The sequence below is a fragment of the Nesterenkonia natronophila genome, assembly GCF_003595215.1.
GTDB lineage: Bacteria > Actinomycetota > Actinomycetes > Actinomycetales > Micrococcaceae > Nesterenkonia > Nesterenkonia natronophila.
On the sequence record NZ_QYZP01000001.1, the window covers coordinates 228,928 to 285,574 of the forward strand.

Sequence of the window (56,647 nt, forward strand, 5' to 3'; positions counted from 1 at the left end):
CCGGTGCCGTGTTGAGTCTCACTGACGTGCGGGTCGCCACCGCGATCTGGACCCGTGACTGATTGGTCTCGGTCTCCAGCAGGACGGTCTCACCGTCCATTTCCCGGGAGTTCACCGGACGCAGATGGTTGCCCGCCAGCTCGCGGTCAGCGGCCACATTGCGGTTGGCCACTCGTCCTTCGATCATGGACCGCACGTTAACGTTGCCTGACCAGTTCTCGGCCTCGATCTTGATTTCCATCGCTGCCAGGTGAACCCCGGCGAGGGTCTGAAACTGGCGGAAGGTGACCTTTGTCCGCCGTCCGTGCAAGTCTTCATAACGTGCCACACGAGTGAGCAGACCGCGGCGCATGTCAAGGTCTTGGCAGTAGTCGAGCAGTTCCGGGGAGCCGGGCAGCAGAGGATTACCGGCTTCTGGGGTGATCTGCACAAAGGTCCAGTCGGGGATGTTGACCATATGCTCGGTCTCCACCGTCTTGCCCATGATGTCGGTCTTCAGGCGGTTGAAAACCCCGGCAATATAGTTCCCGGGGTAATGGGTGGCATCGGCGCTAGTACCGGGGTACGACGCCCGAGTTCCCCAGTAACCATTGGCCATGTGGCACAGAACCTCCCGAGTGGGTTCCTCCCGGGGCTCGAAGCTGTCATAGGTGAGCACCCAATTGGGGTCAAAGGGCTTGGTGGTGCGGGTGTGCAATCTGGCCACAGAGAGGTCCGTGACCACAATGTCCGCCCCGCCATCCTTCAGGCGCCGGGGGTCACCTCCCCGGTTGAGTCCCACTACCATGCCGAAGTTTCCTGCGCGACCAGCCTGGACGCCGGAGACAGCATCCTCAACCACTATTGCGTCCTCAGGCTCTACCTTCAGCTGCGCAGAGGCATACAGGAACATGTGCGGGTTAGGCTTCCCAGGGAGTTTCAGCTCCAAGGCGTCGGTGCCGTCTACTATGGTGTCGAAAATGTCCTGCAGACCGGCACGCCGCAGCACTTCCCGGCCGTTGCGTGAGGATGTGACAAGTGCGGTGGGGATGCCGTCTGCTCTGAGTCGGCGAATCAGATCCACTGTGGTCCCGAAGACTTCCACGCCATCCCGGTCCAGAACTGCTTGGAAATAGACTTGTTTGCGAGCGGCAAGTCCGTGGACGCTCAGCACATCGGTGGGATCCCCCGGGGATCCTTCGGGGGCATGGACACCGCGCGCGCTCAGCAGAGTCCGCACCCCTTCCTCTCGAGGGCGCCCGTCCACGTAGTTCAGATAGTCCTCCTGGGTGAATTCCGGCTGCTTTGTGCCGGCGAGTTCAGCCAGGGAGGCGTCAAACAGCTCTTTCCAGGCGGTGAAGTGCACGCCTGCGGTGTCGGTGACCACGCCGTCCATGTCGAAGAGCACGGCGCGGAAGTGTCGCAGCGCGTGACGCTTCGCCTCGGCACTGTGCCGGAAGGGGTTTTCGAACGGGTGCATTGTTACCTCAAGGTCATCGCGGGGTCGAAGACTGCCTCATCGTATTGCACGCGAAACCATACTATGGCGACTCCGCCCTACCACCATAGAGGGTCGAGGATTTCGGGTATGTGTCATGGGGCCGGCAGCGGCCGCTCGGCTCGTGCTGCGTGTCAGCCAGTCTGCTTGCCGGCGGCTGGGGTAAGCAGTTCTGTTTGATCGACATACGGCAACCCGTGGGCGTCGCTAATTGACCGGTGGGTGACGTGTCCTTTCAACGTGTTAAGGCCCCGGGCGAGGTCGGCATTCGCTGCCAGTGCGCCCGAGACTCCGCGTTCGGCCAGCAACGTCACATAGGGCAGAGTGACGTTGGTCAAAGCGTAGGTCGATGTGCTTGGAACTGCTCCGGGCATGTTGCTTACGCAGTAGAACAGCGCCTCGTGGACCGGGAAGGTGGGGTTGTCGTGAGTTGTGGGGCGGGAGTTCTCGAAGCAGCCACCCTGATCCACCGCAATGTCGACCAATACACTGCCGGGCCGCATGTCCTGGACCATGGCGTCGGTGACCAGTTTCGGTGCCTTGGCTCCCGGGATCAGTACAGAACCGATCACTAAGTCGGAGTCCACCACGGCACGCTCCACCTCCAGGGCGTTGGAAGTGATGGTCTTCAGGCGGCCCGCGTACTGTGCATCAAGCTGGCGCAGCCGGTCGACGTTGATGTCCAATATCGAGACTTCGGCGCCCAGACCTACGGCCATGGCCGCAGCGTTCGTACCCGCTATTCCGGCGCCCAGCACGGTGACCTTGGCCGGCGGGACACCGGGGACTCCACCCAGCAGAACACCCCGCCCTCCGGCCGGTGCTGTCAGAGCATGGGCACCTGCCTGAACTGATAGACGGCCTGCAACCTCACTCATCGGCGCCAGCAGTGGTAGCCGGCGATCAGGAGTCTGAACCGTCTCATAAGCGATTCCCGTAGTCCCCGCGTCAATCAGCGCGCGAGTGAGACTCTCTTCGGCAGCCAGATGGAGGTAGGTGAAGAGGATCAGCCCTTCCCGCAGCCGGTGGTACTCGGACTGCACAGGCTCTTTGACCTTCAGGACCATGTCGGCGCGTGCCCAGAGGTCATCGGCGTCAGAGATGATCGTCGCCCCGGCGGAGCGGTACTCGTCATTGGTGATCGCAGACCCCACCCCGGCCCCGTCCTCCACGAGTACCTCATGGCCTCGCCTACTCAGCTCATGGACGCCGGAGACGGTGAGGGCAACGCGATGCTCGTAACTCTTTACTTCCCGGGGTACGGAAATGATCATGCTCTGCCTTCCGAAGAAACAACGAATAATTATCTCAATTATCGTCGATATACCAGAAAAATGCGATAGAATCGAAGAAAATTCGACTGATCACCGATAAATGACAAGAGTATGGAATCTATGCCACCGAAACGCACCCGCGCGCCGAAGAAACTGCAGCAAGAACATGAGCTGGATCACATCGACCGGCGGCTGCTCGAGCTGCTGCGGAACGATGCCCGTATGACGAACCAGGCACTCAGTGAGAACCTGGGCGTGGCCCCCTCCACATGCCTGGCCCGCGTCAAGGCGCTTCAGCAGGCGGGCGTGATCAGACGATTCACCGTTGAAGTGGACCCCAGAGCGCTGGGGAGGGGTATTGAGGCTCTGATCAGCGTGCGGCTGCGCCCGGGGGCACGCCAGCAGATGGCCGCTTTCGGGGAGACGTTGAAGAATGTACCTGAGGTCACTCAGTATTTCTTTGTCGGCGGAATGGACGACTTCCTCATCCATGTCACCGCCCGAGACACAGATCACATCAGGCAGTTTGTGCTGGAGCACCTGTCAGCTGATCCAGTAGTGGCCACGACCCACACCAGCCTGGTGTTCGAGCATGTATCAGGCTTGGCCTCTCTCTGAGGTACCAGTGCTACCGTCGACTCATGCCGCGCCGGTCAAGCATCGAACTCACCTTTCGCGAAGTTACTGGCACCTCGCGGGACTCCACCGTGCCTGCCGGTGTGGTGGTGGACTGGATTGATAAGACCGCCTATGCCTGCGCCGCAAGTTGGTCCCGCTCTCAGTGCGTGACCTCCTACGTGGGAAACATGCACTTCATGGTGCCCGTGCCGCGTGACACCCCGGTTACGGTGCAGGCACGTGTGGTTCACACCGGTCGTGCCAGTGTCCACATCCAGACTCGTGTGCTGATCAAGACAGCATCCGGTGGGTGGCAGACATGCACTGAGTGCTTCATGATCTACGTCACGATCGGCCCGGACGGTGAGGTCGAACCGGTCACCCCTTTTGAGCCGACCAGTGAGCTGGAATCCCGGCGAGATGTCGACGCAGCCCGCCGGATGGTGTACCGCCGGCGAGTCGAGGAGACGATCCAGTCGTTGCCTAAGACCTTCAGCTCATCCGAGGCACTCACACTCCGGTTTCTGGTCAGCACCGAAGAACGCTATCCGGACGGTAAAGTCCGCGGCGGTGTCGTGATGAAGTGGATAGATCAGGCGGCTGAAATTTGCGCTGAAAGATACTGCAACTATGACGTAGTCACGGTGCTGTCCGGCGGGGTGCGGTTCTACCGCCCCATCACCATTGGAGATCTCGTGGAGGTGGATGCGCGCCTGGTGCTCACCGGCTCTAAATCAATGCATGTGTTGGTGCGCGTTCGCGCCGGCGACCGATGGGACCGGAACCCGGAAGATGTGGCCTACGGGCTGCCTGTGATGGTGGCCCCCGATGGCACCGGCTCCGCCCGGCGCATCGTGCGGTGGGAGCCGATCAGGGAGGAGGACCATGAGGTGGCGGAGAAGGCTCGTCGGATCCGCGATCTCCGCAATGCCACTCTTCTGACTCCCTCCCCCTATTCTGGTCCCAACGAGGGAGCGGTGGATCCGGCTGCCCTCACCGAGCCTCCTCCTCGGTGACGACACGGGATTCGGGGGCCGTTGCCTCATCCCTGAGGCGGATATCTAACTGCGCGGGAATTCATTAGGCTTAAACCAATGAGTCAGCAGCCGCCACCAGTGCCGAATCCATACGGACCAGCTCCTGTCGCCCAGGGTGCCCGGCCTGGCCCCCCACCAGGGTGGAAGCCAGGGATGTCCCCTTATGCAGCTGGTCCTCCACCGGGCTGGCGGTCGCCACCACGCACACCGCAGAAGGACGCTGACCCCGGATCGTTCACCTGGTGGGATCTGGGAGCCACGCTTTTCTACGTGGTGGGTTTTCTCACCGGTCTGGTGGGACTGGTGGCACTGCTGCCCCCCATCAACGAGTTGATCACCGGTGATGAGGTACAAGCTCAGCAAGGGACTTTCCTGATCAACGCCGTGGGCTATGGAGTGCTGGCGGTGATCGCCCTGGTGCTCTCCGGTGCAGCTTTGTGGCGTTCGATCAAGGCTTTCAGCTATCTGTGGTGGCTGAAGCTGCTCCTGGTCCCAGTAGCTTGGTTCGCCTCCATCTTTTTCAACCTGGTGATCATCGTGTTGCTCCTCGGGTCAGAGGGCGAGACCTCAGAGAATCAGGCGGCCATTGAAGCCATGCTTCAGGCGGTTCCTCTGTTGGCCGCCGTAGCGGTCATCGGCATCCTGGGTCCCTTTGTGGAGGAGTATTTCTTCCGGCACCTGCTGATCGGCAAACTCTCCAAGTACATCAATGTGTGGGTCTGCGGAGCGATCTCAGTGGTCGCCTTCCCGCTAATCCACTTCATCCCGGCGCTCATAGGGCTGACCGATGACCTCACGTTCGTCTCGATCGTCCCGTACCTGACGATGGGCATCATCATCACAGTGGGCTACATCGTCACCGGTCGGAATCTGTTCTACGCGTGGCTATTGCACGCCTTCAACAACATAATGTCACTGCTGCTCAGCTACTTTCTGGTGCCGTGGCTCGGGGACCATGCGGGTGACCTTCAGGGCGCCCTCTGGCTAACTAGCTTCATAGGGTGACACAGGGAGCGGGCGTCAACTCTGCGCGGGCTGGGGACTCGCGCACGCTGCCTCGTCAGATTCTGACCCTGGCGGTGCCGGCACTCGGGGCGCTGGTCGCTGAGCCGCTTTTTCTGATGGCCGATACGGCGATCATCGGATGGCTGGGAACCGTCGAGTTGGCCGGCGCTGCTCTGGGTGTGACGGTGATGCACACCGTGGTTGGCCTGATGATCTTCTTGGCGTACTCCACCACACCCGCGGTGGCGCGGTTCGTCGGCGCGGGTAAGACCACCAGGGCGCTCGCGGCGGGCCGCGATGGGCTATGGCTGGCCCTCACGTTGGGAGTCGTGCTGGCTCTTGCCGGTCTGGCCGCGGGAGAAGCGGTCCTGGAAATGATGGGCAGCGCTGGGGAGATCCACCCTCATGCGTTGGAGTATCTGCTCTGGTCGTTGCCGGGGCTGCCGGCTATGCTGCTGGTCTTTGCCGGCGTCGGTGCCCTTCGAGGTTTCCAGGACACCAAGACTCCCTTGGTAGTCGCCGGGTTCGGATTCGGTGCCAACGCTTTGCTGAACCTCATCTTGGTTCATCCTGTGGGACTCGGTGTGGCAGGCGCCGCGATTGGCACATCGATCTCCCAATGGGGCATGGCCGCGGCATACCTCCTCATTCTCTTGCCACGCATGCGAAGGGCGGGGGTGCCGCTGGGCCTCGATCCGCTGGCCCTGCGGTCTGCCGCTCAGGTGGGCGGTTGGATGTTCCTGCGCACCCTTACCTTACGAGCAGCCTTGGTAGCCACCGTAGTGGTCGCCACCGACATGGGACCGGAAACTCTGGCTGCCCACCAGGTGGCCTTCACGTTCTTCTCCACACTGGCATTCGTCCTTGACGCGCTCGCCATTGCCGCCCAAGCGCTCATCGGGCGTGAGCTGGGGGCCAGTCGGCGCGACTCCGCCCGTCGGATGACTCGACTTATGGTCTTTTGGGGTATTGGATTCGGCGCCGTGGTGGGGGCACTTACGGCACTGGCAGCTCCGTGGATCCCCAAGCTCTTCACTCCTGATGATCAGGTGGCCCACATGATCACCGTGGCATTGTTCGTGCTTGCAGCGGCTCAACCAATAGCGGGTTACGTATTCGTTCTGGACGGTGTCCTCATGGGTGCCGGTGATGTGCGTTACTTGGCGCTGGCCGGGGTGGTTAACCTTGGCGTGTACCTTCCTGTCCTGTGGTGGGTCTCGGATTCGGTGCGAGCAGGTGAGTCCAATGTCGACGGGGAGCCGATCCTCTGGCTCTGGCTCGCTTTCGGTGTGCTGTTCCTGGGTGCGCGGGCGCTGACTCTCGGGCTCCGAGCTGCTACTGACCGGTGGATAGTCCTCGGTGAGACCCGGTGAAGTAAACTTGCGGCCGTGCCATTGACCCGCATCGATCCCCGAACCGCCGCTGTCCTCGTCCGTCCCGCGTGGATGCGGGCGGTGGTGACCGCCGTCTTCGCCGCATTCACCATTTTCTGGACTGCGGATACCATGACCGTAGCCCGGATAGCCCTCGCTGCATTTTTCATTCTGTGCGCCACCGCGGTCTGGGACTACGTCAAGACCGACGAGGTGCCCCCAGCTCTTACCGGTGCGGCAGCGCTCGGTGCGTCGTCCTGGGTCTTCGCAGGCATCGCCGCACTGTTCGCGCCCTCGGCCGCGGCCTTGGCGATTATTGCCGGCATTGGATTCCTTCTCATGGGGATCTGCGAACTCTACGGCGGGCTGAAGGTGCGCGCAGCGTTCGTGCCCTCGCGTGATCACGTCATACTGGGCGTCGTCGGGGCCCTGACCGGTGTGGGACTCTTCTTCGGGGCAGGGTTGGACCCGCACGGCATCCTAGGAATATCAGGCACGGGAGTGATTATTATGGCTGTCCTGCTGCTCATCGCAGCTGCGGGTCTGACCCATGAAGCTCGCAAAGCAGAGTAAAGATGCGTGGTGACTTCTACTCAGCGTAGAATTGCCATGACGCCAGACCCAATCCGCGCAAAGGAAACCCACCCACGTGTCAGAAGACGCCAAGGAGCGCCGCTCCCTTATGGAGACTGTGAAAGCTCCGCTGATCTTCTCGTTTGCGCTGGCAGCGGTGGCAGGGTTTGTGTCGCTTATCGTCTCCTCGGGAGGCTCTGACAATCCTCGCGTGGAGCACGACTCGGCGGGTCTGGACAACCCGATCAATCTCTCGCTGCTGGCTTTCGGCATTGTTTTCATTGTGAGCCTGCTGCTGGTCTCTATGCTGCAACTGGCCTCCCGCGAGAACCCTGAGGAGCTCTCCCAGGGTGGGGGAGTGAATCGCAACTCCGAGGAGCTCTACCGTCAGCAGGTAGCCGAGCGGCGGGAGAAGGCGCGCCGACGCGAGGCTGAGGAAGCCGCCCAGAAGCGCAGTGGCGCCGCAGGAGATGACCCGCCCTACGGACGGCGATCCGAGCACTGATCTCCGCAGATCAGGTGGTCTTCGCACCAGCGGTCGCCCGGCAGATGTCTACGTAGATCTCGGCCAGTTCCTCGGGCGTGTTCTCGCCGCCCAGCCGGAACCATCGCGAAACCCCCAAGCAGGCTGCTGTGATGGCGCGTGCCGTATGCCGGGGGTGAGCCGTGGTGAAAACGCCCTGTTTGCAGCCCTCCTCCACTAAGCGGTTCAGTAGACCCTGCTGTTCGTTACGCGCGGTGACGTGACGGCGTCGAGCGTCTCCCTGGAGACTGCGAATTTCGCTGAGCGTCACGAAAGCGATCGCCGAGAATCTGGCATGAAAGAGCACCAGCACGCGGATCAGGGAGTCGAACCGCTCGAGAACCGGCGTCCCCGGCCTGGTCACTGCTGTCTTTGAGGCCCCAAGCAGTGTGTCCATGGCCACCTCGCACAGCGAATCCAGAATCTGGTGCTTCGAAGTGTAGTAATGGTACAACCCTGGCACAGAAAGGCCCGCCGTGCTGGCGATCTGTCGGATGGAGGTCCCGTGAAAGCCGTTGGCCGCAAAGCAGTCCAGGGCGGCTTGTCGTACCTTCCCTAAAGGCATCGACTCCGGCAGCTGGGTCACTTTTTGTCACCTTTCCGTGTCATGTTCTCTGGCCAGATCTTATCGCTAGGCGCTCTTGACCAGGGCTCGAATCTCTCCCCATTTGCTTTGCGCATGTGATGTGGATTACGTTCGTACGACAGAGCGATTGATCGGTCGGTCGGAAGAGCGCAGGCTTCCCACTGCCTACAACCGCCCATACAGCCAGTTCTGATCTTCAACCAAGGATCGTGGAGGTAAAAGTGGTCCAGACCACCAAGACCCACGGGTGGCACCGTCTCTATCCCAGCCATGTACCCGCCGAATTGGGGCGACTCCCCCACACCCTTGGCAGTGCCTGGAGGAACCGTGTAAGCGCCGAACCCCACAGCCCAGCCCTTACCTATTTCGACCAGACATTGAGTGCCCACGATGTCGATACTCTCAGCGACGCGCTGGCGGCAGAACTGCAGAGCCGCAGTGTGCGCACCGGCGACAGCGTCGGCATCCGCCTGCAGAACACCCCCCAGTTCGCACTGAGCCTGCTGGCACTGTGGAAAATCGGTGGCGTTGCACTTGTACTCAACCCTATGTACCAAGACAGAGAGTTGGAACATATCCTCGATGATGCGCAACCCGTGGGACTGATCGTCGCTGAGCAAGACCCAGCCGTGGGTGAATTCGCCGGGGGCTGGGTTATCACAGTGGATGAGCGCGACTTTCAATCCCGCAACGACACCCGAGTATTCGGAGACGCCGCCGCGGGAAAGCCCCCGGCGACTGCAGACCGACACAGCAGCGATTTCCTTCGTTTGGTCACGGATCGGCACACCGAGCGCCCTGTTGAGGTCACAACGCGCGCCTATTCGCCAGCACTGCTGACCTACACCTCTGGAACGACTGGGCCCGCCAAAGGGGCGGTCGGCACTCATCACAACCTCCTCGCCGTGGCTGCAGGGAACGCGTACTGGTGCAATCTTCAACCAGGAGAGAAGGTCTTGGCTGTCGCACCCATGTTCCATATCACCGGCGCCGTAGCCACCACAGTGACCGCACTCACCAATCCCGTCGAATATGTCCTCATTAACCGGCTGCAGGCTGACGTGATGCGTGATGCGATCATCGAGCACAGAATTCAGCACATCTTGGGCTCAATCACCGTCTACAACGCTCTGCTGGATCTTCCCGCCAACGGAGGTGACGAGTTGCCTAGCCTTAAGAGCGTTTACTCCGGCGGCGCACCTGTGCCGCCGGCCACGGTAGACAGGTTTCGCCGCAGATACGGACATTACATACACAACATCTACGGAATGACGGAAACCGCCTCCGCGGTGATCGCTGTCCCGCTGGGGGTTGAGGCCCCGATTCACGGGCCCTCCGGCACGTTGTCCATCGGCGTTCCCCTTCCTGGAGTCGATGCGCGTGTCACAGACATGGACGGGCGTGTTGTCCCGGTCGGTCAGCAGGGGGAGTTGGAACTGGCCGGTCCCCAAGTCAGCCAGGGCTACCTCAACAATCGGGAAGCCACGGATCACGCGATCGTTGAAGGGTGGCTGCGCACCGGTGACGTGGCAATCATGGACGAAGAAGGCTGGATCTATCTGGTCGACAGGAAGAAGGACCAGATCAACGTCTCCGGTTACAAAGTCTGGCCTCGCGAAGTCGAAGACATCCTATACGAGCACCCAGCGGTCCGTGAGGCCGCCGTCATCGGGGAACCGGACCCCTACAGCGGTGAGCGAGTCGCCGCTTTCGTCTCTCTTCAACACCAAGCGTTAGCTGAACCTGAGGAACTGAGACAGCACATGCACGGCAAGCTTGCAACTTATAAGTGTCCCAAGAACATCACCGTGATCGACGAGCTCCCCAAGACTGCGACCGGTAAGATCCAGCGCCGCAAACTTCGACACAAGGACGCGTGAACCTATGACAGAGCAGACTATTCAGACACACCTCGTTGGCCAGACGGCCTTGGTAACCGGAGCAAGTCGCGGAATCGGCCTAAGCATCGCTCGAATCCTTGCCGCAGCGGGTGCCACGGTGGCGATCACGGCTCGCCGTCAGGAGGGGATCGACGACGCGCTCGCCCAGTTGCCGGAGACAGCTTTCGGGATCGTCGGAAAGGCTGACTCTGCAGAGCACCAGGCGGAAGCGCTGACCAAAGTAGCTGAGCGCACTGGACGCCTTGACATCCTCATCAACAACGCCGGCATCAACCCTGTCTACGGAGCCCTCACAGAACTCGATCTCGACGCTGCCCGAAAGGTTCTGGAGGTCAATGTTCTAGCCGGACTCGGTTGGGTCCAACAGGCTCTGGCACGTCCGGATCTCGGATTCGCGCGTCACGGTGGCCGGGTCGTCTTCCTCTCTTCCGTCACCGCCGACATTCCGTCCGAGGGCATCGGCATCTACGGGATAAGCAAAGCCGCTCTATCTCACATGACCCGCACTCTTGCCGTGGAGCTGGGTCCAGGCATTCGCGTCAACGCTGTGGCTCCGGCAGTGGTCAAAACGGACTTCGCCCGCGCCCTCTACGAAGGCAGAGAGGATCAGGTGGCCGCGGACTATCCGCTCAAGCGGCTGGGGGTGCCCGAAGATGTCGGGGCAGCCGTTGAGTTTCTCGTTACCGAAAAGTCCAGCTGGATCACCGGTCAGGTACTCACTCTGGACGGTGGCCTGACCATTGCAGGAGGCACCGCATGACCACCCCGACCGAACACTGGACCCGAGAGCAGCTGGCAGATATCCGGACGCGAGTTGAGAGGTTCATCGACGACATCGTAATCCCGCAGGAACCAGCTCCAGGGCAGACACTAGACCTCGCTACCCGTGACCAGCTGCGCGTTGCGGCGCAGGAGGCCGGGATATTCGCCCCCCATGTGCCCCAACGTTGGGGCGGTTTGGGCCTTCCAATCTCACACTGGCCCGAGATCTTTGAAGCCGTTGGACGTTCCCCTATCGGTCCCGTTGTGCTCAACTGCATGGCCCCTGATGAGGGCAATATGCACATGCTCAGTGAGATCGCCACTGAGGAGCAGAAGCGCAAGTACTTGAGTCCACTGGCCAGCGGCGAGACCAGCTCCTGCTTCGGGATGACGGAGCCGCACCCCGGTGCTGGCTCCGACCCATCCCAGCTGCAGACCTTAGCCCGGCGCGAGGCAGGCCAGTGGGTCATCCATGGGGAGAAGCGCTACAGCTCCGGAGCCAATCATGCAGGATTCATGATCGTCATGGCCAAGACTGAGCCCCACGACGACCCCGCCTCGGCCGGAGCCACCATGTTCATAGTTTCCATGGACGCACCGGGAGTCTCAGTTCCACGTCAGATTGACACCATTGACCGCACCATCGGTGGGGGCCACCCCCACGTGGTTCTGGATGAGGTCCGGGTGGAGGAGGACGATGTCCTCGGTGAGCCGCACCAGGGCTTCCGTTACGCGCAGGTGCGTCTGGGGCCGGCCCGACTGACTCACTGCATGCGCTGGCTGGGCCTGGCCACCCGCGCACAGGAGATCGCCCTCCAACGTGCCAATGAGCGTGAGATCTTCGATGCGAAGCTCTCCGAGCAGGGCATTGCCCAGGTGATGATCGCCGACAGTGAGATCGACATTGAGACATCACGATCAATCATTGCGCGAACCGCACGGCTGCTTGAGGACGACCCAAGAGCGGGTTCCCGGCTCTCCTCCATCGCCAAGGTGCACTGCTCTGAGGCGGTGCACAGAATCATCGACCGCGCGGTCCAGCTGTGCGGAGGCGACGGAGTTTCCATGGACCTGCCGCTGGCTCAGTATCTCAACGAGGTCAGACCCTTCCGGATCTACGACGGTTCCTCCGAAACCCACCGATGGGCCATAGCCCGTAGGGCTGCGCACCGGCAGCGGCAGAACGCAATGCATGCGGTGGGGACTGACCAATGAGCGCAGAGATAGCCCGCAACCGGGTGGAGGCACAGCAGCTACCAATGCCGCCGTTGCTGGTGCTCGACACGGTGCAGGAATTCCTCGATGCCCACGGGCTAGGTACCGGCCCACTGGAAATCTCCCGGATCGGGGAAGGCCAGTCGAACGTCACTTTCCGCATCCGCCGAGACAAGGCTGATCTCGTGCTACGGCGTGGCCCGAGACCGCCGCTACCCCGGTCGACTCACGACATGCTACGCGAAGCACGTGTCCAACAGGCGCTCGCCGGGCACCCGGTTCCGGTTCCAAAGATCCGTGCCGTTTGTGAGGACGAGAATCTGTTGGGGGTGCCCTTCTACGTCATGGACTACATGGATGGAGACGTGCTCACGGGTCGCCTCCCCGACGAATATGACAACAAGACCACCCGACGAAAACTCTCCGCCGCAATGGTGGAGACCCTTCAGCAGCTCCACGATGTAGACGTCGCTGAGCCTCACATCGCATCACTAGGCAGACCTGAGGGCTACCTAAGAAGACAAGTGGAGAGGTTTGCTCAGCTCTGGCCGATGAACACTCGGCGTGACATCCCCCTCGTCGACGAGCTCTCCGCATGGTTGAGGGGCAACCTCCCCGAGACGCAACGGCACGCGGTCATCCATGGAGACTTCCGCATGGGCAACCTGATGTATACCGCCTCAACCCGAGGGACCGCTCAGACTCCGCGCGTCGAAGCCGTTCTAGATTGGGAGATGGCCACCCTGGGCGACCCGCTGGCCGACCTCGGCTACTTGACCGCCACCTACGCCACGGCCGGTGAGGCGGGGACAGTGCTGGAGCTCACCTCAGTGACCCGAAAAGAAGGTTTTCACACGCGCGAGGAACTGGTCGAAGCGTACTCACGCGGCTCATCGCTTAACCTCGAGATGCTCCCGTGGTACCAGACGATGGCCCTTTGGAAGGCCGCTATCTTCTGTGAAGCCATGTACACCCGGTATCTCAACGGAGAAAGGCCCGGGGATACCTTCGCCGAAGGTCTCAAGCATGGCGTGCCGGAGCTGTTGGACCAGGCGCTCCAGTACTCGAAGCAACTCCGGTCAACGAACCCCGCTAGCCGTTAAGAACCACTTCACAAGACTCATGAGCATTCAAAGGAGAGACTCTGATGGCCCAGACACAGACGGCCGCGCCTGTTCGACGAGAACAGCGAGCCCAACGAAAGTCGCTCGGAGCCAGCACGGCTGGACAGGTGCTGGAATGGTACGAGTGGAGCGCATACGCTGTCTTCGCTCCCTTCATCGCGCAGGTGATGTTCAACCCGGCGAACCCAGTCTCCGCACTACTTTCAACGCTGGCCGTCTTTGCGGTCGGTTTCCTCGTCCGGCCCCTGGGTGGAGTGGTTTTCGGCCACATCGCAGATCGCAAGGGGCGCAAATTCGTCCTGATCACCACAATGATGACGATGGCGGTAGCTTCCGTTGCGATCGGGCTGCTGCCTACATACAGCTCTGTGGGCATCTGGGCCTCCGTCCTGCTGCTGCTTCTGCGCATCGTCCAAGGTTTCGCTCACGGCGGTGAGTCCGCGGCCGCCAACAGCTACGTTGCTGAGATCGCACCCCGGCACCGCCGCGGACAATGGGGATCCGTCGTCTTCATCGCGATCTTCGGCGGGTCCGTTCTCGCCTACACAGTGGGCGGAACTATCACCTTCAACGCCGAAGAGTCCTTTGTCCTGGAGTGGGGTTGGCGCATCCCTTTCTGGCTCGGTGCGATCCTCGCCGTCGTCGCTCTCTACATGAGAATGGGCATGGCAGAGTCTGCAACTTTTGAAGAGCTCACCGAAGAAAAGATCAGCCCAGACGACATCATCGACGAGTCCGTCGAGACAGGCGACCCTCGGGTTGTTGAAGCAGTCCGGCCAAAGAGCCCGCTGATCGCCATTCTTGTGATTATCGCCATGGTCTCCGGCGTAACCTCCGCGCATTACACCTGGACGTCCTATGTCTCGACATATGCGATCGTTGAACAGGGTATGGATGCCAACAGCGCCTATTGGGTGACCGTCGCCGCGCAGGTCGTGGCTCTCGCAGCTTTGCCGCTGTGGGGAATGCTCTCCGACAGGATCGGTCGCAAACCTGTGCTCTACACATTCGGTGTCGGCATGGCGCTGATGCAGTTTCCGCTTATGGGGCTGATCTCGGATCGGCCGTGGACACTGCTGGTTGCGTCTATGATCGCGCTTCTGATCGTAGGTGCCGCAGGTGCGCTGCTGGCCTGCGTGATGTCGGAAGTCTTCCCCACCGCCCAGCGCACCAGGAACATCGGGCTCGCCTACTCACTGTCGGTCGCGGTCTTCGGTGGCTTCGCGCCGTACCTAAACCAACTGTTCAATAGCTGGGACATGAACTGGATGTCGAATGGGTACGTGGTGCTGCTGTGTCTTGTCACACTTGTCGCGGTGAAGATTCTCCCGGAGACAAAGGGCATCGACCTCAACGCTGTCCGCTGACACGAAGCAAACCCCGGTGACGTCCTGCTTGTTTCGCGGGAAGTCCCCGGGGTTACCTACGATGATGAGAACCTCAGACTTTCTTGGTCTCCTTGGAGCTGGCTTGACGTTTCTGCATGAGCTCCTCGCGCATGCGATCCCGGAACTCCTTAGCGGCAATCGCGGTGGCCGAGGTCGGGCGATTCAGCTGCTCGGCCTTCTCCCGGGCTGACGGTTTCGCCAGTCGCGGACGAACCTGACCGGAAACCTGTTCGTCGTCCTTCCTCGCCGCCTGCCGCGCACGATAGGCACGTACATGGGCACGGTTGGCGCAGTTTCCGAAGTCACAAAACAACTTGGATCGGTTGCGGGTCAGGTCGACGATCGCCGCCTCACAGTCATCCCCCCGGCAAATGCGAAGTCGTCCGGTCTCGTCACGCGTGACGAGAAAGGCCAGAGCAGCTGCCACAGGAGCCGTCATGACGTCGCTGGTCTGACTTGAGACGGGGATGGGGCGCTCACGGAAGGCGGAACCCTCATGCGGCTCAGCGGCCACCACCTGGATTCCCACGCCCTCGAGCAAGTCGTTGACAATGTCTAACTCCTTAGGCTCTATCGTCGGCGCAGAGGCCCACAAAGCATGCAGCTGGCGACGCAGCGCCCGAACCTTCTCCAATTGCCTGCGGTTGACCGAGGTGGCTGGCCATTCCAGTTCTGGTTCACGTTCACGGAGGTAAGACTCGAGCCCTTCCACCGAGTCAAGAGTTTCGGGTGAGGGTTTCGCGCTATGCAAGCCCTCTGCCGTATTGATCAGATCCGATGCGGCGATCAGGGCGCGATTGATTTCTGGGTTGAACATGCAGTACTCCTGCCAAGTGTGGAAGCGCCCGGTAGCTGGAACGGTAGCTCAGGGCGCGATTGGTGCAACGACTAGCGGCAAGTCAACACTTCCGTCATCCCAGACGGGAGTGTCGAATCCCGCGGAACCATATTCTAGCCTGAACTCTTCTGACCTGGGGAAAGGTACTGGTCAGTGGCCTGGGGGCCTGCAGATTTTCGCCATGTGTCGCAGCGACCTCTGGATGCTTTCGGCATTCACCCGGGGCACTTGGGCCAACCTCAGCGTAGCCCGAATCACACGCCATTGGCTGGTCGCGTCGTAACTCTCGGTGACGCGGGTAGAAGCAGCGTCGAGCGGCTCGAACTCCCAGCTCCAGCGGTGACCGGTGGGCTGACGCCACTCAACGATTCCTGGAGTGGCCGAAGTGGGGCGCCGGGCTTGTGTCACCCTGAGCGGGAGCCGGTAAGGCAGTCCGTATTTCCGCATGTGGACACTGAAGCGTGCGCCATTAGTGAGTTCCCGGGGCCCTCTCGCTCGGGCCTGCACTGTCTGAGATCCGTGAAACTCGTGGTGGCGGTGCGGGTCGGCCACCAGGGTATAGAGCTCGTCAGCTGGGGCTTCCACAGTGATGGAGTATGACGTCACATGGGGTCCCGTATCATTGCGCGCTGGTTCCATGGTCCGACCCTACCCCCGGCTCCAGGAGAGGAATGAGGTTCGACTTACCACCATTGGGTCTATCTGGTAAATCTGGGGGTGTGACTTCCATCCGCAAACCTGGCCGGGCGCGAACGCTGGCCGTCAGCGCGGCGCAGGAGGAGACCGCTCACCCCGCCCTGGCCACAGTTCAGCAGGCGGAAACCCAGGCTCAGCTTCAGGTGCTGGTCGAGGCCCGGGCGATCTGGTCAGCGCTCAGCGGCGGTCTGATGGGTCTGCTCTTGGGCCTGGTGGTCTTCTACGACCACCGCCCCCCTCTGGCAGGTGATGAGTCCATCCAGTTCTACGGCGCTGTGATCGGAGGAGTCACAGCGGGGTTGGCATTCCTGCTGGGCTATTCGCTCAACGCCCGCATGGCGAACATCTGGCTCGGGCAGCGTCCCAGGCTCCGGCAGCTGGTCGACACACTCGCTCTGCTGGTGGTTCACTCCTCGATCGCGGTGATGGGATCGCTTGGCATATTTCGAGTCTTTCAGGAAGCGTTCATCGGCCTAACCGTTGATCACATCGCGGGGGCAGTGCTGTTGTCGGTGGTCGGCGGAGTCGCTGCCTATTTCGGCTTCAACTCCGGGGCACGGATTTCTGCCTTCAGCCTTTCCACACTCTTGGCCGTCTTCATGGCGTCCGGGGTCCTCGTGTCAATGATCTTCGCGGAGAACCCCTTCTGGTGGCATGTGATGTTCTCCGAACTCGGCACCGGGCAAGCGGGGTTGACGAGCTTCTGGACCTTCAACACCACACTTGTGGTCTCTGGGATCATCATTACCACCCTGACGGCATTCATCACCCGTGATCTGGAGATCTGGGCTGGTCACGAACGGCTCGCTGTGGCACGCCGGCTGGCTGTCCGCGCCGATGAGGCCCGCACGAGGGAAGGCAAGGTGCGGCTGCGCACGCGGGTCTCGAGCGCATTGTCGGGTCACTTCCGCACACCTCGTACTGCGGCGCTGCGCGTGGTGATGATCGTCATGGGGCTCTCCCTGGCGGGCATCGGGCTCGTACCCATAAATGTGCATCACGATCTGCACACTGTCATCACGGCCGTGTTCGGGCTCAGCTTCCTCTTCATCCTGCTCACCGTGCCCTACCTTCTGCCCGGCTTCCCGCGCTCGTTCTACCTGCTGAGCCTTGTGGCCGCAGTGGGGCTGATCTTCTCCTTCCTTCTGTGGAAGCCCGTCAGCTACTGGAACCTCACATCGCTGGAACTGGTCGGCGCTGCGATCCTCTTCGCATGGTTGATCGTGTTCATCCGAAACATTGCGGCTCTGGTGGAGCGGGTGCGCCGAAGCGAGGTCTGAGCATCCTTGACGTGCCTACCAGCGCTATCCGTTCAGATAACGTGTGGCAGCGCGCCGCACGGCGTCGCTGAGCCGCTCCAGCGCAGGGGTGGTGGTAGTCCAGTGTTGCCAGTGCAGTGGGACGTCCTCCGCGCCGATCTCAGAGATCACCACCAGGTCCGGGTGCTCGCCGTCCAGCACTCCCGTTGGAAGCATGGACTCTGGGATCATGCCCCAACCGAGCCCGTATCCCACTGCCGCGTTGTAGGCCTGAACTGAGGGCAGCAGGTGAGTCACCGCCGGTGAGGCGCCCAGCCTGGACAACACATTACGCTGGGTGGCATCGCGGATGCTGAAATCAATCTGCGGCACACGCTCCCAGTCCACCAACCCGCGGTCTCCCCGGTGCCGGTCCAACAGTTCAGAGCTGGCCACCGGCCAGTATCGAATAGTGCCCAGCGGTTGTACTCGACATCCTGACACTGGAGCCGGGTTCTCCGTTACAGCTGCGGCAACCGTACCGTTGCGCAGCAGCTCATCAGTATGCTGCTGGTCCTCGGCATGCACGTGAATCTCCACATCGTCCCAGGTGGCCGCCTCTTGGAGCACACGAATAAACCAGCTGGACAACGAGTCGGCGTTGACGGCCACCGCCAGTGTGATTGTCGGACGGTAATTGGGTGATGAACCGCGGAAGCCCAGACTGCGGCGAGCTTCATCCTCCAGCAGAATCGTCTGCCGAGCGATGCGCAGCAGCTGCTCGCCGGATTCGGTAGGCCTCACGGGGATGGTGCGGGTAAGCAGCACCTGGCCCACCTCCTTCTCCAACGCTTTGATGCGTTGGGAGAACGCAGACCCTGAGATGAGTAACAGAGCCGCCGCTGAATCAAAGGTTCCCTCATCGACTGCCAGTACGAAAGCCCGCAGGTGATCTGTGTTCATCTCCGCCCCACTCTCTGCTGCGGTCCAGGATGACTTCGGACCGATATCTGAAGCATAGCTTCATTCAATGAAGAATATTGCGCTGGTGCGGACACGACTGGCTGAGCAGACTGGAGTCCATGCTTACTGTCTTGCTTACCGGACTGCTGACCACCCTGGCGCTCATCGTCGCCATCGGCCCGCAGAGCGCCTGGCTTCTGCGCCAGGGGCTGCGCCGGGACCGTGTGGCCCTGGCGGCATTATGCTGCTTGGTCGGTGACATAGCCCTGATTGTGGCCGGAACGGCCGGTGTCGGCGTCGTGCTGGATCATGCGCCTTGGATGCTGGATGTCATTCGCTGGGTGGGTGTGGCCTACCTGGTGTGGTTCGCATTCAGGTCGTTCCGTGCGGCATACAAGGCCTCGGGCGCCCCGGATGCGGGGGCCGCACCCCAGGAGTCTGGGATCCACTTCCCCGGTGGCGGCGGCGAGGTGCTGCCTGAGCGGAGCTCCAGCGAGGCGGTCCACGTCGCCATGACCTCTGAGCTGCCGGTGGTCCCGGATGGCACTGAACCGGGGGCGACGACGACGCGGACCCGCCAACAGGTCAAGGTCACCAACGTTTCCAAAGTCACTACCGTGGCCGCGACCGGTTTGATGCTGAGCGTTCTGAATCCGCATGCTTGGGTCGACTCACTGGTGGTATTGGGCACCATGGCCAATGCATTCGGGCCCGACAAGTGGTGGTTTGCCTCCGGTGCTGTGCTCGCCTCCGTCATCTGGCTGAATGTGTTGGCCGGGGGGTCGGCAATGTTGGCCAAGCTGCTGAGCCGTCCGCGAACCTGGCAGATCATTGATGCTGCGGTCGGTGTGATTATGTTGGCGGTGGCCGGGGTGCTCGCCTTCACCGGCTTCTGAGCTGAAGAATGAACGCCTCAGCTGGTGTGCGTGTCTCGCAGCACAGCGTTTGCGGCGTTGTAGCCGGACATCCCATGAGCGCCACCGCCCGGCGGGGTGGCAGCGGAGCACGTGTAGATTCCCGCCATTCCCGCGGAGTAGGGACTGCGTATACTCGCCGGCCCGGCGAAAGTCTGGCCGATAGTCGTCAGGCCGGCGCTGACACTGCCTCCCACGAGGTTCGCGTTCCAGGCCTCCAGCTCTGCTGGACCCCAGATCCTGCGCTCCAGGACTGCCTCCCGGAACTGCGGTGCATAGCGGAGGATCTCCTGCTCTATCAGCTGGGCAGCGCGGGCGGTCCCTGCGGCATCCAGTCCCAAGGGCACATGGGCGTAGGCCCAGCTGATGGTTCGGTGGTCCGGAGTCCTGGAGTCGTCGGCGGCGCTGGGCTGAGCCACCAGGACGTAGGGACGTCCCGGGAGCACACCGCTGTTCGCCGCCGCCTCACTGGCGGTGATCTGTTCGGCGCTGCCGCCCAGGTGGACCGTGCCTGCTTGTCCCAGCTCCTCCCGCTGCCACGGAATGGGGCCATCCACCAGGTAGTCGATCTTGACCACACCGGGACCGTACTGCCACCGCTTCATGCGGCGGGTGACCCGGTCGGTCAGGTGCAACCCGTCCAACTGGAGCATCTGCTGCGGTGTCAGATCCAGCACGACGACGTCAGCGACCTCTTCCCCGGCATGTCGGCGGTTTATGCGGCCCTCGGCTCGCATGCCCTCGATCCGGTATCCGTGACGTTTGAGGCTCTTGCGAACCCCCTGGCTGGGTCCGGTGAGGGGAGCCTCCCGGATGGCGTTGACGCGGAAGTCGGTGACAATCTCGCCCCCGTGTGCGCTCAGGTCGGCGATGAGGGCATCCACCAGCTTCTGGGAGCCGCCGCGAATCACCGGCCAGCCCACGGTGTGCGCGGCTGCTGCGAGGATCACCCCCACGGCAGAGGTCAGCGGGCGGGTCAACGGTCCTGTGGAGTGCGCGGCCAGGCCGGCGAACAGTGCTCTACCCCGCGGAGTCTTGAAACTTCGCATCATATTTCGGGCCGGCATGGCGCCTACTGAGCCGAACGTCGCGAAAGCCACCCCTCGCTCTGTCCCGGCCACCAGGCTCTTCCTCAAGGCATCCGCGATACGCCTTGGGGTCAGCCCGCCACCAGGTTCATAGTGGTCGGTGATCCCCGTGAAGGGTCGGCTGGGGGGAGTGAAGATAGCGTCTCTGACTGCGTCCCAGTTGTTCACCAGCGGGCCGATGACCCAGCGCCACAGCTCGGCATCCTCACCCAAGCCTTCGGCGGTCTGCTCCAGCGAGCGGTGAAGCAGTGCGGGGGAGGCGCCGTCGTCGTCCGAGGGGTGAGCAGCCGCGACCGCAGGGTGAACAAAGTCGATCCCACGGCTGAGGGCGTCCCGCCTTCCAAGAATCGATGCGTAGGCGCTGGAGGCGGCAGTGAGCGGGTGCACGCTGGAGCCGAGGTCGCTGATGAGTCCGGTGCCGAAGAGTTCCGCTGAGCGCGCTGCACCCCCGGGAAGCTCCGCCGCCTCATAGACGGTGACGCGCCAACCGGCACGAGCCAGCGTGCAAGCGGCGGTGAGCCCATTGGGGCCGGATCCCACGATGGCGGCGTGCAGCGTCATGGCCTCACCTTACGATGCGCTGCTGAGCGCTTGCAGCATCTGGCTGCGCACCCACCGGGTCAATACCCTGCCTTATCGGTTCTGCCCCTCGCTAGAGGCCGAGGCAAAGCCGAATTGGTGGGGTAGTTTGCTCCACGGTGACCTCCAGGAGGGCCACCGAAAGCTGTCAATCGGTCACAGCCGAGAGGTCTTTCAAATTTGAAGGAATGCCCTGGGTAAGATAGCGGTTGAGGTGATCATGACTATCAGCACTGAGCGCTACAGCGATACTTTCGAGTTGGGCATCCACACCTTCGGCGATGTCACCAAGACCCCCGACGGCTCCCGCGAGCTGTCGCAGCCTGAGGTCCTGCGCAATGTCTTGGATGAGGTGATTCTGGCTGACAAGGTGGGCGTGGACGTCGTCGGGATCGGTGAGCACCACCGGCCGGACTACGCTGTTTCAGCTCCCGATATTGTCTTGGCTGCGGCCGGAGCGGCGACGCAGCGCATCAAACTGATTTCGGCGGTTACGGTGCTCTCTTCGGACGATCCGGTGCGGGTCTACCAGCGTTTCGCCACAATCGACGGTCTCACCGGCGGACGTGCGGAAGTCTCGCTGGGTCGCGGAAGCTTCATCGAGTCCTACCCCCTGTTCGGTTACGACTTGTCCGACTACGAGAAGCTGTTTGAGGAGAAGGTTGACCTCTTCGCCAAGCTCCGCGCGGAGGGGCCGGTCACCTGGCGGGGAGAGACCCGGGGCGGGCTTCAGGAAGCAGAGATTTTCCCTAAGACAGAGCATGAGCGGGGGCTTCCGACCTGGATTGCTGTAGGCGGAACACCCAACTCGGTGGTGCGCGCCGCACGCCACGGAGTGGGCCTGGAGTTAGCGATCATCGGTGGGGCCCCGCAGCGCTTTGCACCGCTGGTGGACCTGTACTACCGGGCGCTGGAGCAGTTCGGCCACGAACGCGACTTCAGAGTGGCCTCACACTCTCACGGGTTCATCGCGGACACAGACCAGAAGGCGCAAGAGATTTTCTACCCGGCGTGGGCTGATTCGATGTACAAGATTGGCCAGGAACGCGGCTGGGGCAATGGTTACCCCTCATGGGAACAGTATGAGCAGGAGATTATGCACGGTGCTCTCTTTGTCGGTGCGCCGGATACGGTGGCGGAGAAGATCGTTCGGACGCAGAGGCAGCTCGGCATCTCGCGCTTCGGCCTGAAATACGGCAATGGGTCATTGGCTCACGAGCACATGATGGAGGCCATCGAGCTTTATGGGACCAAGGTCAAGCCGCGGGTGCTCAAGCAGCTGGGCGTCCAGGCATAGCGCTGCTTGAGTTCCTGTTCAGATGAGACCCAGGGAGCTCAGGCATATATACATATAATGCCGAGCATGCCGGAGACTAACACGATGCGGGAACCAGCTTCCAGACAACGCGAGGAACCGCAGAACGAAAGCCCCTCGGGGCCCGCCATTGCCATCTATTCCGACCGAGGGCGAACCTCCATGTGGGTCAGTCGGATGCTCACCGAACTGGAAGATCCTGACGGATCGGAAGGCGACTGGGCCTCCGACCTCAGCATCGTCCATAAACGTGCGGTGATTCCCCTGCGCCAGGACGCGACGCTGGACCTTGACGAAGTCAAGAAGTGGGCCCAGGAGGACGAGGCTGACCTTACGGTGGTGGTCACAGAAATACCCCGGATGGCGGGCCGGCGCCCCAAACGGTCTGAGTTGCACTTCGCGGACTCGTTGGGTGTCATCTCGCTGCCCGCTCTTGGGCCGTTCCGGCTGCGCAAATGCCTGCGCAGAGAGTTGCGCATCTGCTTTGATGCGCTGCGCAATGGCAGCACAGAAGACGTTCAGCGGCACACTGGCCTCACCGCGCGGGTGGAGAACCAGAAGGGCGGTGACACCGTGTTCACCACCGCCCCCCGGTTCGTTCCGGCCCGAACCTGGACCACCCTGGGCATGGTCGCCAACAACGAGCCGCTCTGGTCCCTCCCGAAGCTCTCCGCAGTGTTCTCCGCCGCTGCGGCCACCGGTGCGTTCGGCGTCTTCTTCTCCACCATCTGGGAGATGGCCACGTTTCTGCCTGAATGGCGACTAGCAGCCGTCTCCGCCATCGCGGTCGTGGTCATGGTCTCCTGGCTAATTCTTGCCAACCGGCTGTGGGATCGCCCTGGGCCAGGTGGCAAGCGAGAGGCTTTCATGTACAACGCCTCCACTGTCATCAGTCTCTTGGTCAGCGTAGGAATCCTCTACCTCATGCTCTTCGTGGCCATCCTGCTAGTGGGACTGCTCCTGATTGATCCGGAGTTTCTCGGCGACACCATCGGGGAGGAAGCTGCCCTGGGCAGCTATGTGGACATCGCATGGCTTTCGGCCTCCATGGGAACAGTTGCTGGGGCCATCGGCTCCAACTTTGATGACGACGCCGACCTGAGGAACCTCACACAGGGCTCCCGAGAAATGCAGCGGTACCCTCGGGACGCTGAACAGCGGTGACTGGACAGCTGCCTAGGCGGAAATTAGGTCGAGGACACCCACCCCAAGGAGTGCGAACCCGGCTCCCCATGCGGTGACGGAGACGAACATCCAGATCATCACCAGATGGCGATTTGCGCCGAAAGACACCATCAGGGGCGCGGTGAATTGGCTGGGGAGGGCTAGGGGGCCCAGGAGTGAGACCCCGGGAATTCCGAACTTGTCGAACAGGCGCTGTGTCTTGGCGCGGCGCTTTCGCTGTGAATTACTGAGGTCCTTGGGCCGCCTCCGCTTCATCACGGTGGACCGGATCCAGTGTGCGCCGTAGATGACCACAGCTAAGGAGAGCATGTTCCCGATAATCGCCGCGACCAGAGCCATCCAGAGTGGCATGCCGATGATCACTCCAATGAACGCTCCGAAGAAGGACTCGACCATCGGGATCACCGAGATCGCGATGATGCCCAACCACTGCAGCGCCTCCGGGAGCCCGTCGGTCCAATTCCGCAGTCTTCCTGCCAACGAGTCCTCGGGCAGCAACACCTCGGTGGGGTCCACCCCAGCATCCTGAGCGACGGTCAGTGCGGAGAGTGTTTCCGGGAGTGCATGAAGGGTCTCGAACATAGAGCTCAGTCTTTCTGACTCAAGGGCACGGGACGTCACCCTTGAGGGCTATATTCCACAGCACGGTCCGGAAGTTCCTACGTCTCAGGCATGAGCTGTGCCGTGTCTTCGCGGTCTTCCTGGCCGTGTCACTGGTCCGTGGCGCTGCAGACACTGCGGATCAGGCCGGTGAGGAACTTAGCGGCACCGGCGCGCTCTTCCTCCGTGAGCGATTCGGTCTCGCAGATCATCCGGGTGTGCATCTCGGTGAGCGTTGCCTTGACCTCACGGTCCGTTTCGTCCAGAATCTCCAGGCCGACTGAGCGTCGATCCTCCGGGTGAGGAGCTCGGCGGATATATCCGTCACGGCTCAGTCGATCCACAAGATTGCTGGTGGAGGCTGGGGTCATGTTGAGCGCGCGCGCAAGATCTCGCTGTCTGCAAACTCGGCCGGCGGATCGTTCGCGAAGCAAGAACCGCAGAGCGACTAGGTCAGTCTCTCCCATTCCCATCTCTTCGCACGTCCGAGCGCGCATGGCTGTCTCGGCTTCCCTATACTCCCGCAAGAGGTTCAGCAGCTTAACCGAACTGCAGGAGGACGGGTTCTCTGGATACCAGTATCCGCCGCCGTGTGTGACCTCCGGCTGTGGGGGAGCAGCATCGAGTGCCGGAGGCAGACGAGTGGTATCGGCGATCGCCTCACCGTCTGATAGTGCAGGTCGCTGGGGGCTCATCGTCACCTCCTCCACGCATCGTGAGCACTCTAACACCTTGCTTAACATCGCATAACTGTTATAGCGTCTAACTATCCAATAGTTGTACTTTTCTGGTGCTCCTCTTTCCAAGGCGCGTAGTTGAGACGCATCTCAGGTGATACGCAAGGAATACGTCAGGAGCGCAGGGTGAGCATAGATAGTACGTCGAGTGAACTGTTGGATGATTCGGGGCCTCCCCGCCAGGTGAATAGTGAGGTCTCGTCCCCTGAGGAGGTGCACGATGCGGGCGGAGAAAGCACCGCTGCGCCAGATCCGGCACACTACGACCTGATCGCCAAGGCTGCGTCAGCAGGCATAATGTCTCACCGCCAAGTCGAGAGCGCTGTCGTAGAAATTTCGGGAGCCCCCGGGAGCCTTGCGGTTCACCTCCGGTGCACTCTAATACCCAATGAGGATCCGACCCACGCGATCGACCACATCTCACAGGAACTACTCGCGGATGTCGAGAAGATCCTGGGTGAGGCGTTTGTCTCGCATGATCTCAATTTCACAGTCGCTCACTGCGGCTAGACCGATACGTACGTAAGAGGTCACTATGGATATGGCACTTATTCACACCATCAATGCTTTCGCCTGGCCGCTGCTGACGCTAGCGGTCCTTCTGGGTATGTGGAAGCTCCTCATGACGGTGCACACGCGCCGTACAGCACGCAGAAGCAACGCTCACGGGGACCACGCCGCTACTGCCGGTGTGGTACCCCTCGCCCCCATCCCACGCGGACCGGGAGAGATCTCCAACGTCTGACAGGGCCGACGGGCCCGGCCTCCCTGCTGCCGGGCCCCGTGACCCCTGAGGTCAGCTGTCGAGCTTCTGCTCGTTCAGTCGGACCAGGCGCTCATTGGTGAACTCACGCAGGGCCCACTGGGCATTTTCCCTGCCATAGCCTGAATTGTTGATCCCGCCGAACGGGAACTCCGGGCTGGAGTCCATATGGGTGTTGACGAACGTCATCCCTGCGTTGATGCTTTCGGCCAGCTTCTGCCCGCGCTCCACGTCTGTGGTCCAGACCGAAGCCATCAGGCCGTACTGCGTGCTGTTGGCGATCCGGAGAGCGTCCTGTTCGTCCTGAGCTCTGAACACCATGACAGCGGGGCCGAACAGTTCGTTGCAGCCAAGGTCGCTGTTGAGGTCGATGTCGCTCAGCAGTGCCGGTGACATGAACCAACCGTCGCGGTTCAGCTTCTCTCCACCGGTGTGCAGGGTAGCGCCGGCGCTGACCGCTTCTTGGATGCGCTCCACGACTTCGTCGCGGGCGCCTTCCGAGGAGAGCGGTCCCATGTCGGTATCAGGGTGGTCATAGGGGCCGACAGTCACGGCGTTCACCGCGTCTTTAGTGGCATCGAGGAACTCGTCGTAGAGGTGATCCAAGACGATGAACCGTTTGGGCGAGGTGCAGACCTGGCCCGCATTGGCAGTCCGGAGGGTCACCAGTTTCTTGGCCAGGGCGGCGACGTCGTCGGTGTCAAGGACGATGGCCGGGTCATTGCCTCCGAGCTCCAGCACCGATTTCTTGAGGTACTTGGCGGCCAGGCTGGCCACCGAGGCGCCTGCGCTCTCGGAGCCGGTCAGTGAGACGCCTTTGACGCGGAAGTCCTGAAGGATCTGTTCCGCATCGCTGCTGTTGAGGTAGATGTTCGTGTAGACGCCCTGTGGCAGGCCGGCTTCTTCGAGGATCTCCTGGAATTTCTGCGAAGACTCCGGACAGATAGCTGCCTGCTTCATCATGATGGCGTTGCCGACCATCAGGTTAGGCAGGGTGAAGCGGGCGATCTGGTTGAAGGGAAAGTTCCACGGCATGATGCCCAGCAGGACTCCGAGGGGATCATGCTTGACGTAGGTACGGTCAGCTCCCTGGGCTTCGGGCAGCTCAGTGGGTTCCAGGAACTCGCCGGCATTCTTGGAGAACCAGCGGGCTCCAAAGGCGACCTTCTTCACCTCTGCAATACCTTGTTTGAGAGGCTTGCCCATCTCTCGGCCGATGATGTGGGCCAGCTCCTCAGCGCGGGATTCGAAGATGTCAGCGGCGCGGCTGAGCACGGCGGCGCGTTCCTCCACAGTGGTGCGGCTCCACTTATGAAAGGCTTCGTCGGCTGCTTGGATGACTCCGGGAATCTCTTCGACTGCCAGTGACTCGAAGGTTTTTTCGACTTCTCCGGTATTTGGGTTCGTGACTGCGAATGTACTCATACCCTTATTCAAGACCTGATCGGGCGCCGAGTCGAGGGATTTCGGTGAGAGCTAAGAACTAGTCCCCGGATTCGTTCGCGCAGAGGCTGGTGCGCGTCGCCTGCTGCCGCTTGGGCAGTAGTCTGATAAGCAGCGCTCGATTCTCACCTGCCCCTGCTGCGACTGGAACCCCCATGCGTCGAATTTCGCTCGGTCCTGCCGGCACCCCTGTTCCTAATGTTGTCGCCGGTATGATGCGCATTCGCGATAAGTCCGACCAAGAGATCCGCGAGCTCTACCGCACTGCGCGGGAAGAGGGGGTCGACTTTTTCGATCATGCTGACATCTATGGAGGGGACCGCCATCTCTGTGAGCTCCGGTTCAGCGCCGCGCTGCAGCTGAGTCCCGGGGAGCGCGACGAGGTTGTTCTGCAGACTAAGACCGGCATCCTCACCGACGGCCCGTACTATGACTCCTCCTACGAGCACATCGTCTCCTCGGTCGAGGAGTCGCTGCGCGCTCTGTCAACGGACTACGTTGACGTGCTGCTCATTCACCGACCTGATGCGCTGGTGGAACCGAATGAAGTTGCTCGTGCGTTCGACCATCTGGAGAGCAGCGGCAAGGTGCGCTCCTTTGGAGTGTCCAATCACACCCCTCGGCAGATTGACCTGCTGAAGACCACGGTGAGGCAGCCTATTGTGGCTAACCAGGTCCAACTTTCGCTGGCACACTCGACCATCATCGCCCAAGGTATTGCGGCTAATCTGCAGGGCCGTCCTGACTCGGTGACGCTCGATGGTGGCGGCATGGTCGATTACTGCCGGATACATGACATTACGCTTCAAGCCTGGTCGCCGTTTCAGAAAGGAGTCGGACAAGGCGTCTTCCTGGGTGCTGATGACTTTCCGGAGCTCAACGCTGAGCTGGACCGTCTCGCGTCTGCTTACGGGGTGAGCCCGCTGGCCGTCGCCACGGCATGGATCACCCGTCACCCTGCAGGTATGCAGGTGGTTCTGGGTACCACGACGCCGCAGCGGGTCGTTGACGCCGCAGCTGGCTCAGACCTGCCCCTGACCCGTCAGGAATGGTACGGCTTGCTCCGCGCGGCTGGTTATCACGTTCCCTGATCGCCCTTCGCGATCTTCCACGATGCGCGGATGAGGGGGATCTGCAGCGGCAGCCGCGCCAGGGTGACTGCCCTACCGGAGGGACTGTGCCAGAACTTCCTCACACTGTAGATGTTAGCCGGGTAGACCGCGACCATCAGCGCCGCGGTACAGAGACCACCTACCCTGCGGGTGGACGGAACAATGAGCATGGCTGCACAACCAAGCTCAGCCGCTCCGCTGGTGTAGGTCCAAAACCGCCGGTTCCCCAGCTGAGGCGGCACGATCGAGTCGAAGATCTCAGGGCGCGCAAAGTGCCCGATACCGGCCACAGCCAGCAGTCCGATCAGTGCACGCGTGCGACGATCCATCCAGGTTCCTGCTTTCGCGTTCGGTGGGGCCGGACTTCCTCCATTGTGCCAGGGGGTCACGTGCTTGGAAGTCATGTGCGACCTCCAGCAGCGCGCAGCTAACCACGCTGCAGCATATTTGTCTTGACAACCGGACATCCAAGGGTGGAGAGTGGTGCACGACACATCACTGATCCTGTACCGCTTCGATGACTCGTCATTTGTCGCGAACCCAGTCAAGGAGGTTTACCGTGACGGCGGAATCCACGCATACTCCCTCCGCCGCTCAGGACGGGACCAAGGCACCTCTTCTAGTCGGGACGGCACCGGACTCCTGGGGTGTTTGGTTCCCTGATGATCCCCGGCAGACACCTTGGCAACGCTTCCTCGACGAAGTGGTTGACGCTGGTTACCACTACGTGGAACTGGGCCCGTACGGATACCTGCCCACGGACCCGGCGCGTCTGCGGGATGAGCTGGCTTCACGGAACCTTGAAGTAAGCGCCGGAACGATCTTCACTGGGTTCCACCGCACCGACGCAGGGGAGCGGGAAGCCGTCTGGCGACAGGTCCACGAGGTCGCCAAGCTCACCGCTGAAGTTGGAGGAGAGCACATTGTGGTGATACCCGCCATGTGGCGCGACGACGTCACCGGTGACGCGGTGGAAAACGAACAGCTCACATCGGAGCAGTGGGGAAACCTCTTCACGGGCCACAACGAGCTCGGCCAGGTGCTCCAGGAGCAGTACGGCCTCCGGCAGCAGTTCCACTCTCACGCTGATTCTCACGTATGCAGCCAGCAGGAGATTACCCGTTTCCTGGAGGGTACTGACCCGCAGTTCGTCACCTTGTGCCTGGATACCGGCCACGCGGAGTACGGCGGTGCATCGTCGGCGGACATCATCCGTCAGTACCCGGAGCGGGTGGAGTACCTGCACCTCAAGCAAATTGACCCCAAGGTCATGGACATCGTCCGGCGGGACAACCTCACGTGGGCGGCCGCCAACAAAGCTGGCGTCATGGTGGAACCCCCTGCGGGGCTGCCTGATCTCGCTGAAGTTATCGATGAGCTGGAGAAGCTGGCCCGCAGCTTCTACTGCATTGTTGAGCAGGACATGTATCCGGTGCCCTCCTTTGACACGCCGCTGCCAATAGCTACCCGAACGCGCCGCTATCTCTGCGCATGCGGCTCCCGCACCCGAATCCGCTGAGGAGACACCGTTGAGCTACGACGTCATCACCACTGGTCGCATCAGCGTGGACATCTATCCCAACGATATCGGCGTCGGCCTCGCCGAGGTGCGGACTTTCGGCAAGTACCTGGGCGGCTCACCGTCGAACGTAGCAGTAGCTGCCGCGCGTCACGGGCGGCGCACTGCAGTGATCACGCGTACCGGTGACGATCCGTTCGGAGACTTCCTCCGGAGTGAGCTGGACCGCTATGGGGTGGACCCTCGGTGGGCCACACCCGTGCCACGTCTGCAGACCCCAGTGACGTTCTGCGCAATCCAACCCCCGGAAAACTTTCCCCTCTATTTCTACGGTCGCAGCCCCAGCGCCCCTGACTGGGAGATCGACGCTGAAGAGGTCGATTACGATGCCGTGCGAAACGCTTCTGTGTTCTGGTCCACCGTCACAGGCATGGTGCGGCAGGCGTCTCGCGAGGCGCAGGTAGCCATGCACCAGGCCCGTCCTCGTGACGACCTGCGTGAGGGACAGTACACAATGCTGGATCTTGACTACCGCCCCATGTTCTGGGATTCAAAGGAGCAGGCTCGAGAACAGGTGCAGCGAATTCTTCCCTATGTGACCGTGGCTGTGGGCAATTCAGACGAGTGTGCTGTCGCAGTGGGAGAGGGCACCGCGGATGAACAAGCGGACCGACTGTTGGAGGCCGGGGTGCACCTTGCAGTGGTCAAGCTCGGTTCTGCTGGAGTGATGGCAGCAACCTCTTCCGAGAGGATCATCTCCGAACCGATCCCGGTGGAGACTGTCAATGGTCTTGGCGCAGGCGACTCCTTCGGCGGTGCGCTCTGCCATGGTCTTCTGGCCGGATGGCCACTGAAGAATGTGCTCGATTTTGCCAATGCTGCCGGCGCTCACGTGGCTGCGCAGATCGCGTGCTCAGAAGCCATGCCCACCTCTGCTGAGCTGATCGCCATGCTGCAGGACCGTGGCCGAGAGTCTGTCCCCACTGAAGGCACATTCGCTGAGCCTGCCCCGGGAGCAGGGGAGGCACGATGACCATCGACAGTCTCAGCGTCGGCGAACCGGGTGATGCGCATCCGGAGCGTTACCAGGCCCTGACCCGTATCCGGCTTGAGGACCCCGACGCTGTGATCCGCGCTGCCCAGAACAGGCGCCCCCACCCTGGTCCGGTGTACGGTCGGCAGAATTTCATCATTGCGGCGGACCATCCAGCACGCGGCGCGCTGGCGGTGAAAGGCGCCCCCCATGCCATGGCTGACCGCCGATCCCTGCTTGACCGGCTCCGAGTCGCCCTAGCCAACCCGAAAGTCGACGGAGTCCTCGCCACACCCGATGTGCTCGACGATCTCCTCCTACTCGGCGCTCTCGACGGCAAGCTCGTCTTCGGCTCCATGAACCGGGGCGGTCTTCCCGGTTTGGTCAATGAGATTGACGACCGATTCACCGGTCACACGGCCGCCGCCCTGTCTGAGATCGGTGCTGACGGCGGGAAGATGCTGACCCGCATCGCATTCGACTCGGAACACACCACGTCCGCTCTGGAAGCCGCGGCCAGAGCGATAGATTCCTTGCATGAGCGGAACCTGATCGCCATGGTGGAGCCATTCATCTCCACGACTCAGGGTGAACGGGTCAGCAACCTGCTCACTACAGATGCAGTGGTTCAGTCAGTTGCCATCTCCCAGGGTCTCGGAGCGCGCTCAGCTCGAACGTGGATGAAGCTCCCAGTCGTCGCAGACATGGAGCGGGTCATGGCAGGAACTACTCTTCCTACAGTACTGCTGGGGGGAGAGCCGAGCGGGAAGACAGACGATGTCCTGGAGTCCTGGCGCAATGCACTCGCGCTGCCGGGGGTCCAGGGACTCACGGTGGGCCGCACCCTGCTCTACCCGGATGACGACGACGTCGCCGCTGCGGTGGAGACCGCCGCCTCACTACTCGCCGACAATTCTCAGGAGAGCTCATGAGCACCCGTACCCTCAGCGTCGCTCAGGCGACTATCGAATTTCTGGCCAATCAGTGGACCGTCGATGTGATCGACGGGGAGCGCACCGAGCTTCGCACTATTCCAGGTATGCACGGCATTTTCGGACACGGCAACCTCGCCGGGGTCGGCCAGGCTCTGAAACAGGCTCAGGTCAAAGCGCCAGGGCTGATGCCGTACCATCAGGGCCGCAACGAGCAGGGGTTGGTTCATCAGGCAGTAGGTTATGCGCGGCATACCCGACGCCGTCAGACTTACGGAGTCACCGCCTCTATCGGCCCGGGCTCAACGAACATGGCGACCGGAGCAGCGTTGGCGACGACCAACAGGTTGCCCGCCCTGCTTTTCGCCTCAGACGAATTCGCGACCCGAGCTCCGGACCCCGTACTGCAGCAGCTCGAGCTGCCACATGCCCATGACATCACCTGCGCGGACATCTTCCGACCCATCAGCCGCTACTTTGACCGTGTTCAGCGCCCCGAGCAGCTGTTCTCCGCTCTGCTCAACGGCATGCGAGTTCTCATGGACCCCGCCGAGACGGGCGCGGTGACGATATCTCTGCCTCAGGACGTGCAAGCTGAACGCCTCGAAGTGCCGGAGGCGTTCCTTGCTCGGCGTGAGTGGCGCATTCGCCGCCCAGACCCTGAAGACACAGACATTTCCGCTGCCCTGGAAGTCATTCGTGGTGCGAAGCAGCCCCTCATCGTTGCCGGCGGGGGAGTCCACTACGCTTTCGCGACCGAGAAGCTTCGGGCGCTCGCAGAAGCTACCGGTATTCCGGTCGCCTACACGCAGGCCGGTGTGGGCACATTGGACTGGGACCACGAGTTGTGCCTCGGCGCAATCGGGTCCACCGGCTCCACTGCTTCCAACAACTACGCGAAGGACGCCGACGTCGTCATCGGTCTCGGCACTCGCTACGAGGACTTCACAACTGCCTCTATGACGGTCTTTCGGAACTCCCGGGTGCGATTCGTCAACGTCAATATCACCGGTATGGACGCCTATAAGCTCGGGGCCTCGGTGCAGATCGTGGCCGATGCCGGTAAGACAATACCGAAGCTGGAAGAGGCCCTCACGCTGGTGGGCTTCCAGGTGTCCCCGGAGGCAGCTGAGCTGGTGCGCACTGAGCGTGCTCGCTGGACCGCCACGGTCGACGAGTCCTTCAGCATACGAAACCAACCGCTGCCTGCCCAGACCGAAATCATCGGTGCCGTCAATAAGTCCATGGATGCTCGGGATGTCGTAATCTGTGCGGCCGGCTCGCTCCCTGGGGACCTCCATAAGCTGTGGCGAGTCAAAGACTCCCATGGATATCACGTGGAGTATGCGTTTTCCTGCATGGGTTATGAGATTGCCGGAGGGCTCGGGGTTAAGCGTGCGACTCTCCACGAGGCTGTTGCAGCAGGTCTTGAGCCGAACAAGGGGCGCGATGTCGTAGTCATGGTCGGCGACGGCTCCTATCTCATGATGCACACCGAACTGGTGACAGCAGTGGCCGAACGGATCAAGCTCATCGTGGTTCTGCTGCAGAACCACGGTTTTGCATCCATCGGATCGCTTTCGGAGTCACTAGGCTCACAGCGCTTCGGCACGAAGTATCGATACCTGGAGGAAAGCGCACACAACTTTGAAGATGGTGAGCACCTTCCGGTGGACATCGCCGCCAACGCCGAGTCTTTAGGGGTGAAGGTGCTCCGGGTGGATCCCGGGCCGGACGCCATCGACAGACTAGGAGCAGCTGTTGCTGACGCGAAGGCACTCCCCGAAGGGTCCGGCCCGGTCATGATTCACATAAATTCGGATATGTACTTGAGTTCTCCAGACTCCGAATCTTGGTGGGATGTTCCGGTCGCCGAAGTCTCGGAACTGGAATCTACTAAAACTGCCTTCACCACCTACGCAGCTCATAAAGCCCGGCAGCGATTCCTGCTGGGGCAGGAGGGACGCCAGTGATGACCACCACCATGCTTTTGTGCCGACTGAGATGAGGATTGCTGTGACCAAGGACGAACTCAGAGTAGGTGTGGTGGGTGCCGGAAGAATGGGCGCCGATCATGTTGAGCGACTCGCGCATCACATCCTGCGTGCACGAGTCAGCGCTGTGGTGGATATCGACCTATCACGGGCCGCCGGCGTGGCGCGGAAAGTCCCCGGAGCCGAGAGCTTTGCGAGTCTCGAGGAGATGCTGGCCGCAGACACGGTGGACGCGGTGGTCCTGGCCACCCCGGGGTTCCTGCATGAGGAAGCGTTGCTCACTCTTGTTGAAGCGGGGGTGCCCGTTCTTTGTGAGAAACCGCTGACGCCTGATCCTGACTCATCACTGCGCGTGATGAAGGCTGAGGCAGCTTCCGGAAGCCAGCTTATCCAAGTGGGCTTCATGCGGCGGTTCGACGCCGGATATCGCCAGCTGAAGAGGATCATCGACTCTGGCGAGTATGGGAAGCTGCTGATGCTTCACCTTCAGCATCGAAATCCCTCGACACCACCAGGGTTCACCAATGAGATGATCATCAATGATTCCGTGGTCCACGAGTTCGACGCGGTCCGCTTCTTCACGGACTCTGAGATTACCTCCGTTCACGTGCGCATCGGCCGCGTGTCATCGCTCGCAGCGGCCGGTATTCAGGACCCTCAACATGTCACTGTCCAGACTTCTTCCGGGCTGTTGGCCGATGTCGAGATCTTCTGCTCCGCACAGTTCGGCTATCAGGTGTACGCGCAAGCGACGTTCGAACGTGGCCTCGTCAAGATCGGAGACGGGGCAGAACTGGAAATCACATCGGAGGGGCGCAAGGGCACAGCGGTGGATCCCGGATTCGTCACTCGGTTTCGTCATGCCTATGACATCGAAGTTCAGGATTGGATCGACGCGGTGCATCAGGGCGGAATCGCCGGCCCATCCGCTTGGGACGGTTATGCCACTGCGGCCTGCTGCGCCGCAGGCGTCGCGAGCCAGCGGGGCGAGGGCATCGTGGACGTGAAACTCGTCCCTCGACCCAGTTTCTATTCGTGAGTGCCAGGAGGTGTCTCTGCATACGTCAGGTGTGACCGTGGGAGTGCTTGGTGTCGGGCGCATCGTTCAGCTGCTGAAAGGCAGTCGAGGGTCGATGTCCTGATCGTCCCATGTCTGCCGAATCCACCCGTGATGCGGATCATCGCTGATCAACCATTGCCGCACTGGGCCTGGACCGGCCATCACGTTGAGGTAGTACATGTCATGCCCGGGCGGGGTCATGGCAGGGCCATGCCAGCCATAGGGGACGAGGACCACGTCGCCGCTGCGGACTTCGGCGGTGACATCGATCGGGCGGTCATCGGAGGCGTAGACCCGCTGGTACCCCATTACGTCGGGTCCGCCGTCCTGCGCCGAGGGTACCGGCGCCCCGGCCTCAGCCTGCATCTCGAAGTAATAGATCTCCTCCAGGGCGGTTTCCCCGTCCTTCTCCTCGTCGTGCTTATGCGGGGGGTAGGAAGACCAGTTTCCCGCCGGGGTAAGCACCTCGCAGACGATAAAGCGGTCGGCCTCCAGGGCGGCTGGGGTGCCGAAATTGTGCACTTGGCGGGAAGCCACCCCGGCTCCACGAAGTTCTACCGGAACATCGTCTTTGCTGACGTGACGCACCGGGTAACTCGCCTCAGCGGGGGCGGAGGCAACGGCGACCCGGCCACCTTCAATGGAGGAGATGCGCACGGCGGTGCGGACACCCGTGTACAGAACGTCACTGGGTCCGTGGAAGACTGACCTGCGACCAGCCAGGGTGAAGGTGTCTTCCTCCACCACGGCGTCGAAGGAGCCCGACAGCGGAATGATGATCCGCTCTTCCTGCTGCGGATCAAGCTGAATCGTAGCCCCGGCAGTGAGATCTGCGACCCGCAGGCCCGTGTGCGTCCAGCCTGGCGCACGCACAGTGGAGTCCGGGGTGCCGACGTTGACCGCCCACCCCGCGGAGCCTGTGCTGCCGTAGCGGTGCACCCATGGATCTTCGGTCGGGTCATTTCTCATTGCTGGAGCGTCAGCGGACATGGGAGAACCTGCCTTTCGCGGGAGTCGGATCAGTTCATGAGTGTGATGTCGAAGGCGTAGCGGTCGGCCCGGTAGACATGGCGACCGCACTCGATGGGTGCGCCGCTGCTGTCGAGAGCGGTCCGCTCCATCACCACCAGGGCTGAGCCTGTTTCCGCCTTTAGCTGGGAGGCCTGTTCCTCGTCAGCGACGTCGGCCCCCACGCGCTGGTGCGCCATGCGGAAGTCCACTCCGGCGCGTCGCAGTAGGTTGTACAGCCCGTCAGCTTCGAGGTCTTTTCGAGTCAGCTGGGCTAGTGTCACCGGCAGCCAGTTCTCCATCAGTGCCAGGGGGCGGCCATCTACCAGACGCAGCCGTCTGAGGTGGTAGACCTCCGAGCCTTCGCTCAGTCCAAGCTTTTCGCGGATTGGTTCTGGGGCGGTGACGGTCTCGATGGTGAGTACACGCGTCTGTGGTGCCGAGCCCTCGTCCTGAAGGTCGTTATAGAGGCTCGACAGCCGGAGGTTGCGCCGCACAGGGGGGCCGATGACCTGTGTCCCCACGCCGCGCCGGCGGACCACGAGCCCATCACGGACAAGTCGGTCCATAGCCTGGCGCATAGTGGGCCGAGATAGGTTGTACCGCTTGGCCAAGGAGATCTCGTTTTCCAGCTTGGTTTCTGGAGGCAGCACGCCCTCACGGATGGCCTTGTCGAACGCTGAGGCCACTTGGTGGTACAGGGGGATGGGGGACGATCGATCAATAGAGATGTCGAGGTCAGTCACGGTGCTCTCCTTCGCCATATATGACAGTTTGTCATGACATTTAGAAGAAGCAAAGGCACGGTGGCCAGTGGCCCCTCGGGCTTGCTCAGCCCGAGGTTGTCGAGGCTCGGCGCCGGCTGGGCTGCGGCACGGAGCCCACCAAGCCGACCAGTGTGAGACCTGCAGCGACCAGGAACGTGGTCGGAAGTCCGATCGAACCTGCCAGTACTCCTAGTGCCGCGGGGCCGGCGATGGACCCGGCCGCCAGCAGCAGCAGCGCGGCGCTGAACCCGGCCGTAGGCCGTTCGGGGAAGGTCCGCGAGCTCCACACCGCCAACAATGCGGACATCATCATGAAGCTCGGACCGTACAGTGCGGCAGACAAGCACACTAGGAACCAATTGCCAGGGGCTGCGCCGAGTACAGCGATGGCGGCGGCGAGTAAGATCAGCGCAATGATCAGTACGGCACCAAGTCCGAAGCGCTTCACTAGGTCACCAGTAGCCACACCTACAAGTCCCAAGACCCCGACGATGGTCCACAAGATCGGACCGACATAATCTGGCAACCCACTCTCCTGGGCCAGATCCGCGGCGTATGTCCAGTAGAAAGCGCTGGCAACACCAAAGACAAACGCCACAAAATACAGGGGGTAGGCGCCTTCAGTGAGCGTCCAGCGCCACCTGCTGAGGCTGAGGAGGGTGGTGTGGCTCGCCGGTGCACTTTGCGGATCACTTGTGGGGGAGGCAGGGTTCTGCGACCGGCCCGGCAGCAGTCGGGCATTCCATAGGGTGCTGGCCAGAGCGAAGATGGCGAAGGCTATCCACGCTGCCCTCCAGAATGGACCAGCTATGAGCGCAATCGGACCGGCCAGAATCAGTCCGACAGCGGTACCGGTACTCACGATCGACAGTGTCCGCCCCCGCGCATCAGCTGAGATGAGTTGGTCTACGGCGTCGGAGAACGGTGCCCAGGCCCAACCCGGGCTCGTGCTGGCCAGGATTGCCCCGGCTGCCATCACAGCCCCGTTGGGAGCCGCAGCGATCATGATCATTCCCCCGGCGGCGCATAGTCCGCCTAGCAAGATTGGTACGCGGGGGCGCAGTCTTGTTGACAGGTACGCTGCCAGCAGCAGACCCGCCAGGTATGACGCGTATGTGGCACCAGATATGAGCCCCAGTGTCTCGGTGGAGAGGTCAAACTCGTCGCGGAATTCGGGGACGAACAAGCCGTACCCGTAGCGTGCGAAACCGAAGGCCACAGCGATCATGGACATGCCCGCCAGGCCAATCGTTAATTCTCGTGTCTTCATGAACCTCTCTCATCTGAGCAGTGGACTTCTTCAGTCACTGCAACCCAATACTTCGCCGTGGAAGTTACCAGCCTATATATTATGCTAGTAACGATTACTAGTAAAATGGTGATGATGGTAACTTCAGTGGAAACGCCTAGTTGTAAGTAAGGTCGAGCCAATGAACCCTGACGATCTCAAGCCTGCACCTCCGCCGCTGAGACTTGTGCAGCAGTTCCTGAACACGCGAAGCTTGATGCGGAACTTCGACCTTCTTGATACACAGGGGAATTTCTGTAGGTGGTACGAAGGCGTCACGGGCTCATTGCCAAGCTGGGCCCCGGACCAGGAGTCTTTGGAGCACCTCATATCACTGCGTGAGGCATTGCGAGCTGGACTACTCATACGCTCCTCAGCATCTCTCCAAGAAGCATCCTCGGTGGGTGAGCAGATCACACAGCTCGTGGCCCCTGATGCCTTGAAGATCAGCTTCTCGGCCTCCGCCGAGCCTCGGCTCGCACCCCGATGGGAGGGCGCCAGGGGCTTCGAGGGGATGCTCTTGCAAGCAGCAGTTGATGCCCACTACAGAGGAACGTGGCATCGATTGAAGGTATGCGCCAGCGAGGGGTGTCGGTGGGCCTTCTACGACGCCTCGAAGAACCGCTCTGCGGCTTGGTGTGACATGGCCATCTGTGGCGCGCGCGCAAAAATGCGAACATACCGGAAGCGCCGACACGCCACTGTGGATGAGTGAGCGGTGGTCGCTCGGCTTGGGACGAGTTGTCTCTGTGGTTGGATGACCCTATGTCTCAGATCACACAGCTGGAACACCTCAGGATGAGCTACACCGATACGGGCGGCAGTGGGCCGCTGTTACTGCTGCTTCACGGGTGGCCCCAGACCTCGCAATGCTGGGATGCAGTGATTCCCGCCCTGGCCCAGGAGTATCGAGTTGTGGCGCCGGATCTGCGCGGCTACGGGCTCACGGACAAGCCGCGGGGCGGGTATGACAAGAAGACGATGGCCCGGGACATTCGGCAACTCGTCCAGCATTTGGGATACAGCAAATTCCGGCTTGTCGGTCACGATCGAGGAGCCAGGGTGGGTCATCGATTCGCGCTGGATCATCCTGAGATGCTGACACATCTGACGTTGCTGGACATCGCTCCGACCCTCTACATGTTCCGTGAGGGAACGACTGCCATGGCGCAAGGTTACTGGCATTGGTTCTTTCACATGCAGGATGATCTGCCAGAATTGCTTGTCGCCCCTCGCATTGACGAGTACTTGCGATTCTTCTTCGAGCGGTGGACTTATCAGCGCACGGCTCTCGAGGCTGCGATACCGGACTATGTGAGGGCCTTCTCTCGCCCTGGTGCGCTGCGCGCCGGCTTCGACGACTACCGGGCTTTCGATATCGACGTCGTGCATGACGGCGAAGATTTTGATGCACGGAACACTCTGCCGCTGCCGGTGCAGGTGTTGTGGGGTGATCACGGGCTGGTTGCTGGGCGTGATCTCGTGGAAATCTGGACACCCTTCGCGCCCGAGGCTTTCGGCGAGCCCATCGCTGAGTGCGGCCACTTCATTCCAGAGGAGCAGCCGGAAGCGCTTGTCGACAAGCTGCTGACTTATCTCCGGAGCTGAAACCACCCGACGGATGGCCTTGGACGTCAGCGCAGGGAACTAACCACCCGTGCTGGGTGGTTGCTGCTCTGCGGGGGGTCGAGCCGGCGCCTGAGCGGCCAGATACGGATCGTACTGCGGCTTCTGGTAGGCCAGCTCGCCCCCCTGGCGGCCTCCGTAAGGACGCCCATGATCAGCGTACTCCTCCCGGAAGTACACTAAACGCCAGCCCCCAATCTCAATGCGAGACCCGGATCTCAGGACGACTTGCTCACCACGAGCGGGATTTCGGCTGCCGCCACCTGGACCCACGCGTTTCAGAACATACTCGTCCATAGCATCGTGGCTGATGATCGCGTGGATGGGGTCCAAACCGGCCAGCGTGAGATCGGCACTGTCATCGCTGCCGATAGTGGTCTGGTCGGGGAGGAGATTGAACTCCGTCCGCTGCGACGATCCTCCCGAGGCGTCCGCTTTGGTCACGATCAGCCGGGGACGTCCGGCCCCAGGTGTTGAGTGAGTGGTGGTGGCCCGGCGTCGTCGTATTCTTCGGTTGAATGTCGGTACAGGGGGCCAAGGTGTCAGGGGAATATTGCCCAGCGCGGGGAGCGGGGGCTCTTCACCCCTTCTGGGGCGTGCGTTGAAGGTATTTCTCAGTGAGCCCAGGCGTATGTGCTGCGATCGGGTGAACCAACGGTGCAGCCTTGGTCCTTTCACAGCCCCCAGAGTGACAATAGGGCCGTCGGGCCCGATGATTGACAGGGACAGGCCTCGGGCCGCCAATCCGTCTGCGAGCTGAACCGCATTTCGTCGATCACCCGGGGTCATTCGAGAGATTAAAGACGAATCGTCGGTGCGGACCTCAATGTCCTTTCCAGCGGCTTTGACCGACCCATTGATGGTGTGACCCTTAACGTTCTTCGCATCGATGGGCGTGTACGAAAAGTTGAGGTCAATATCCAGCCGCATGAGGAGTCAGCTCCTGCTCACCGTGGCTCAGCGCGACACTTCGTCGTCGCTGGTTGTCACGCGGAGGGTCCCGTCGAACTTCCACACAGCGCGCGGGGCGTCGGGGCCGATGTCGCGTGGAACCTCAACCGTCATGTCCTGCAGCGTGTAGTTGACTGCGGCACCCCGGCCTGTGAGATAAGACCACATTTCCTGACCAAGATCGGCCCAATCGCCTATCTGGTGTGTTTCGGAACCCTGCTGGTCAGAAGTCTGCGGTGACTTGCTCTCCGTCATGATCCTATCTCCGTTTCACATCGCGAATCAGCGTGATATTGGACTTCCAGTCTACAGAGAAGCTCCCATTTGTGGGATACCCCTCATGCGACTATTTGATCCTGCGGCCATGTGAGAAGCCAGGCGGTCGCGGCAGCGTTCAGCCGCGGACGGTGAAGTAACAAAAAGCTGTTACCCCTGCGCGCGGCGCCCACCATTGCGACCAGTCCTGTGTTGTGCTGTCAGACATATGCAGGAAGTTCTTCCCGGATATCGAAAGGCTGCTCCGTGGAGTTATCTCAAACGCGCAGGTACCTGAGCGATCTTGACATCAGAGCAGGCTCTACGGCCACCCTGATTGCGAACCGGGCTATTCGCCGGGGCATCGCTGTCTACTCCGATGATCGCCAGAGGCTGACTCTGCAGCGTGGAAAGCGACGTGTGTGGTTTGACGGTGCCCAGTCAAACATAAACAAGGTGTTGGCCCAGCGCTGCACTCGCTTCAAGGATGTGACCGCGAGGCTTCTTCGCGACCATGGTGTCAATGTTCCTGAGAACGTGGTGTTTGGGGCGGATCAGATACGTCCGGCCTGGGAGTGGGCCGCGCGTGCTTTGCCTGTGGTGGTGAAGCCGCCCAACGGAGGTAAGGGTGCCTTGGTTCACGTTGGGGTCTCCGAATTTTCTGCCTTCGAGAATGCCTTCAGCGCAGTCGCCGAGTCTGCTGGTGAAGTGCTCGTCGAACGTTTCGTTGAGGGAGAGGAGCATCGTGTTCTTCTCATTTACGGCAAAGTCGCAGCGGCTCAGCGTCGCGTGCCGGCCCACGTGGTGGGGAACGGCAGGTCGACGATTCAGAAGCTGATAGAGAAAAAGAATCGTTTGCGCAGGAAATCGAAGAACCGCATATATATCGAGGCGCAAATACCTGTGGATGCTGTGGTCGTCAGCCAGTTGGATGCGCAAGGCATGCGTCTGGATTCGGTCCCCTCGCGCGGTCAGCGGGTCTGGTTGCGCTCGAACTCGAACGTGAGCAGCGGCGGGGAAGCCCACGATGCCACGGACGAGCTGCGTGCGGACGAGATAGCAATGGCAGAAGAGGTCGCCCGGGCTATCCCGGGTCTGCGCGTAGCTGGTCTTGACATGCTCCTGCCCCGGGACGGCAACGGAGACGAACCCTATGTGCTGGAAGTCAACAGCAGCCCGTTGATCATCGGTCATCACTATCCCTGGGCGGGGCCCAGCAGAGATGTTGCCGCACTGCTGGTGGAAGCCATGTTCCCCGCGGCGAAGAACGCGGCTTCCACCCGCAGTGACTAAATTCCCTGCTCGACTGGCGAATCAGTAGATTCACTCGTATTCATGAGTCCCCTCAGGCGTCCGCCAAGGCCTCGAGAATCACCGTCAGGCCCTCAGTGAGCAGCTCGTCACTGATGGTCAGGGGAGGAAGCAGTCGAATGACATTCCCGTAGGATCCGCAAGTCAGGGTGATGACGCCGGCACTTCGAGCGGCCGTCGCCACAGCAGAGGTCAGAGCAGCATCGGCAGACTTGGTCTCGGGGTCTACCAGTTCGAACGCCAACATCGCACCTCGACCGCGAATGTCACCGATGCGGGGGTCCGACTCCTGCGCTGCTTCGAGTCGGGTGCGAACCAGTTTCTCTATCCCGAGTGCCGCCTGATTCAGACTGCGCTCTTCTATGGTCTCCATAGATCCCAATGCTGCCGCGCAGGCGACAGGGTTGCCACCGTATGTACCGCCGAGGCCTCCGGGGTGGGCGGCGTCCATGATTTCTGCGCGTCCGGTCACCGCTGACAGAGGCATGCCTCCTGCGATTCCCTTCGCAGTAGTGATGATGTCTGGTTCCACCTCCTCATACTCAGAGGCAAACCAACGGCCGGTACGGGCGAATCCGGTCTGGACTTCATCGGCGATGAAAACGACGCCGTTCTCTCGGCACCACTGCACGATCTCCTTCAAGAACCCGGGCGCCGGGACAATGAACCCGCCCTCCCCCTGAATCGGCTCCATGATCACCGCGGCCAAATTGTCAGCCCCAATGTGGAGCTCTAACTGTTCGATAGCGCGCGCAGCTGCTTGGTGACCATCGAGCTGATCACGGAACGGGTAGGATCCCGGCACGCGGTATACCTCCGGCGCGAATGGCCCGAAGGAATGCTTGTAGGGCATTGATTTCGCAGTCAGCGACATGGTGAGCGAGGTGCGGCCGTGGTAGGCGTGATCGAAGGCAGCAACTGCCTGTTTCCCGGTGAAGGACCGGGCGATCTTGACAGCGTTCTCGACAGCCTCGGCGCCCGAGTTGAAAAGCGCTGAGCGCACCGGGCCTGCCACGGGGGTGATCTCCGCGAGTTTCTCTGCCACTGCCACATAGCCTTCATAGGGGGTCACCATGAAGCAGGTGTGGGTGAACTCAGATACTTGCTGCTGAACAGCCTCCACCACCTTGGGAGCACTCGCCCCCACACTGGTGACCGCGATGCCTGCCGCGAGATCGATCAGTCGGTTGCCGTCCACATCCTCTACGATTCCGTCCTGGGCTCTGACGGCGAAGGTCGGCATCAGGGTCGAGACGCCATGAGCTACTGCGGCCTGCTGCCGCTCCATCAATTGGCGGGCCTTCGGTCCGGGAAGTTCGGTCACGAGGTGGCGGATCTGTTCCATGCGGTGGCACTCCTAAGTGCAGAGGTGAGCAGTGAGTATAGAGGGGGAAGCCGATGACCTTCAGTCCTGATAATGGCGCACAGCAGTCATACTGTCGAATGCCCATAATTCACTAGAACTATGCCTTGTGGGCATTCCCCGCGCGGTGCCTGCTTATTTGAACGCGGGGGTGCCGGTGATCTTATTGCCGAGAATCAAGGTATGCACCTCATCTGTCCCTTCATAAGTGCGCACGGATTCTAAATTGTTGGCGTGGCGCAGCGGTGAGTACTCCAGGGTGACGCCGTTGCCGCCCAGAATGGCGCGACACTCACGGGCGATTTCGATGGCCTCGCGACAGTTGTTGAGCTTGCCCACTGAGATCTGGTGGTGCTCCAGGTGTCCTGCATCTTTGCGTCGGCCCAGGTGAAGAGCCAGCAGAAAGCCCTTGTTGATCTCCAACGCCATGTTCACCAGTTTGCCTTGGGTGAATTGGTAACCCGCGAGTGGCTTGTCGAACTGTAGGCGCTGCTTGGAGTAGTCGAGTGCCACCTGCCAAGCGTCCCGCGCCGCACCCATCGAGCCCCAGATGATCCCGTAACGAGCCTCGTTGAGGCACTCGAAGGGTCCGCGGAGCCCTTTGGCGTTGGGCAGGATCGCATCCGCAGGCAGGCGCACCTCATCGAGCTCGATGTCACATTGGATGGAGGCGCGCATGGAGAGTTTGGGCTCTATCGGCTCAGCTGTGAATCCGGCACTGTCGGTAGGCACAATGAAGCCGCGGACTCCTTCGTCGGTCTGCGCCCAAATCACCGCGACCTGCGCCACGGAGGCGAGGCCGATCCACCGCTTGGAACCGTTGAGGACCCAATCATCACCATCTCGCCTGGCGAATGTCTCCATCCCCGCGGGGTCTGATCCCGCGCTTGGCTCGGTGAGGCCGAAGCAGCCGATCACCTCGCCAGCAGCCATGCGGGGCAGCCAGTCCTGTTTCTGCTCCTCCGAGCCGTGCTTGTAGATCGCACTCATCGCCAGCGAGCCCTGGACGGAGACGAACGTGCGCAGTCCAGAGTCCCCAGCTTCCAGCTCCGCGGCGGCAAGGCCATACTCCACAGCGCTGCGGCCAGCGCACCCATACCCTTTCAGATGCATACCCAGAAGCCCGAGCTTGGCCATCTCGGGCACAATCTCCAGGGGGAAGACAGCATCCTCGTACCAGCCAGCAATGCGCGGCTTGATGGAGGAATCTACGAACGAGCGCACGTCTGTCTGCAGCTGGCGTTCTTCCTCCGTGAGGAGGGAATCGAAACCGATCAGATCACTGTCGTACATTTACGAGCCTTTCGCTGGGGTAGGAGACGGCCGAGGCGTGAACGGAGCGCCCTGATGCTCGCCAAGGGCCGGAGGAGGGTGGTGATATCCGGGTGCCGCCCGTGAGAGCCGGATGGGATTAGTCAACTGGTGTGACTGCCGACCAGTGACCGCGTCTGTGACTATGGTGTGAGGTTCCAGCCCCAAAGCCGCTGCCAGTTCCAGTGCCTCGCCGACACTGTTGACTTTGCCAGCTGGCACCCCCGCAGCAAGCAGTTTCTCTTGCCACTGCTTGGCGGTGTCCTCGAGCAAGGCAGCCTCGAGGAAGGTTCGAAGCTCCTCCCGGTGGGTCACCCGGAGCTCATTGCTGGTGAATCGCGTATCGCCGACTAGGGTATTGAGGCCCAGGACCCTCAGGAGGTCAGCGAACTGCCGATCTGTGCCCACAGCGAGCGCCAACGTGCCGTCAGCGGTGCGGAACGTCTCGTATGGAGAAATGCTGGGGTGGGCGTTCCCCAGGCGCCGCGGCGAGGTCCCGGTTGCCAGCGTGGCCGTGCCCTGGTTCACCAGCGCCGCCAGCGCTGAGGAGAGCAGGTTGACCTGGACCTCCTGACCGATCCCTGTTGCATCCCGCACGCGCAACGCCATGAGGATACCGGCCAAGGCATTCTGCCCGGTAAGGACATCTACCAGCGCGACGCCCACCTTGCTCGGCTCCGATTCAGCGTCGCCGGTGATGCTCATCAGTCCACCCATGGCCTGCACCAGGAGATCGTAGCCAGGCATTGCTGCCCCTGAGCCTGTTCCGAAGCCAGAGATCGAGCAGTACACAAGGTCGGGGCGGCTTTGGGCCAGGGTGGGGTAGTCCAGCCCAAACTTAGCCATCACGCCAGGCCGGAAATTTTCGACGACGACGTCGGACTCAGCGACCAACTTGCGGGCGTAGGACAGGCCTTCCGGAGTCTTCAGATCCGCAATTACGGATTTCTTGTTCCGGTTGACACTAGAGAAATAGGTTCCTGTACCGTCCGCGTCGACCGGCGGAACCCAGGAGCGGGTGTCGTCGCCTGCCGGGCTCTCAACCTTGATGACGTCGGCGCCGAAGTCAGCCAACTGCATTGTGCACAGTGGACCAGCGAGGACACGGGAAAAGTCAGCGACGCGGACGCCTTCGAGTGGCTGGGGTCCCGATGGCTGCGGCATGTGCTGACCTCCTGGAAGCGTGTCGCATGTTGCATGCAACTGTAGAGCGTGTGGGTTATTTTGTAAAGGGACGGTGATGGGGCCGTCGGCTGTCGCGGGGCATGTGCAGAGTCACGTGCAGTGCTTGCTGAGCTGGTCGATCTTCGTCAGATATTCCTCGGCAGACAACCCTGGCGTATGGGCGCTCACGCCGGCGACGAGCAGCTTCGCTGTCCTAGTGACATGTTCACGCACCGCGAGCGCCACTGCTTTGGAGTCGCGGCGGAGCAGCGCGTTGATGATTTCGCGACGATCGTCGGCCAGGTCCTGACCGCTCCGTGCTGAGGGGATCGTCACAAGTCCACGCGTAAGCACCAGGTTTCGCAGTTCTCGGTCCAGCTCCGTCAGCCGAGCGTTGCCTGCCAGCCCCAGAAGATAGAGGTGAAACTCTTTGTCCGCTTGCAGAGTGCGCGGACCGTCACCGGCGGCCGCCGCATCGAGGATTCTGCCGTGCAGGACCTGGATTTGCTCCAGGTCGCGGTCTGTCGCGGCTTCCGCGCCTCGGGCCGCAGCGGGAGGTTCCAAGATGATGCGGATCTGAAAGATCTGCACGATCTCATCTAGAGACATCTGTATGACACGCACGCCTCGGTTCTTCTCAATCCGGACGATGCCTTCTTTTTCCAGAAGTTGGAGCGCCTCGCGAACCGGCGTTCGGGACACCCCCAGCTTCTCGGCCAAGCCGATCGCAGAGTAGTGTTCTCCGGGCCGCATCTCACCAGAGGTGACAGCTGCCCGGAGCATGTCGGTGACCTGGCTCGTCAATGACGCGCCTGTGGTGAGCGGTTGCATGCTACTCATGGGGAGAGTCTACTGGCCCCCCGTACCGGTGCTCCTAGGTCAGAGAAGTTGAACGGTATGATTCGTACTTGTTCTATCGACTGGAGGCCAGGCTGTCCGGAGCGTGAAAACAGAAGGACGATCTGAACCTCTCGAGAATCCTAGGAGGACCTCTGATACGCGCCGAGGTTTCACCGACAGTCGCATCTGCCGATTCTGAGGCGTCGACACGCTCCGTGGTCCGCTCACACCCGGAAGCCCGTGCGTGGACGACTGACCCGGTTCCTCAGCTGCTCGACTTTCACCGGTCGATTCCCGGTTATTCGCCCACTCGACTCGTAGAGTTGCCCAGACTCGCCCGTGAACTGGGGGCTGCGCGAGTGTGGATGAAGGAGGAGTCCGCCCGCTTTGGACTGCCAGCCTTCAAAATGCTCGGTGCCGCCTATGCAATCGCCCGGGCCCTATCCGTTCGGTTGGGGGAGAGGGAGCGGAGTTTCACATTCGAAGAGATTGCGGCCAGAACGGGTGAGACGGGAGTCCGCGAGCTCGTGGCCGCGACCGATGGCAATCACGGCCGTGCGGTGGCCCGCACCGGTGCGCTTGTTGGCCTGCCCGCGCGGATATTCCTGCCCGAGGGCGTGACACAGGAAGCGATTGACGGTATCCGCTCCGAGGGTGCGGAGGTGACAGTCCTTGACCTTCGCTACGAGGAGGTCGTGGCCCATGCTGCGGCCCAGAGTCGAGCGGAGGGATCACTGCTCATCCAGGACACATCGTGGGAGGGTTACGAGGAGATCCCCGCGTGGATTGTGGAGGGCTACGGGACCGTGCTGACCGAGGCTGCAGCGCAGCTCGCCGAAGCTGGTGCTGCCGCCCCCACCCTCGTGACTGCTCCGACGGGTGTAGGTGCCTTCGCAGAGGCCGTTGTGAGGTTTTCCCGGTCCGCCGGGTTCGCGGCGGTTTCTAGTGGGACCGAGGCAGCGGCCCCGCACGTGGTGTCAGTCGAGCCGGAGGCTGCGGCGAGCCTTATCGCCTCCCTGGTAGCGAACCAGCCCGTGTCGGTGGCGGCGAGCCACACCATCATGGCGGGTCTGAACTGTGGGACGGTGGCGTCGGCCTCGTGGCCGGTGCTCCGCGCCGGGGTAGACCTCAGCGTGCTGGTCACTGATGAGCAGGCGGCCGCAGCGGTGCGGGATCTGGAGGCGCTGGGGGTGGACGCGGGTCCTTGCGGCGCGTCGTCGTTGGCGGGGGTGAGAGTCCTGCGGGAGCGGGGTCTGCTGCCAGATGGGTCTCACATTCTGCTCCTCAGCACGGAAGGCAGAGCTGCGAATCCGCTGCCGGAAGCGCTGCGCGCAGGTGGCTCGGCGTATCAGGAGGACCAGTCATGACGACCCGTGAAGGTCACCACCAAGCATGGCTTCCGGCCTCCCTCTGAGCGCGGCACACCGGCACCCCCGTGTCCCGTGTGTAGGATTCCTGACAGCTTCCCCGCACGCCCGACTCAGAAGGAACTCGAGATGACTCAACAACTGACCGGTCACACGCCACCTCAGGAGGGTCGCTTCAAGCGTTCTCTGGGGTGGTTGGAAGTACTCTTCATCGGCTTCGGAGCCATGATTGGCTTCGGCTGGGTCACACTCACCAGCGGATGGCTTACAGAAGCGGGCACCATGGGCACCGTCCTGGCGTTCGTCATCGGCGCAGCAATCATGGCTTTGGTGGGGCTGGTGTACGCCGAGCTGGTCTCAGCCATGCCACTGGCCGGCGGCGAGCACAACTACCTGCTGCGAGGGCTTGATCCTCGCCTGGCCTTCATCGGGTCGTGGGGAATCGTCGGCGGTTACATTGCTGTGGTCGCCTTCGAAGCGGTCGCGATCCCCAGAACCATCGCCTACATCATTCCTCAGGTGAATTCGATTCCACTGTGGACTGTCGCAGGTTTCGAAGTGAACCTCATATGGGCCCTCATCGGCGTAGTCACCGGTCTCCTGCTCACCGCACTCAACATCAGAGGCATCAAACCGGCCAGCTTCTTTCAGACATCTGTGGTGATCTTCGTCGTCACCATGGCGCTCGCACTGATGGCGCTGGCGCTCATCAGCGGTGAACGCGAACACGCAGAGCCGCTGTTCACCGGCGGCAGCGCAGGTATTATCGCAGTCTTAGTGGTGGTGCCGTTCCTCTTCGTGGGCTTTGACGTCATTCCGCAGTCGGCCGAGGAAGTCAAAGTCTCACCGAGGAAAATCGGGTTCCTCGTGGTCATCTCCGTCCTCATGGCGGGGGCGTTCTACATAGCTATCGTGCTCACCACCTCAGTGGCCCTGCCAGCCTCCGAGATGGGTGACTTCGATCTGGCCACCGCTGACGCAATGGGAGCTCTGGCCGGCAACGAATTCTGGAGCAACGTCGTAGTGGCCGGCGGATTGGCCGGACTGCTGACCTCCTGGAATGCATTCATCATTGGCGCCTCTCGGCTCATCTGGGCAATGGCCAACTCCGGGATGCTGCCCCGCTGGTTCGCCAAGCTCCACCCCAAGCACCGCACACCTGTCAATGCCCTGCTGTTCATCGGTGCCATCGCGTTGGTTGCGCCATTCTTCGGCGAGGTCATGATGGTGTGGTTGGTGGACTCCGGATCGCCCTCAATTATCATCACCTACATCCTCGTCGCCGTCGTCTTCCTGATTCTGCGCCGCCGCGAACCGGATATGGCTCGGCCGATGCGCGTCGGTGGACACCGCAGCAACACTGGCGGCATCGTGGTGGGCGTGCTCGCCGTGGTGACTACCGCGGGGATGCTGCTGCTCTACCTGCCTGGCATGCCAGCCGGACTTACGGTTCAGCCCTACATCATGTTTGGAGCCTGGTGGCTGCTGGGTCTGATCTTCTTGATTCGCCTACCAGGGGGGATCAAGCCGGGACCTGGGGCTGAGCATGCGCTGCTCACGAAGCTCGCCGCTCAAAGGCGCGCGCCGAGCCAATAGCGGACGGAAGGGTGCTGTTGGTGCGGCGAATCAGCCCACCTTCATTTCGCCCATCTCCTCCCACCCCTCGCCCTCGACCTGGCGAGAGATGATTTTGGGCGTGGAAACCAGGGCTTGGTGCATAGGGCTGCCCTCTGCTGTCGCGGTCTGGAAATGGTCTGAGTTGACGTGAGGTGCCGCGCCGTCGTCGTCGAAAGCTTCTACCAGGACGTACTCGTTGGGGTTGTCCAGGCTCCGCGACCACTCGAACCATTTGTTCCCCGGTTCGGCGCGTGTCGCAACCGTAAAGTCACGGGTAATTTCTGGCCACTGGTCTGCAAGTTCCGGCTTGACCTCGAATTTCACTACTATGAGGATCATGTTGGTCCTTTCTTCGGGATGGTTGAGTGGTTCGCGCTCACGATGGCTTCTCCCAGCATCAGTGCGGTGACCACAGTGTGTGACGCAAGCTACGCCCACTCAAAGAATGTTTCTCGTGACATGAGAAAAGCTTCCGCTAGCCGGCACGCATGTAACGGCTGCACTGGCCGGCATACTCACGCAGAGCTGACTCGATTCGCGTCTCAAATCCGGACACTTTGCGGGAGGGCATGCTGACCGCGAGTGCGCCGACACACATGCCGCTGCTGTTGCGGACCGGCACTGCGGCACAGGTGGTCCTGGGCAGAAATTCTTCATGCTCCCACGCAATTCCTCGGGTAGAGACTTCGTTCAAGTGGTCATCGAGCAACTCCGGCCGGGCGATAGTGTGCGGGGTCAGAATCGGCATTCCTCGGGCTTGGATGTAAGAGCTTCGCTGCTCACTGGTCATGCCCGAGAGCAGGATCTTGCCGAACGCGGTAGCGTGCGCAGCCTCATGGAACCCGAAGCGAAGGGGTCGCAACCGGGGATGCTGCTCGCAATCAGACAGGTAGGTGAGCACAATGTCGGCGCCTCTGTAGATGGCGAAATATGCCGCAGCCTGCAGGGTGCGGTGCAGTTCGGTAGTGGCCTGGCGAATAGGAGGCGGAGCCAGTAACCGCTGCCGAAACGACAGCCCGAGATCAAAGCACTTGGGTCCCAGCTCGAACTGCCCCTCCTTCTTGATGTGCACCAGATACTCGTTGGCGACGAGTTCGTTGAGCAGTCGGTACACACTCGGGAGGGGTATTTCTAGCTGGTGGGCAATCTCCTTAGCCGGGACGCTGCCGGAGGCGGCGACGGTCTCCAGGATGGCGAATGTCCTGTTGATCAACGAAATTGCTGGCATCTGGGCCTCGTCTCACGGTGGTCGTTGAGGGCGATACTGTTCTCGTTCTCACCGGACGAGAATCCTCCTGTATAACAGTGTCGCAGATCACATACCGTCACAGTGTGGTCAATGGATGATCATGCGTCAGGCTGGGCACCGCCGGGATTTCGTGGGTGGTCGCAGCTGGCGGAGAGGTTGAACTGCCGAAGGAGCATCCGATGGTTTTTCCCGCCAAGTACCCATCACTCAACGCCATGGAGATGACGGACGAAGCCCGTCAGACCCTGATACGAGTGTTGCGTGTGGCATTCCCTCATGAGTCCGTTCCGGACGGGCCCTATGAGCGCACTGCGGACACCATCCTCACCGAGGCTCAGAATGAGACCTGGTTCCGTGTAGCGCTGGCTCAGGGGCTGCTCTCCCTCAACCAGCTCGCCGACGGTGACTTCCGTACGCTCGACGATGAGTCTGCCCTGAAGGTACTGCGCCGTGTGGAGGGCACCGAGTTCTTCGGCTTCGTCCGCCGGACCGCTGTCTTGAACCTATACGACGATGCGGAGGTGTGGGAAGCGCTCGGATACCAGGGTCCGTCATTCGATCAGGGTGGTTATATCCATCGAGGCTTCAACGACCTCGACTGGCTGCCCGAGCCCAGAATCGAATTTCCGGAGGGTGAGACGCTGCCGGCGATGGCGCCGGGTGCTGGACGGGTGCCGCGTCCCGTCGCCGAAGGGCGTAGACGTGACAGCACGAATCAGCCGGGCGCCACCAGCTCAGATATGGAAGAGGTGAAGAGGTAATGCCGTCCGCTGAACAGAACCCCGCACCAGGCACGAGCGTCACAGGGCACAGTGTGGACCAGGATGAGGACGCCGTCGTCATCATCGGCTCTGGAGCCGGGGGAGGGACCCTGGCCTATGAACTCACTGCGAAGGGAATCCCCGTCGTAGTCCTCGAAGCCGGGCCCTACCTCACCAACGATGACTACGTGAACAATGAGTGGGAAGCGTTCAACCAGATGGCGTGGCTCGACCCCCGAACCACTTCTGGGTCCTGGCGAATTGCCCGGGACTTCCCCAACCTCCCCGCTTGGATTGTCAAGGCCGTGGGCGGGACCACGACCCACTGGTCCGGTGCAACCCCGCGATTCAAGGAGCACGAGTTCAAGACCCGCAGCGTCTACGGAAGGGTCGATGACGCCAACCTCCTGGACTGGCCGATCGGACTCGAGGACTTGGCTCCCTACTACGACCGGGCCGAGAAGGCAATGGGCTCCACCCACGTCCATGGGCGGCCCCCGCTTCCTGCGAACAACAACTACAAGGTGCTCGCCAACGGTGCCGAACGCGCCGGCTATAGGTTTTACGCCACCGGACCTTACGCGACGAACGCCGAAGAGTATGATGGCCGACCGGCATCCATCCAAGACGGGTTCAACTTTCAAGGGGACAAGAACCGATCCAAATGGTCCACTCTGGTCCGGGAGATACCGCGCGCCGAGCAGACCGGTCTGCTGGACCTGCGCCCTGAGTCCCAGGCTGTGCAGATCACTCACGACGCACAGGGTAGAGCCGACGCCGTTCTCTACCTCGATAAGGAGGGCAACCTTCACCGCCAGGCGGCCAAAGTCGTCTGCGTCGCGGCGAACTCAATCGAAACCCCAAGGCTGCTGCTGCTCTCCGCGACACCGAGTTTCCCGGACGGCCTGGCCAACTCCTCCGGGCAGGTCGGCCGCAACTACATGCGCCACCTCACCGGAACAGTCTGGGGTCATTTCGACAAGCCGGTGCGCATGTACCGTGGTGAGACCATGGCCGGCCTCATCGGGGACGAGTCGCTCCACGACCCCGACCGTGGGTTCGCAGGGGGGTACTACCTGGAGACGATTGCGCTGGGACCGGCCTTCATGGCGGCGTTCGTAGAGCCAGGTGCTTGGGGCCCGGACTTCACGAAACTGCTGGATGCCTACACCAACACCGCAGGCATGTGGATTGTTGGCGAGGACATGCCGCAGGAGACTAACCGAGTGACCCTCAACACCACCGTGAAGGACCTCAATGGTCTGCCCGTGCCCAATGTCCACTATGACGATCACCCCAACGACGTCGCGATGCGTGAACACGCCTACGCAGCGGGGGAGAAGGTCTATGGAGCCGTGGGAGCGCAGTCGACACACCGCACACCGCCCTATCCGGCCACGCATAACCTGGGAACCGCAAGGATGAGTGAACGTCAGGAGGACGGGGTGGTGGACCGCTGGGGTCGAGCCCATGATGTGAGTAATCTGTTCATCTCAGATGGTTCTAGTTTTACCAGCGGCGCCGCGGCGAACCCCACCCTGACGATTGTGGCCCTGGCAATCCGGCAGGCTGAGTACATCGCTGAAGAGCTCAAAGCCCAACGGATCTGAGGGTGCGGACTCCTATGAGCCGATCGCGCCCATCGGGTTCCACCACTCTGCCGGAGACTCCCGCCGACCTCGTAGACGTGCTGCGAAACGCCGCAGGCGAGGTCGGCGTGCGTGCCACGGACCGTCTAGCCGCTGCTCATGACGCCTCGCACTACCTGTTGACGCCGCAGGCCGTGGTGCGGCCGAGCTCGAACGCAGAGATGGCCCAGCTCTTTGTCGCAGCCCACCGCGAAGGCATGGCTGTGACCTTCCGCTCGGGGGGCACGAGTCTGTCTGGTCAGGCGGTGACAGACCAATTGCTGGTTGATGTACGTCGACATTTCGGCGCGATTGAAGTCCTCGACGACGGCGCCCGGGTCCGTTGTGGCCCCGGGGCGGTACTGAGGCAGGTCAACGCCCGCCTTCTGCGCTACGGCCGCAAGCTTGGGCCAGATCCGGCCAGTGAGATCGCCTGCACGATCGGCGGCGTGGTGGCCAACAACTCCTCCGGGATGGCATGTGGGATTGAGACGAATACCTATCAGACCCTGGATTCATCCGTGCTGGTGCTGCCCAGCGGAACGGTGGTGGATACGGCGTCGTCCCAGGCAGATGCTCATCTGGCGCGCGATGAGCCTGAGCTGCATGCGGGTCTGGCGGCGTTGCGGGACCAGCTGCGCTCAGATCCGCGGTGCGTGGAACGCATTCAGCAGCTGCACTCGCTGAAGAACACGATGGGTTACGGGCTCAACTCTTTCCTGGACCATACTGAGCCGGTGCGGATCCTGGAGCATCTGGTGATCGGCAGCGAAGGCACGTTGGCGTTCCTCGGAGAAGCGACGTACCGCACGGTGCCGATCAGGCCGCATGTGGCCACTGGGTTGTTGATCTACCCTGATCTGGCGTCGGCGACCGCTAGCCTGCCCGATCTGGTGAGTGCGAAGCTGGCCACAGTGGAGCTCATGGACGCCACGAGTCTTCGGGTCTCCCAACGGGACCCGAAATCCCCGGACGTGATCCGGGAGCTGAGCGTAGAGAACCACTGTGCGCTGTTGGTGGAGTTTCAAGAGTCTGATGCGCAGGCACTGCAGGACAGAATCGACTCAGCAGCCCCGATGTGGGACGCGCTTCCGCTGACAGTGCCGGCACAGTTGACCACGGATGCGGAGGACCGGGCGGCCTTCTGGCGGACCCGAAAAGGTCTCTTCGCCGCTGTGGCGGGCAACCGACCCCCCGGCACAACAGCACTCCTGGAGGACATTGCAGTACCCGTGGAGCTGCTCGGGGAAACGTGTGAGGCCTTGAGCCAGCTCTTTGCCGCACACAACTACCGTGACGCGGTGATCTTCGGTCACGCCAAAGACGGAAACATTCACTTCATGGTGACGGAGTCGTTCACCGATGACTCCCAGGACGGTGTGGAGCGCTACGCTCAGTTCACTGAAGAAATGGTGGAGTGCGTACTCGCTCGGGGAGGAACGCTGAAGGCTGAGCATGGCACTGGCCGCATCATGGCGCCCTTCGTGCGGCGGCAGGTCGGTGATGAGCTCTATGCAGTGATGCAGCAGATCAAAGCGCTCGCAGACCCGCAGCAGATCCTCAACCCGGGGGTTCTCCTCACTGAGGATCCCCGGGCGCACCTCAAGCACCTTAAGACGTCTCCGGTGGTGGAGGAGGAGGTCGACCGGTGTGTGGAATGCGGTTACTGCGAGCCGGTGTGCCCGAGCCGCCAGCTGACCCTCACGCCTCGGGAACGGATCGTGCTACGCCGCGAAATTGCACGCGCAGAGAACGCCGGAGACACCGCGCTGGCTCACGCGCTCCGGGACGAGTACGACTATGACTCCGTCCAAACCTGCGCGGTGGACGGCATGTGTGAAACAGCTTGCCCAGTCTTCATCAACACCGGGGACCTGGTGCGCAGGTTGCGCGCTGAGACCAGATCGGGGGTTGAGGAGAAACTCTGGAAGGGTGCGGCGATGGGCTGGGATGCCGCTAGTCAGGCCGGAGCGTTGGCGCTGACGGTGGCTGACCGGTTGCCGCCGGTGGTCCCGCGAACAGGTTCTGACATGGCGCGTCGTGTTCTGGGGTCGGAGGCAGTTCCACGCTGGTCCACTGATTTACCCGCCGGTGGGCGCCGTCGTGCCGTTGTTCGTGACGCGCAGGCGGAGGTGGTGTGGTTTCCCAGTTGTACGCAGACCCTGTTCGGCACAGAGAGTGGCGGTGGTGTGGGGGCGACCGGTGTGGGGGAGGCCTTCCAGAAGCTCTGCGCGGCGGCGGGGGTACGTGTCCGCACGCCGGAGTCGATGCCATCACTGTGTTGTGGCACGCCGTGGAAGTCGAAGGGTTTGAACGCCGGGTATGACCACATGGGACGGAAAGTCTTCCACGCTTTGTGGGAAGCGTCAGAGGGTGGGCGACTGCCGGTGATCAGCGACGCCAGCTCCTGCACCGAAGGTCTCGAGGCTTTGGTGTCTGGGTTCGGAGAGCATGCGAGCGCGATTGAGGTCGTGGATGCGGTGACATTCGCTGCGCGACGCCTCCTACCTGACCTGCGGAGACTGGACATGCTTCAGGCACCAGGGCTGGCTTCCTTGACTCTGCATCCGACATGTTCCTCCACGCGCTTAGGGCTCAACTCGGCGTTCGAGGCCTTGGCGGAAGTTGTGGCGGAGGAAGTGCATGTGCCGGTGGAGTGGGACTGTTGTGCCTACGCTGGCGACCGCGGGATGCTCCACCCGGAGCTGACAGCCTCGGCCACCAAGGCTGAGGCTGCGGAAGTTCAATCACTGGGTTCTGATGCGCATGCGTCGACGAACCGCACGTGCGAGCTGGGAATGACTCGGGCTACCGGCGCGCAGTACCGACACATCTTGGAGTTGCTGAGTTCTGCGGTCCGGTCGGAATCCGACTTAGAGTGTATTCAGTGACCGATCAGGAAAAGAGCGACGATGGCCGCTACATCGTCATCAAGGGCCAGAAATGGCGTGCCTCGGATCCCGCGATTCCCGATCGGCTCCGGGCCGAACTCGTCAAGGAGCTCATGGCTGCCCGCCGCCTGGTGAAGACCCGTGGCGATGACGTGCGGTTCCGTGTGCACGATGCCAAGGTGGCGCTTGGGGAACGTGGGCAGCCTTGGTGGGAGCCGACAGACACTGGCCGCAGGGAGCGGGCCGCCGCAACCATTCGGTCTCTGCTGCGCCACCGAGACGGCTCCACCATTTGTCCCAGCGACGCCGCACGAGTAGTGGGCGGCCAAGCCTGGCGGTCGATAATGCCGCTGGTCCGCGAGGTGGCAAGTGAGATGTGCCAGAA

Annotated in this window: 53 protein-coding genes (2 of these 53 running past the window's edge); 31 read left to right on the forward strand and 22 right to left on the reverse strand. The window is 61.7% G+C overall.

Going from position 1 to position 56,647, the window contains the following annotated elements; all coding sequences use genetic code 11:
* Positions 1-1,459 carry the beginning of a beta-phosphoglucomutase family hydrolase gene (locus D3250_RS01100; protein WP_119901524.1) on the reverse strand. 1,766 nt of this gene lie to the left of the window's left edge, so 1,459 of the gene's 3,225 nt are visible here — the first part of the coding sequence; it begins with the start codon at positions 1,457-1,459; its stop codon lies off the left edge, out of view.
* 152 nt (positions 1,460-1,611) lie between these two features.
* Positions 1,612-2,751: an alanine dehydrogenase gene (gene ald / locus D3250_RS01105; RefSeq protein WP_119901525.1), complete on the reverse strand. Its 1,140-nt coding sequence runs from the start codon at positions 2,749-2,751 to the stop codon at positions 1,612-1,614.
* A gap of 120 nt (positions 2,752-2,871) precedes the next feature.
* Between ald and D3250_RS01110 the strand changes: the two genes are divergently transcribed.
* The 6 genes from D3250_RS01110 to D3250_RS11830 all read left to right on the forward strand — a co-directional run bounded on the left by D3250_RS01110 (position 2,872) and on the right by D3250_RS11830 (position 7,862).
* Positions 2,872-3,369, forward strand: coding sequence for an Lrp/AsnC family transcriptional regulator (locus tag D3250_RS01110; protein WP_119901526.1), 498 nt, complete (start codon positions 2,872-2,874; stop codon positions 3,367-3,369).
* 23 nt (positions 3,370-3,392) lie between these two features.
* On the forward strand, positions 3,393-4,385 hold the full coding sequence (locus tag D3250_RS01115; RefSeq protein WP_119901527.1) for an acyl-CoA thioesterase: 993 nt from the start codon (positions 3,393-3,395) through the stop codon (positions 4,383-4,385).
* A 174-nt stretch (positions 4,386-4,559) separates the two neighbouring features.
* Positions 4,560-5,411, forward strand: coding sequence for a CPBP family intramembrane glutamic endopeptidase (locus tag D3250_RS01120; protein WP_158583030.1), 852 nt, complete (start codon positions 4,560-4,562; stop codon positions 5,409-5,411).
* Positions 5,408-6,784 carry an MATE family efflux transporter gene (locus D3250_RS01125; RefSeq protein WP_119901529.1) on the forward strand — a complete coding sequence of 459 codons (1,377 nt, stop codon included), beginning with the start codon at positions 5,408-5,410 and terminating at the stop codon, positions 6,782-6,784. The genes D3250_RS01120 and D3250_RS01125 overlap by 4 nt, the downstream gene beginning before the upstream one ends.
* 15 nt (positions 6,785-6,799) lie before the next feature.
* Positions 6,800-7,357, forward strand: a complete 558-nt coding sequence (locus D3250_RS01130) for a hypothetical protein (RefSeq protein WP_119901530.1) — start codon at positions 6,800-6,802, stop codon at positions 7,355-7,357.
* Positions 7,358-7,466: 109 nt separating this feature from the next.
* Positions 7,467-7,862, forward strand: a complete 396-nt coding sequence (locus D3250_RS11830) for a hypothetical protein (RefSeq protein WP_192892538.1) — start codon at positions 7,467-7,469, stop codon at positions 7,860-7,862.
* A 10-nt stretch (positions 7,863-7,872) separates the two neighbouring features.
* Here D3250_RS11830 and D3250_RS01140 read toward each other — a convergent pair whose 3' ends face one another.
* Positions 7,873-8,466 carry a TetR/AcrR family transcriptional regulator gene (locus D3250_RS01140; RefSeq protein WP_119901531.1) on the reverse strand — a complete coding sequence of 198 codons (594 nt, stop codon included), beginning with the start codon at positions 8,464-8,466 and terminating at the stop codon, positions 7,873-7,875.
* A 221-nt stretch (positions 8,467-8,687) separates the two neighbouring features.
* On the opposite strand from D3250_RS01140, the gene D3250_RS01145 reads away from it, so the two are divergent.
* Genes D3250_RS01145 through D3250_RS01165 form a run of 5 tightly spaced genes read left to right on the forward strand, consistent with a single transcriptional unit; the run spans position 8,688 to position 14,835 of the window.
* The gene (locus tag D3250_RS01145) at positions 8,688-10,346 is read left to right on the forward strand and encodes a class I adenylate-forming enzyme family protein (protein ID WP_225973071.1); all 1,659 of its coding nucleotides are present in this window, start codon (positions 8,688-8,690) and stop codon (positions 10,344-10,346) included.
* Between the two features lie 4 nt (positions 10,347-10,350).
* The gene (locus D3250_RS01150) at positions 10,351-11,127 is read left to right on the forward strand and encodes an SDR family oxidoreductase (protein ID WP_119901532.1); all 777 of its coding nucleotides are present in this window, start codon (positions 10,351-10,353) and stop codon (positions 11,125-11,127) included.
* On the forward strand, positions 11,124-12,344 hold the full coding sequence (locus tag D3250_RS01155) for an acyl-CoA dehydrogenase family protein (RefSeq protein ID WP_119901533.1): 1,221 nt from the start codon (positions 11,124-11,126) through the stop codon (positions 12,342-12,344). The genes D3250_RS01150 and D3250_RS01155 overlap by 4 nt, the downstream gene beginning before the upstream one ends.
* A complete protein-coding gene (locus D3250_RS01160) occupies positions 12,341-13,447 on the forward strand; it encodes a phosphotransferase family protein (protein WP_119901534.1) in 1,107 nt (368 codons plus the stop codon). The genes D3250_RS01155 and D3250_RS01160 overlap by 4 nt, the downstream gene beginning before the upstream one ends.
* A gap of 44 nt (positions 13,448-13,491) precedes the next feature.
* Complete coding sequence (locus D3250_RS01165) at positions 13,492-14,835, forward strand: MFS transporter (RefSeq protein WP_119901535.1); 1,344 nt, start codon at positions 13,492-13,494, stop codon at positions 14,833-14,835.
* 73 nt (positions 14,836-14,908) lie between these two features.
* On the opposite strand, the gene D3250_RS01170 is transcribed toward D3250_RS01165, so the two are convergent.
* Both D3250_RS01170 and D3250_RS01175 read right to left on the reverse strand, forming a co-directional pair.
* Positions 14,909-15,673: a CGNR zinc finger domain-containing protein gene (locus tag D3250_RS01170; protein WP_119901536.1), complete on the reverse strand. Its 765-nt coding sequence runs from the start codon at positions 15,671-15,673 to the stop codon at positions 14,909-14,911.
* Between the two features lie 171 nt (positions 15,674-15,844).
* The gene (locus D3250_RS01175; RefSeq protein WP_158583031.1) at positions 15,845-16,300 is read right to left on the reverse strand and encodes an SRPBCC family protein; all 456 of its coding nucleotides are present in this window, start codon (positions 16,298-16,300) and stop codon (positions 15,845-15,847) included.
* A 113-nt stretch (positions 16,301-16,413) separates the two neighbouring features.
* On the opposite strand from D3250_RS01175, the gene D3250_RS01180 reads away from it, so the two are divergent.
* A complete protein-coding gene (locus D3250_RS01180; RefSeq protein ID WP_119901538.1) occupies positions 16,414-17,670 on the forward strand; it encodes a hypothetical protein in 1,257 nt (418 codons plus the stop codon).
* Positions 17,671-17,694: 24 nt separating this feature from the next.
* On the opposite strand, the gene D3250_RS01185 is transcribed toward D3250_RS01180, so the two are convergent.
* Entirely contained in the window at positions 17,695-18,591 is an 897-nt protein-coding gene (locus D3250_RS01185; protein WP_119901539.1) for an ArgP/LysG family DNA-binding transcriptional regulator, read from the reverse strand.
* A gap of 119 nt (positions 18,592-18,710) precedes the next feature.
* Here D3250_RS01185 and D3250_RS01190 point away from each other — a divergent pair, with 119 nt between their 5' ends.
* Entirely contained in the window at positions 18,711-19,487 is a 777-nt protein-coding gene (locus tag D3250_RS01190; RefSeq protein ID WP_119901540.1) for a LysE/ArgO family amino acid transporter, read from the forward strand.
* Between the two features lie 17 nt (positions 19,488-19,504).
* On the opposite strand, the gene D3250_RS01195 is transcribed toward D3250_RS01190, so the two are convergent.
* Positions 19,505-21,154: a phytoene desaturase family protein gene (locus tag D3250_RS01195; protein ID WP_119901541.1), complete on the reverse strand. Its 1,650-nt coding sequence runs from the start codon at positions 21,152-21,154 to the stop codon at positions 19,505-19,507.
* Positions 21,155-21,392: 238 nt separating this feature from the next.
* Here D3250_RS01195 and D3250_RS01200 point away from each other — a divergent pair, with 238 nt between their 5' ends.
* On the forward strand, positions 21,393-22,469 hold the full coding sequence (locus tag D3250_RS01200) for an LLM class flavin-dependent oxidoreductase (protein WP_119902222.1): 1,077 nt from the start codon (positions 21,393-21,395) through the stop codon (positions 22,467-22,469).
* 66 nt (positions 22,470-22,535) lie between these two features.
* A complete protein-coding gene (locus tag D3250_RS01205) occupies positions 22,536-23,651 on the forward strand; it encodes a hypothetical protein (RefSeq protein ID WP_147383450.1) in 1,116 nt (371 codons plus the stop codon).
* Between the two features lie 12 nt (positions 23,652-23,663).
* On the opposite strand, the gene D3250_RS01210 is transcribed toward D3250_RS01205, so the two are convergent.
* Both D3250_RS01210 and D3250_RS01215 read right to left on the reverse strand, forming a co-directional pair.
* A complete protein-coding gene (locus D3250_RS01210; RefSeq protein ID WP_225973072.1) occupies positions 23,664-24,254 on the reverse strand; it encodes a small multi-drug export protein in 591 nt (196 codons plus the stop codon).
* 128 nt (positions 24,255-24,382) lie between these two features.
* Positions 24,383-24,967 carry a MarR family winged helix-turn-helix transcriptional regulator gene (locus D3250_RS01215; RefSeq protein WP_119901543.1) on the reverse strand — a complete coding sequence of 195 codons (585 nt, stop codon included), beginning with the start codon at positions 24,965-24,967 and terminating at the stop codon, positions 24,383-24,385.
* A gap of 583 nt (positions 24,968-25,550) precedes the next feature.
* Here D3250_RS01215 and D3250_RS01225 point away from each other — a divergent pair.
* Entirely contained in the window at positions 25,551-25,754 is a 204-nt protein-coding gene (locus D3250_RS01225) for a hypothetical protein (RefSeq protein WP_147383451.1), read from the forward strand.
* A gap of 51 nt (positions 25,755-25,805) precedes the next feature.
* Here D3250_RS01225 and D3250_RS01230 read toward each other — a convergent pair whose 3' ends face one another.
* Positions 25,806-27,197, reverse strand: a complete 1,392-nt coding sequence (locus tag D3250_RS01230) for an NAD-dependent succinate-semialdehyde dehydrogenase (RefSeq protein ID WP_119901546.1) — start codon at positions 27,195-27,197, stop codon at positions 25,806-25,808.
* Between the two features lie 173 nt (positions 27,198-27,370).
* Between D3250_RS01230 and D3250_RS01235 the strand changes: the two genes are divergently transcribed.
* Positions 27,371-28,306, forward strand: coding sequence for an aldo/keto reductase (locus D3250_RS01235; RefSeq protein WP_119901547.1), 936 nt, complete (start codon positions 27,371-27,373; stop codon positions 28,304-28,306).
* Here D3250_RS01235 and D3250_RS01240 read toward each other — a convergent pair.
* On the reverse strand, positions 28,294-28,731 hold the full coding sequence (locus D3250_RS01240) for a DoxX family protein (RefSeq protein WP_225973073.1): 438 nt from the start codon (positions 28,729-28,731) through the stop codon (positions 28,294-28,296). The genes D3250_RS01235 and D3250_RS01240 overlap by 13 nt on opposite strands.
* A gap of 155 nt (positions 28,732-28,886) precedes the next feature.
* On the opposite strand from D3250_RS01240, the gene D3250_RS01245 reads away from it, so the two are divergent.
* Genes D3250_RS01245 through D3250_RS01265 form a run of 5 tightly spaced genes read left to right on the forward strand, consistent with a single transcriptional unit; the run spans position 28,887 to position 34,844 of the window.
* Positions 28,887-29,846 carry a sugar phosphate isomerase/epimerase family protein gene (locus D3250_RS01245; protein ID WP_225973074.1) on the forward strand — a complete coding sequence of 320 codons (960 nt, stop codon included), beginning with the start codon at positions 28,887-28,889 and terminating at the stop codon, positions 29,844-29,846.
* Positions 29,847-29,856: 10 nt separating this feature from the next.
* Positions 29,857-30,879 carry a 5-dehydro-2-deoxygluconokinase gene (iolC, locus tag D3250_RS01250; protein WP_119901549.1) on the forward strand — a complete coding sequence of 341 codons (1,023 nt, stop codon included), beginning with the start codon at positions 29,857-29,859 and terminating at the stop codon, positions 30,877-30,879.
* On the forward strand, positions 30,876-31,811 hold the full coding sequence (locus tag D3250_RS01255) for a Cgl0159 family (beta/alpha)8-fold protein (RefSeq protein WP_119901550.1): 936 nt from the start codon (positions 30,876-30,878) through the stop codon (positions 31,809-31,811). The genes iolC and D3250_RS01255 overlap by 4 nt, the downstream gene beginning before the upstream one ends.
* A complete protein-coding gene (iolD, locus tag D3250_RS01260) occupies positions 31,808-33,784 on the forward strand; it encodes a 3D-(3,5/4)-trihydroxycyclohexane-1,2-dione acylhydrolase (decyclizing) (protein ID WP_119901551.1) in 1,977 nt (658 codons plus the stop codon). The genes D3250_RS01255 and iolD overlap by 4 nt, the downstream gene beginning before the upstream one ends.
* A gap of 31 nt (positions 33,785-33,815) precedes the next feature.
* The gene (locus D3250_RS01265) at positions 33,816-34,844 is read left to right on the forward strand and encodes a Gfo/Idh/MocA family protein (protein WP_119902225.1); all 1,029 of its coding nucleotides are present in this window, start codon (positions 33,816-33,818) and stop codon (positions 34,842-34,844) included.
* A gap of 66 nt (positions 34,845-34,910) precedes the next feature.
* Here the strand turns inward: D3250_RS01265 and iolB are convergent, their stop codons facing one another.
* From iolB to D3250_RS01280, 3 genes are all read right to left on the reverse strand, one after another.
* Entirely contained in the window at positions 34,911-35,834 is a 924-nt protein-coding gene (gene iolB, locus D3250_RS01270; protein ID WP_119902226.1) for a 5-deoxy-glucuronate isomerase, read from the reverse strand.
* A gap of 50 nt (positions 35,835-35,884) precedes the next feature.
* Entirely contained in the window at positions 35,885-36,637 is a 753-nt protein-coding gene (locus D3250_RS01275; protein WP_119901552.1) for a GntR family transcriptional regulator, read from the reverse strand.
* A gap of 67 nt (positions 36,638-36,704) precedes the next feature.
* Complete coding sequence (locus tag D3250_RS01280; RefSeq protein ID WP_119901553.1) at positions 36,705-37,910, reverse strand: MFS transporter; 1,206 nt, start codon at positions 37,908-37,910, stop codon at positions 36,705-36,707.
* Positions 37,911-38,070: 160 nt separating this feature from the next.
* On the opposite strand from D3250_RS01280, the gene D3250_RS01285 reads away from it, so the two are divergent.
* Positions 38,071-38,643, forward strand: coding sequence for a CGNR zinc finger domain-containing protein (locus tag D3250_RS01285; RefSeq protein WP_119901554.1), 573 nt, complete (start codon positions 38,071-38,073; stop codon positions 38,641-38,643).
* A 50-nt stretch (positions 38,644-38,693) separates the two neighbouring features.
* Positions 38,694-39,536, forward strand: coding sequence for an alpha/beta fold hydrolase (locus D3250_RS01290; protein WP_119902227.1), 843 nt, complete (start codon positions 38,694-38,696; stop codon positions 39,534-39,536).
* A 39-nt stretch (positions 39,537-39,575) separates the two neighbouring features.
* On the opposite strand, the gene D3250_RS11835 is transcribed toward D3250_RS01290, so the two are convergent.
* A complete protein-coding gene (locus D3250_RS11835) occupies positions 39,576-40,484 on the reverse strand; it encodes an FHA domain-containing protein (RefSeq protein WP_192892539.1) in 909 nt (302 codons plus the stop codon).
* A 27-nt stretch (positions 40,485-40,511) separates the two neighbouring features.
* Positions 40,512-40,760: a hypothetical protein gene (locus tag D3250_RS01300; RefSeq protein ID WP_119901555.1), complete on the reverse strand. Its 249-nt coding sequence runs from the start codon at positions 40,758-40,760 to the stop codon at positions 40,512-40,514.
* A gap of 267 nt (positions 40,761-41,027) precedes the next feature.
* Between D3250_RS01300 and D3250_RS01305 the strand changes: the two genes are divergently transcribed.
* Positions 41,028-42,053 (forward strand): ATP-grasp domain-containing protein, encoded by a 1,026-nt coding sequence (locus D3250_RS01305; RefSeq protein WP_158583032.1) that lies wholly within the window; start codon positions 41,028-41,030, stop codon positions 42,051-42,053.
* Positions 42,054-42,105: 52 nt separating this feature from the next.
* Here the strand turns inward: D3250_RS01305 and gabT are convergent, their stop codons facing one another.
* The 4 genes from gabT to D3250_RS01325 all read right to left on the reverse strand — a co-directional run bounded on the left by gabT (position 42,106) and on the right by D3250_RS01325 (position 46,749).
* Positions 42,106-43,416: a 4-aminobutyrate--2-oxoglutarate transaminase gene (gene gabT, locus D3250_RS01310; protein WP_119901557.1), complete on the reverse strand. Its 1,311-nt coding sequence runs from the start codon at positions 43,414-43,416 to the stop codon at positions 42,106-42,108.
* A gap of 153 nt (positions 43,417-43,569) precedes the next feature.
* Positions 43,570-44,727 (reverse strand): acyl-CoA dehydrogenase family protein, encoded by a 1,158-nt coding sequence (locus D3250_RS01315; RefSeq protein WP_119901558.1) that lies wholly within the window; start codon positions 44,725-44,727, stop codon positions 43,570-43,572.
* Positions 44,728-45,909, reverse strand: coding sequence for a CaiB/BaiF CoA transferase family protein (locus tag D3250_RS01320; RefSeq protein WP_119901559.1), 1,182 nt, complete (start codon positions 45,907-45,909; stop codon positions 44,728-44,730).
* A gap of 111 nt (positions 45,910-46,020) precedes the next feature.
* A complete protein-coding gene (locus D3250_RS01325) occupies positions 46,021-46,749 on the reverse strand; it encodes a GntR family transcriptional regulator (RefSeq protein ID WP_119901560.1) in 729 nt (242 codons plus the stop codon).
* Between the two features lie 215 nt (positions 46,750-46,964).
* On the opposite strand from D3250_RS01325, the gene D3250_RS01330 reads away from it, so the two are divergent.
* Together D3250_RS01330 and D3250_RS01335 are read left to right on the forward strand one after the other, a co-directional pair.
* Entirely contained in the window at positions 46,965-48,116 is a 1,152-nt protein-coding gene (locus D3250_RS01330) for a diaminopropionate ammonia-lyase (protein ID WP_119901561.1), read from the forward strand.
* Positions 48,117-48,245: 129 nt separating this feature from the next.
* Complete coding sequence (locus D3250_RS01335) at positions 48,246-49,712, forward strand: APC family permease (protein ID WP_119901562.1); 1,467 nt, start codon at positions 48,246-48,248, stop codon at positions 49,710-49,712.
* 30 nt (positions 49,713-49,742) lie between these two features.
* Here the strand turns inward: D3250_RS01335 and D3250_RS01340 are convergent, their stop codons facing one another.
* Positions 49,743-50,072, reverse strand: a complete 330-nt coding sequence (locus D3250_RS01340; RefSeq protein ID WP_119901563.1) for a putative quinol monooxygenase — start codon at positions 50,070-50,072, stop codon at positions 49,743-49,745.
* Between the two features lie 136 nt (positions 50,073-50,208).
* Complete coding sequence (locus D3250_RS01345) at positions 50,209-50,961, reverse strand: IclR family transcriptional regulator (RefSeq protein ID WP_119901564.1); 753 nt, start codon at positions 50,959-50,961, stop codon at positions 50,209-50,211.
* Positions 50,962-51,161: 200 nt separating this feature from the next.
* Here D3250_RS01345 and D3250_RS01350 point away from each other — a divergent pair, with 200 nt between their 5' ends.
* The 4 genes in view from D3250_RS01350 to D3250_RS01365 are tightly spaced (at most 14 nt apart) and all read left to right on the forward strand, a layout consistent with a single transcriptional unit that may run on beyond the window.
* A complete protein-coding gene (locus tag D3250_RS01350) occupies positions 51,162-51,743 on the forward strand; it encodes a hypothetical protein (protein ID WP_119901565.1) in 582 nt (193 codons plus the stop codon).
* On the forward strand, positions 51,743-53,353 hold the full coding sequence (locus D3250_RS01355; protein WP_119901566.1) for a GMC family oxidoreductase: 1,611 nt from the start codon (positions 51,743-51,745) through the stop codon (positions 53,351-53,353). The genes D3250_RS01350 and D3250_RS01355 overlap by 1 nt, the downstream gene beginning before the upstream one ends.
* A gap of 14 nt (positions 53,354-53,367) precedes the next feature.
* Positions 53,368-56,262, forward strand: a complete 2,895-nt coding sequence (locus tag D3250_RS01360; protein WP_119901567.1) for an FAD-binding and (Fe-S)-binding domain-containing protein — start codon at positions 53,368-53,370, stop codon at positions 56,260-56,262.
* Positions 56,259-56,647, forward strand: partial view of a DUF3253 domain-containing protein gene (locus D3250_RS01365; RefSeq protein WP_119901568.1) — the 5' portion only. It continues 94 nt past the right edge of the window; 389 of the gene's 483 nt are visible here — the first part of the coding sequence; its start codon is at positions 56,259-56,261; its stop codon lies off the right edge, out of view. The genes D3250_RS01360 and D3250_RS01365 overlap by 4 nt, the downstream gene beginning before the upstream one ends.

Bases quoted from the DNA above. Each gene is read 5' to 3' on its own strand.
- ald (WP_119901525.1), bottom strand. From the start codon at position 2,751: ATGATCATTTCCGTACCCCGGGAAGTAAAGAGTTACGAGCATCGCGTT.
- D3250_RS01110 (WP_119901526.1), top strand. From the start codon at position 2,872: ATGCCACCGAAACGCACCCGCGCGCCGAAGAAACTGCAGCAAGAACAT.
- D3250_RS01115 (WP_119901527.1), top strand. From the start codon at position 3,393: ATGCCGCGCCGGTCAAGCATCGAACTCACCTTTCGCGAAGTTACTGGC.
- D3250_RS01120 (WP_158583030.1), top strand. From the start codon at position 4,560: ATGTCCCCTTATGCAGCTGGTCCTCCACCGGGCTGGCGGTCGCCACCA.
- D3250_RS11830 (WP_192892538.1), top strand. From the start codon at position 7,467: ATGGAGACTGTGAAAGCTCCGCTGATCTTCTCGTTTGCGCTGGCAGCG.
- D3250_RS01150 (WP_119901532.1), top strand. From the start codon at position 10,351: ATGACAGAGCAGACTATTCAGACACACCTCGTTGGCCAGACGGCCTTG.
- D3250_RS01155 (WP_119901533.1), top strand. From the start codon at position 11,124: ATGACCACCCCGACCGAACACTGGACCCGAGAGCAGCTGGCAGATATC.
- D3250_RS01160 (WP_119901534.1), top strand. From the start codon at position 12,341: ATGAGCGCAGAGATAGCCCGCAACCGGGTGGAGGCACAGCAGCTACCA.
- D3250_RS01165 (WP_119901535.1), top strand. From the start codon at position 13,492: ATGGCCCAGACACAGACGGCCGCGCCTGTTCGACGAGAACAGCGAGCC.
- D3250_RS01170 (WP_119901536.1), bottom strand. From the start codon at position 15,673: ATGTTCAACCCAGAAATCAATCGCGCCCTGATCGCCGCATCGGATCTG.
- D3250_RS01185 (WP_119901539.1), bottom strand. From the start codon at position 18,591: ATGAACACAGATCACCTGCGGGCTTTCGTACTGGCAGTCGATGAGGGA.
- D3250_RS01190 (WP_119901540.1), top strand. From the start codon at position 18,711: ATGCTTACTGTCTTGCTTACCGGACTGCTGACCACCCTGGCGCTCATC.
- D3250_RS01195 (WP_119901541.1), bottom strand. From the start codon at position 21,154: ATGACGCTGCACGCCGCCATCGTGGGATCCGGCCCCAATGGGCTCACC.
- D3250_RS01200 (WP_119902222.1), top strand. From the start codon at position 21,393: ATGACTATCAGCACTGAGCGCTACAGCGATACTTTCGAGTTGGGCATC.
- D3250_RS01205 (WP_147383450.1), top strand. From the start codon at position 22,536: ATGCCGGAGACTAACACGATGCGGGAACCAGCTTCCAGACAACGCGAG.
- D3250_RS01210 (WP_225973072.1), bottom strand. From the start codon at position 24,254: ATGTTCGAGACCCTTCATGCACTCCCGGAAACACTCTCCGCACTGACC.
- D3250_RS01215 (WP_119901543.1), bottom strand. From the start codon at position 24,967: ATGAGCCCCCAGCGACCTGCACTATCAGACGGTGAGGCGATCGCCGAT.
- D3250_RS01225 (WP_147383451.1), top strand. From the start codon at position 25,551: ATGGCACTTATTCACACCATCAATGCTTTCGCCTGGCCGCTGCTGACG.
- D3250_RS01230 (WP_119901546.1), bottom strand. From the start codon at position 27,197: ATGAGTACATTCGCAGTCACGAACCCAAATACCGGAGAAGTCGAAAAA.
- D3250_RS01235 (WP_119901547.1), top strand. From the start codon at position 27,371: ATGCGTCGAATTTCGCTCGGTCCTGCCGGCACCCCTGTTCCTAATGTT.
- D3250_RS01240 (WP_225973073.1), bottom strand. From the start codon at position 28,731: ATGACTTCCAAGCACGTGACCCCCTGGCACAATGGAGGAAGTCCGGCC.
- D3250_RS01255 (WP_119901550.1), top strand. From the start codon at position 30,876: ATGACCATCGACAGTCTCAGCGTCGGCGAACCGGGTGATGCGCATCCG.
- iolD (WP_119901551.1), top strand. From the start codon at position 31,808: ATGAGCACCCGTACCCTCAGCGTCGCTCAGGCGACTATCGAATTTCTG.
- D3250_RS01265 (WP_119902225.1), top strand. From the start codon at position 33,816: ATGAGGATTGCTGTGACCAAGGACGAACTCAGAGTAGGTGTGGTGGGT.
- iolB (WP_119902226.1), bottom strand. From the start codon at position 35,834: ATGAGAAATGACCCGACCGAAGATCCATGGGTGCACCGCTACGGCAGC.
- D3250_RS01275 (WP_119901552.1), bottom strand. From the start codon at position 36,637: ATGGCGAAGGAGAGCACCGTGACTGACCTCGACATCTCTATTGATCGA.
- D3250_RS01280 (WP_119901553.1), bottom strand. From the start codon at position 37,910: ATGAAGACACGAGAATTAACGATTGGCCTGGCGGGCATGTCCATGATC.
- D3250_RS01285 (WP_119901554.1), top strand. From the start codon at position 38,071: ATGAACCCTGACGATCTCAAGCCTGCACCTCCGCCGCTGAGACTTGTG.
- D3250_RS01290 (WP_119902227.1), top strand. From the start codon at position 38,694: ATGTCTCAGATCACACAGCTGGAACACCTCAGGATGAGCTACACCGAT.
- D3250_RS11835 (WP_192892539.1), bottom strand. From the start codon at position 40,484: ATGCGGCTGGATATTGACCTCAACTTTTCGTACACGCCCATCGATGCG.
- D3250_RS01300 (WP_119901555.1), bottom strand. From the start codon at position 40,760: ATGACGGAGAGCAAGTCACCGCAGACTTCTGACCAGCAGGGTTCCGAA.
- gabT (WP_119901557.1), bottom strand. From the start codon at position 43,416: ATGGAACAGATCCGCCACCTCGTGACCGAACTTCCCGGACCGAAGGCC.
- D3250_RS01315 (WP_119901558.1), bottom strand. From the start codon at position 44,727: ATGTACGACAGTGATCTGATCGGTTTCGATTCCCTCCTCACGGAGGAA.
- D3250_RS01320 (WP_119901559.1), bottom strand. From the start codon at position 45,909: ATGCCGCAGCCATCGGGACCCCAGCCACTCGAAGGCGTCCGCGTCGCT.
- D3250_RS01325 (WP_119901560.1), bottom strand. From the start codon at position 46,749: ATGAGTAGCATGCAACCGCTCACCACAGGCGCGTCATTGACGAGCCAG.
- D3250_RS01335 (WP_119901562.1), top strand. From the start codon at position 48,246: ATGACTCAACAACTGACCGGTCACACGCCACCTCAGGAGGGTCGCTTC.
- D3250_RS01340 (WP_119901563.1), bottom strand. From the start codon at position 50,072: ATGATCCTCATAGTAGTGAAATTCGAGGTCAAGCCGGAACTTGCAGAC.
- D3250_RS01345 (WP_119901564.1), bottom strand. From the start codon at position 50,961: ATGCCAGCAATTTCGTTGATCAACAGGACATTCGCCATCCTGGAGACC.
- D3250_RS01350 (WP_119901565.1), top strand. From the start codon at position 51,162: ATGGTTTTTCCCGCCAAGTACCCATCACTCAACGCCATGGAGATGACG.
- D3250_RS01355 (WP_119901566.1), top strand. From the start codon at position 51,743: ATGCCGTCCGCTGAACAGAACCCCGCACCAGGCACGAGCGTCACAGGG.
- D3250_RS01360 (WP_119901567.1), top strand. From the start codon at position 53,368: ATGAGCCGATCGCGCCCATCGGGTTCCACCACTCTGCCGGAGACTCCC.